The following is a 56,538-nucleotide window of genomic DNA, read 5'->3' as shown; positions in this document are numbered from 1 at the left end:
CTGGCACCTGGTTGTCCCGCTGAGCCGGCCCGCGCTGATCACCACGGCGATCTTCACGTTCATCTGGACCTGGAACGACTTCTTCATCCAAATGATCTACCTGTTCTCGCCGGAGAACCTGACCATCACGCTGGCCCTGCGCAATTTCGTGGACACGGCCAGCACCTCGGCCTACGGCCCGATGTTCGCCATGTCGGTGATCTCGGTCCTGCCGATCGTGCTGTTCTTCCTGGTCTTCCAGCGCTACCTGATCCAGGGAATGGCCACCTCCGGGCTGAAGGGCTGACATGACGACACGGACCGCCCCCGGGCGCGGCGGGCGGGCGGCAGCCGCCGGCCCGGTGCCCGGACACCTCTTCGGCGGCGGGTTCTCGCTGTTCGCCGACATGCTGCTGGTCGGGCTGCTCACGGCGCTGGCGAGCCTGCCCGTGCTGACCGCTCCGGCGGCCTTCGGGGCGGCCGCGGCGGTTCTGCGCCGCGCCGCACTGGACGGCGGACCGGTGGAGCTGCGCGCGTTCGGGCGTGAGCTGCGGACCCACCTCACCCCCGCCTCGCTCGCCGGCGGCGTGGTGCTGCCCGCGGTGGCGGCCCTGATCACCGTTGACCTCGCGCTGGTCGGCGCCGGTCTGCCCGGGGCGGGCGCCGTGGCGCCGGCGGTGGCGCTGGTCGCCCTGGGGACCCTGGTGGTTGCCGTGCGGGCCGCGGCGCTCGGTCCCGCGGGCGGCGGCGTGGCGGTGCGGAGCCTGTACGCGAGCCTCGTCGACGTCCGCGGCAGCGTCCTGCTGGCGGCCGCGGTGCTGGTGGCGGCGGTGCTGGCGTGGTCGGTGCCCCTGCTCATCCCGCTGCTGCCGGGGCCGCTCGCCTTCGCCGCCGCGGCGGTGCGGATGCGCGCCGACCGGTAGCACGCCGGTGGACAGGCGGGCGCGAGCGTCCGCCGGGTCCCACCGCTCCCCCAAGATCGGCGGCGCTGCCCGCGCCGAGTCCGACGACCCCGACAAGGAGTCCTTCCGTGCCCCGAACCCATCTCGACGCCGCGGGCCACCCCAGGCCGCAGCTGATCCGCCACCACGATTGGCGCGACCTGAGCGGACCGTGGGGATTGGTCCGCGACGACGCCGACCGCGGCCGCGCCGAGCGCTGGATGGACCAGGCGGCCGCCGCGGTGTTCACCGACACGGTCACGGTGCCCTACCCGCCGGAGTCGGCGGCCTCCGGTGCCGCCGACTCCGGCTTCCACCCCGTGCTGTGGTACCGGCGCGAGTTCGAGGCCGCGCGCCCGGCGGCCGGGCGGCGTCTGCTGCTGCACTTCGGCGCGGTCGACTACAGCGCCCGCGTGTGGGTCAACGGAGTCCCCGTCGGCCGCCACGAGGGCGGGCACACGCCCTTCACCTGCGACGTCACCGACGCGCTGACCGAGGAGGGCGCACAGGCAGTGGTGGTCCGCGCCGAGGACCGTCCGCTCGACGCCACCCAGCCCCGCGGGAAGCAGGACTGGCGCAGGGATCCGCACGTGATCTGGTACCACCGCACCTCGGGGATCTGGCAGCCGGTGTGGTTGGAGGAGGTCGCCGACCAGCACGCGGAGTCGGTGCACTGGACGCCAGACGTAGCCGGGGCACGGGTCCGCTGCGAGCTGCGCCTGGCCCGGTGGCCGCGGCGCCCCGTGCGGGTGGCGGTGCGGCTCTCGGTCGCCGGGCGCGTGCTGGCCGAGCAGACGGTCCTCGCGCGGACGCGGGAGACGGCGTTCGACGTCGCGGTTCCGGACCTGTGCCACGGCCAGGTCTGGGACGAGCTGCTCTGGAGCCCGGAGCGGCCCACCCTCGTCGACGCGTCGGTCGAGCTGCGCGACGGCGGGGACTCCGGCGCGCAGGGCGGCGACGCGGCGGGGGACGCCGCTCCGCCGGAAGCCGCCGACAAGGTGCTGGACCGGTTCGACTCCTATCTGGGACTACGCGACGTCGGCTGGGACGACGGCGTGTTCCTGCTCAACCACAAGCCGTACTTCCTGCGCATGGCCCTGCAGCAGGGGTACTGGCCGGGCTCGCACCTCGCGGCCCCGGGAGAGGAGCTGCGCCGCGAGGCGGAGCTGGCCAAGGAGATCGGCCTCAACGGGCTGCGGATCCACCAGAAGCTGGAGGACCCGCGGTTCCTCTACTGGGCCGACCGGATCGGCCTGGTCCTGTGGGGGGAGATGCCCTCCGCCTACGCGTTCGGCACGCAGACCGTGGAGCGGGTGGCGGCCGAGTGGACCGAGGCGCTGGCCCGGGACCGCAGCCACCCCTCGATCGTGGCGTGGGTGCCGGTCAACGAGACCTGGTCGGCGCCCACACCGGCCCTGGTGCCGCAGCAGCGCAGCTTCCTGGACATGCTCTACCACCTGACCAAGTCGCTGGACCCGTCGCGGCCCGCGGTGTCCAACGACGGCTGGGAGATCTCGGCCGCCGACATCTGGGGGGTGCACGACTACACCCAGCACGCCGAGGTCCTGCGGGAGCGCTACGGCAGCGCGCAGCTGCGCCGTGGAGCGCTGCCGGAATCCTGGCCGGCCGCCCGCCGCTTGCTGCTGGAGGGGACGCGCCACGAAGGCCAGCCGGTGGTGCTGAGCGAGTTCGGCGGGGCGGCCTTCGCACCGCGCGAGGGCGAGGAGTGGTTCGGCTACGACACCGTCGCCACCCCCGAGGAGTTTGCCGAGAGGCTGGACGCGCTGGTGGGGGCCGCGATCGACTCCGGACTGGCCGGGTACTGCTACACGCAGTTCACCGACACCGCGCAGGAGGTGAACGGCCTGCTCACCGCGGAGCGCACGCCCAAGATCCCGACCGCCGCGCTGCGCGGAATCCTCGCCAGGTCCCGCAAGCCCTACGGCCGCCCGGGGTGATCGGCGGACGCGGCGCTGCTCCGGCAGCGAACTGGCCGCCGGCGCCCCGCCCGCCGCACACGGAGTGACCGGCGCCCGGGGCCGCCGCGCGGAACCCGGCGGAAGAAACACCTCACCAGGACGGAAAGATCCCCCTCAAAGGAACCCTCTGACCTGAACGGACTCCTGCGGGCGCAGGGAATCGACGTAGGTGAGCTACCTTTCCCGCCGAATTCGGCCGAGCGCCTCAAGTCGAGAGCGGCCGTGTACTACGACCATGAAAAGCAGGACCCAGGAGTCCGGCGCGGGGCGCCCCGCCGCCCCGCGCCTCCCCTCCCCCGGGGCGCACGGCCGCAGGACGTGTCACCGTCCCCGGTCTCAGACCAGTTCGGCCAGGAGCGGGATCTGCTCGGGGTCGGCCAGCGCCGACCCCACCGCGACCATCCGGGCCCCCGCGTCCAGGAAGGCCCCGGCGTTGCGGGCGTCGACGCTGCCGGTGGCCACGATGTGGACGTCGGGGAAGGGCGCGCGCACGGCCGTGATCCAGTCGGGGCCGAGCACCGAAGCGGGGAAGGCCTTCACCCAGCGACCGCCCGCTCCGAGTACGGCCTGGACGTCGGTGGGTGTGGCCACGCCGGGCAGGTGGGGCATTCCCGCCTCCTCGGAGGCGGCCATCACCTCGGCGTCGAAGCCGGGCGCCACGGTGAACGCGGCCCCCGCCTCGGCGACCGCCCGCACCTGGTCAGTGGTGACGACCGTTCCGGCACCGACGGCGTGGCCGCGCCGGGCCCCGGCGGCGACCGCGGCGCTGAGGGCGTCCATCGCCCCCTCGCCGCGGGCGGGGACCTCCACCGCGGTGATGCCCAGGTCCCAGGCGCGGGTGGCCAGGTCGACGGTGTCGCGCACCGGCAGCCCGCGCAGGATCGCCATCACGCGCCGCCCCTCGAAGAGCGCGTCCAGACCGCTTGCGTTCAATGTTGCCTCCTCGTCGTGGCGGCGACGGCCGCCGCTGCGCGTTCGCGCCAGTGGTGGTCGGGCACGGTCAGCAGCTCCGCCAGCTCGGCGGGGCCGGGCGGCGGCGCCAGGTCGCCCGTCACGCGCAGGGCCGAGCCCGCGCACAGGTGGCCCAGGCGCAGGCGGGCCGGGGCGGGCAGGCCGCGGAACACCGCGGACAGGTAGCCCGCGGCGAAGGCATCGCCGGCGCCCACGGGCTCGACCACCTCCACGGCGGGCGCGGGCACGTGGACGGCGGCGCCGCCGTGGAACTCGGTGGCCCCGTGCTCGGCGTCCTTGACCACCAGGCGCCCCACGTCGGGCAGGAGCGCGCGCACGTCCTGCGCAGTAGACGTCCCCCATAAGGCCTGGGCTTCGTCTCGGCCGACGAGGACGATGTCCGCCAGCCCGGCCAGGGTGAGCAGGCGCGGCGCCGCGGCTCCGGGGGCCCAGAGGCGCGGCCGGTGGTTGACGTCGAAGCTCACGGACAGCTCCGGGTCGGTGAGCAGGCGCTCGGTGAGCGCGTCTGCCCCGGGGGACAGCGCGGGGGTGATCCCGGACAGGTGCACCGTGCGTGCGGATCTGACCAGGGGGTGTCCGGCCAGTTCGGGGCCCATGGACGAGGCGGCCGAACCGGTCCGGTAGTAGTGGACGCCGCTGCCGGCCGGGGCGGGGTCCTTGGCCATCAGGCCGGTGGGCCGGTGGGCGTCGGCGTGCACACCGGAGACGTCCACGCCGCGCTCGTGCAGGGTCCGGGTGACCATGCGCCCGAAGGGGTCGTCGCCCACCCGGCTGACCCAGGCGGCGCGGTGGCCCAGCGCGGCCAGGCCGCAGGCCACGTTCGACTCCGCGCCGGCGATGCCCGTCCCCAGGGCGTCCGCATGGTCCAGCGGGGTCGCGTCGGGCGGGGTCAGCAGCAGCATGGTCTCGCCCACGCAGGTGGCCTCGGGGCTCATGAGGCGGCGCCGAAGGCGCGGGCGCGCGGTGCGGGGACGTCGACGGGCAGGGCGAAGACCGCGCCGTCGCGGGCCGCGGGCCGGTTCAGACCGAAAGCGGCGGAGGTGATGAAGAGGACCGGGGCGTCGGTGCCGACGACGCACACGCTGGTGGGTTGGGCCGCGGGCAGGCGCACCACGTGGACCAGGGTCCCGTCCGGCGCGTACCGGTGCACGCGCCCCGCGCCCCAGACGGCGACCCACAGGCATCCTTCGGCGTCGACCTGCATACCGTCCGGGCTTCCGTCCTCCACCCGGGTGAAGACGCGCACGTCGCCGATCTGCCCGTCGGGTCCGATCCCGCAGACGTCGATGCGCCCCTCGGCGCTGTCGGCAAGGTACATGCGCGCGCCGTCGGCGGTGAACGCAGGGCCGTTGGGGACGGTGTACCCCCGCAGGGCGGGGGTGAGCGTGCGGTCGGGATCGACCCGGTAGAGCGTTCCGGCGCCCCGGGTGCCGTCGTAGGCCGTCGACCCCGCCCAGAAGCGGCCGCGGGGGTCGCAGCAGCCGTCGTTCATGCGCATGGGTACGGGCGCGCCCGCTTCGGGACGGGCGATCCAGTCGGCGCCGTCGCCATCCAGGAGGGCGATACCGGTCCCGGCCGCGGCGATGTGGCGCCCCGGGCGACCCCGGACGGGGGCGACCGCGCCCAGCGGCGCGTCCAGGCGGAGAACCTCCTTGAGCGGTCCCCTCTCGCCGGGGTCCAGGCGCAGCAGCCGCCCGGCCAGGATGTCCACGAGCAGGAGCCCGTCGCCGATCCAGCGGGCCCCCTCCCCCAGTTCGAGCCGGTCCGCGCTCCACGGCTCCGACACCGTGCTCGTTCTCATCGCCGTCCTCTCCGCTCTCGTCTCCGGTGCGCTGCCGCCTACCATTCGGCGAACGACCCGTCAGTGTGCTTCCACACGGGCGGGCGCCAGCGATGGCCGATCTGGTCGGCGCGGCGGACGGCCGCCTCGTCGATCTCGACCCCCAGGCCCGGCGCCCCGGTGCGGTGGACGTACCCGCCGGGGAAGGCGAACGCCTCGGTGTCGAGCACGTAGTCGAGCAGCTCCGCCTCCCGGTTGTAGTGGATGCCGATGCTCTGCTCCTGGATGAGGAAGTTGGGGGTGGCGAAGGCGACCTGCAGGCTCGCGGCCAAGGCGATGGGCCCCAGCGGGCAGTGCGGGGCCAGCAGCACGTCGTAGGTTTCGGCCAGGGCCGCGATCCGGCGCACCTCGGAGACCCCGCCGGCGTGCGACAGGTCGGGTTGGGCGACGGCGATCCCGGCCTGCAGGGCGGGCAGGAAGTCAGTGCGGGAGAAGAGGCGCTCGCCAGTGGCCACGGGGACCGGGCTCGACCGGACCACGCCTTCGAGCAGGTGGCCGTACTCGGGCAGCAGCGGTTCCTCCACGAACATGGGGCGCAGCGGCTCCAGCAGCGGCAGCACCCTGCGGGCGGTGGCAGCGTTGAAGCGGCCGTGGAAGTCCACCGCCACGTCGCGGTCGGGGCCGAGCACCTCGCGCACCGCGGCCAGGCGGTCCACCACGCCGTCGATCTCGCGCATGGTGGCCGAGCGCCCCATCACCCCGGACGCGTTCATCTTGACCGCCGTGAGCCCGGAGCCGACCCGCTCGGCGACCGCGTCGGCCAGCTCGGTGGGGTCGTCTCCCCCGACCCACCCGTACACCCGCACCCGGTCGCGCACGGGCCCGCCCAGGAGCCGGTGCACGGGCACTCCCAGGCTCTTTCCGGTGATGTCCCACAGGGCCTGGTCGAGACCTGCCACGGCGCTGGAGAGCACCGGTCCGCCGCGGTAGAACGCGGCTTTGGTCAGGCGCTGCCAGTGGTGTTCGATGGCGGTGGGGTCCTCGCCCAGCAGCAGGTCGGAGAGTTCTCCGACCGCGGCGCGCACGGTCTCGGCGCGCCCTTCCACCACGGGCTCGCCCCAGCCGACCAGGCCGTCATCGGTCTCCACACGGCAGAACAGCCACCGCGGGGCGACCAGGAAGGTCTCAATGCGGGTGATCTTCATTCGTGCTCTTCCTGATCGTCATGGTCGGTGGCGCCGGCCCCGGTGGCGCGCAGCAGGTCCTCCCGGGCCTGGTCGAGCAGTGCGGTCATGGCTGCCTCGGCGGCTTCGGGGTCGGAGCCGGCCACCGCCTCGGTGACCGCGCCGTGGCTGGGCACCGGGTCGTCGTGGGCGCCGCTGTGCACGAGCCGGTCGCGTTCGGACAGGCCCGCGGCGAAGAAGACATCGGTGCGGGTGAACAGCTCGTTGCGAGTGGCCGACAGCAGCGCGCGGTGCCAGCGCAGGTCGGCCGCTGCCGCCGCTTCGGGCGAGCCTTCGCGGTCGGCGGCGGCGATGTCGGCCAGCGCCGTGCGCAGTTCGGCCACGTCCTGCTCGGTGCGGCGCGACGCCGCCAGCCGCGCCGCCGACGGTTCCAGGGCCGCGCGCAGCTCCGCGAGGTCGAGGAAGAAGGACTCGCCCGCGCCCGCCGCGATCCGCCAGCCCACCACGTCGGGATCGAGCAGGTTCCAGTCGGCGCGCGGGCGCACGAACGTGCCCTTCTTCTGCCGGGAACCGACCAGGCCCTTGGCCGCCAGCACCTTGATCGCCTCGCGGATGGCGGTGAGGCTCAGGCCGAGTTCCTCGCTGAGCGCGGCGAGGTCGATCGTCTCGCCCTCGCCGAACTGGCCGGAGAGCACGCGCTGCGCCAGCAGCCGCACCGTCTGGCCGTGCACACCGCGCGCCGAGTAGGCGGCCATCAGTTCCTCCGTTCCGGGCGCCGCGTCACGACGACGCCTTGTAGATACTCCACCCTCCGTCCACGGGCAGGCTCGCCCCGGTGACGTAGGAGGCTTCGTTCGACGCCAGGAAAGAGATGACGGAGGCCACCTCGTCCGGGTCGCCGAAGCGCCCGGCCGCGGTCTGGGCGACGCTGTCGCAGCGGTCCTGTTCGTCCACCCCGTCCCAGGCAGAGGTGGCGATAGGTCCGGGCAGGACGCAATTGACGCGGATCCGCGGCCCGTACTCGACGGCGAGCTGGCGGGTCAGCGCCGTGAGCCCGCCCTTGGTGGTGGCGTAGGCGGGGCGTCCGGGCAGTCCGAACCAGGCGTGCACGGAAGAGGTGAGGACGACGCTGCCCCCGGTGGATTCGAGGTCGTCCAGGCAGGCGCGCACCCCCAGGAACGCGCCGGTGAGGTTGACGGCGAGTTGGCGTTCCCAGGAGTCGAGCGCAGTCCGGTGCGCGGGCGCGATCTCGACGGTGTAGGCGTTGGAGACCAGGGCGCCCACCGGCCCGTATTCCTCGTTGGCGGCGGCGGTGACCCTGGCCCAGTCCTGTTCGTCGGCGACGTCGGCCCGGACCGCTGTGGCCCGGTCCCCGTCGGCGCGGATGCTTCGGGCGGTCTCCTCCACCTCCGGGGAAAGGTCGGTCAGGACCACCCCCGCCCCCTCGCGGGCCAGTCGCCGGGCGGTGGCCGCGCCGATCCCCTGGGCGGCTCCGGTGACCACGGCCGTCACGGTGCCGTGCCGGGCGTGTGGCATGGTGTGCCTGCTCTCTCGTGTGGCGTCGTCGTCGATGGCCGTCACGACGGCCGCTGTTCGCTTCCGCGGCCGTTCGCCACTGGGTCGCGCGCCGGGGTGAACACGATGTCGGAGCCGCCGTCGGCGCCCCGAGTGTGCTCGGGCACCAGGGTGTCGAATCGGGCCGGTTCACCGGGCCGGGCCTCGGCCAGCACATGGTCCCGCGCCCCGTCCGGGACGCCGCCGCCCGCAGGCGGGCGGTACTCCAGTGTTCCGGCGCGGTGCGCGGTGAAGGTTCCGGTCAGGCGTCGGCGTGTCCCTTCTCGGGCGCCCCAGCGGGGCGGGTCGCTCCAGAACCCGTCCCGGGTCACCTCCGCCACGGGGCCGGTGCCGGCGCCGAAACCGCATTCGACCGCGAGCGCCGCGGACTCCCCCGGGGCGAGTTCGGTGAGCGGCCCCAGCGCCTCGCACTCGACCACCCGGTCGACCGGACGCAGGCCGCCCAGGTGCTCCAGGGGCGTCTCCAGCGGGTATTCCAGCCACACCTGGACGCGTGAGCCCCCGTCCGGGTACGGGGCGCCCTCGCTCACTTCGAAGCGCTGGGTCGCGGTGCCGCCGGCGCCCACGTTGGCCAGCCAGCCGACCGCGGTGGGGAAACCGACCTTGCCCACCACGTCCTGGGCGGGTACACGCAGCACCCCGGGCGCGTGCTCGGCGACCTCGGGGGCGGCGTCGCCGCGCACCAGCGGCACGGTGTGCGGCCCTTCGCCGCCCACGCCGACGTAGACGCCCTGCGCGCCGCGCCCCTCGACAGGTTCGCCGCTCAGCTGGGTCACGTTCCACAGCGCCCACGTGCGCGGGGTTCCGCTCGTGTTCAGGGCGGTGAGTTCCAGCCGGTAGGCGGCGCTGCCCGGCCGCAGGATCAGGCGGCGGCGCACGCGCAGACCGGTGCGGGGGTCGTCCCCGCTGGTGAGGGTGAGTGCGACCGTGCCATCGGCCTCGGTCGCCACCGTGGCGGTGTAGGCGCCCGAATCCAGGACGGGGTCGGGTGGACCGGCCCACTGATCGGGCCCGTCCCAGCCCTGGGGGGCAGGCCAGGTCTTGTCCCCGCCGACGTTGTTCCACACGCTCATGGGTCCCTCGACCGGCCCCAGGCGCGCGCCGTCCACCGGATACAGGTCCGGTCCCAGCAGGCGCGGGTTGCGGTAGAGGAACTCGTTCCCCCGGTGGCGTACGGACAGCAGCCGCCCGCCCAGTTCGGGGGCCGCGGTCAGGCGCAGCATCCCGTTGTCCAGGCTCACCAGTGCATAGGGGCCGGAGTCGTCGTGGTCGACGGCGACCGGCCGGCTCACCGGGCCTCCCCGTCCACCAGGCACACCTTGCCCCGGCTGCCTCCGGCGGCCAGCCGGTAGGCGGCGTCGGCGTCGGCCAGGTCGAAGCGGTCGGAGACGACCCGCTCGGGGGTCAGGCCCCAGCGCACCAGGTTCACCGACAGCTCGGCCATGGCCGGCAGGGACGTCACCCACGAGGCGTACAGGGTGAGCTGCTTGTGCAGGAGGGTGTCCGACACCTCCGTCTCCAGGGTGCCGCCCTCCCCGACCAGGGACACCCGGCCCCACTCGGCGGCGCTCTCCAGGGCGAGCGAGCGGCCCGCGCGCGAACCGGAGCAGTCGATGACGGTCGCGGCGCCCCGGCCCCCGGTGGCGTCGGCCACCGCCGGCGCCGCCTCCTCGGCGGAGGCCACGGTGTCGAAGACGTCCAGGCCGGCGGCCCACTCCCGGCGCTGCGGGGACGATTCGACACCGATGACGCGGGCGGCCCCCATGCCGCGGCCGATCATGCCCGCCGCCAGGCCCACCGGGCCCAGGCCGACCACGAGCAGGTCCCCGTCGCCGTTGACGGCGATCCTGCGCAGCCCTTCGTAGGCCGTGCCGAAGCCGCAGGCGATGAGGGCACCGTCCACGTGGGAGAGCGCGTCGGGAAGGGCCACGCAGGTGGACTCCTCGGCCAGCAGGTACTGGGCGTGCCCGCCGTCGCGCTGCCATCCGTAGGCGGCCCGCCCGGGCCCGGTGCAGCTGATCATGAACCCTCTGCGGCAGTTGTCGCAGCGTCCGCAGCCGGCGATGTGGTAGACGATGACCCGGTCGCCTTCGCCGAAGCGGCGGCACCCCGCGCCCGCCCGGATGACGGTGCCCGAGGGCTCGTGCCCGGCGACCACGCCCTGGTAGGCGGGGCCGTCGATACCCCGGTGTGTCTTGTGCTCGTGGTAGATGAAACCGATGTCGCTTCCGCAGATGCCCGAGGCACCGACCTTGAGGAGCACCTGCCCCGGGCCGGGTTCGGGGATGGGCAGGGTGTCCACGGCGGCGGTGGAGTCGCCCGGCAGGCGCACCCCGCGCATGGTCTCCGGGAGCGCGCGGGACGGGTTCGTTGCGTGCATGGTGTGGGTTCCCCGTTCTCTGGCTATGCGAGCCGTTCGGCCGACCTGCGCCTGCTGATGACGACGTTGATGAGCACGGCGGCCACGATGATCAGGCCGCGCACCACGTCCTGGAAGAAGGAGTTGACGCCCAGCAGCACCAGGCCGTTGGCGATGACGGTGATGAAGACGACGCCCAGGAAGGTGCCCGCGAGCGACCCGCGGCCGCCCGCCAGTGCAGTGCCGCCGATGACCACGGCCGCGATCACGTCGAACTCCAGTCCGGCCGCCGCGCCGCCGTTGCCCGAGCCCAGGCGGGCCGCGAGCAGGATGCCGGTGATGGCGGCGAGGAGCCCGGTGGTCGCGAACAGCATCACCCGCACACGGGAGACGTCGAGCCCGGCGAGCTTGGCGGCGGCCGCGTTGCCGCCGATGGCGTAGACCGAGCGCCCGTAGGCGGTGTACTTGGCGACGTAGGCGAAGACCGCGAAGAGAACCAGCATCACCACGGCGGCGGTGGGGACGCCGAGGATCGATCCGCCGAGCACGTCGAACACGGCGCTCTGCGGCAGCGGGACGGGCAGGGCGTCGGTCATGTACAGGGCGAGGCCGCCCAGCACGCTCCACAGTCCCAGGGTGGTGATGAACGCCGGCACGGCGAAGCGGGCGCGCAGCCAGCCCGCGAGCGCGCCCCAACCGAGTCCCAGCAGCAGGGTGAGCGTGATGGCCCCGGCCACGCCCAGGCCCCATTCGGTGGCGCCCTTGGCCACGATCACCGAGGCGAAGGCGACTGCGGGACCGATGCTGATGTCGATGTCGCCGGAGATGATGATGAGGGTGACGCCCCACGCGGCGATGCCGATGGTCGCGGCGTTGCGCAGGAGGCCGAGCTGGTTGTCCAGGCTGAGGAATCCGGAGGCGGACAGGCCCAGGACGACGTAGAGCAGCAGGATGGCGGCCAGGAGGCCGATCTCGTTGAGTCGGTGGCCGTAGCGGCCGAGTACGCCGCCGCGGGCTGGGACCGCCTCGCCGGCGGCCCGTGTGGTGGTGGTGGTCATTGCTACCTCGCCGTTCACGCCGCCATCGCGGAGGCGATGATGGTGTCCAGGGTGATGTCGTCGCCGGTGAAGTCGCCGCGCAGGCGTCCTGCGCGCAGGGCCAGGACGCGGTCGCAAACGAGTGGGAGTTCCTCCAGTTCGCTGGAGACGAAGAGGACCGCGGCACCCTCGGCGGCCAGTTCCCGCACGATGCGGTAGATCTGGGCCTTGGCCTCGACGTCCACCCCGCGGGTGGGCTCGTCCAGGAGCAGGATGCGGCTCCCGGCGTGCAGCCAGCGGCCGATGACCGCCTTCTGCTGGTTGCCTCCGCTGAGGTTGACGATCGGGGTGTCCGGGCGGGCGGTCTTGATGGAGAGCCGTTCGATGAGGCTCCGTCCGAGGGCCGACACCCGCGCGGGGCGCACGGTCCCGGCCGTGGCGGCGCCGCCGAACCAGGTCATCACCATGTTCTCGGAGACCCCCAGCAGGGGGACCACGCCCTCGCCCTTGCGGTCCTCGGGGGTGATGCCCACGCCCAGGCGCTTCATCACCTTGGGCGTCGGCTTGGCCACAGGGGTGCCTTCGACCAGGACGGTGCCCGTGGAGGGGGTGAAGCCCGCCAGGGCGCGCAGCACTTCGGTGCGCCCGGAGCCCATCAGGCCGCCCAGGCCCAGGACCTCGCCGGGGTACAGGTCGAAGGTGACGCGGTCCACCTTGGGCTCGACCGACAGCTCCCGGACCGAGAGCAGGGGTGTGCCGGAGCGGTCCACACGGGATTGGGGCCGCTGCCCGTCCTGCTGCTCCTCGCGGCCGAGCATGAGCGAGACGACGCGGCGCGTGGTGGCGCCCTGCACGGAGACGGTCTCCACGATGGCGCCGTCGCGCATGACCGTGACGGTGTCGGCCACCCGGCGGATCTCGTCGAGCCGGTGGCTGACGTAGATGACGCCGACTCCTGAGGAGGCGATGCGGGTGACCGCGTCCAGGACGGCGTCGGCCTCGCTCGCGGCGAGCGCGCTGGTGGGCTCGTCCAGGATGAGCAGGCGCGGGCGGGACCGCACGGCACGGGCGATCTCCACGAGCTGCTGCTGGGCCAGGGGCAGCTCGGCGACGGGGGCGGCGGGGTCGATGTCGATGCCGAGCTCGGCGAAGACCTCCCGTGCTCCCCGGCGCATGCGCGGGTAGTCGATGCGGCCGGCGGTCCGGGGCCAGGCGCCCAGGTAGAGGTTCTCCGAGGCCGAGAGTTCCGGGACCAGGCTGAGTTCCTGGTAGACGGTGCCGACCCCGAGTTCAGCCGCGCGGCGGATGCCGCCGCGGACCAGGGGCCGGCCGCCGATGCGGACCTCGCCCTCGTCGGGGGCCTCCACACCCGAGAGCAGGCGGATGAGGGTGGATTTGCCCGCGCCGTTGCGGCCCAGGAGGGCGCGGACCTCTCCGGCGCGGACCTCGAAGTCCGCGCTGTCCAGAGCGCGCACCCCCGGGTAGGTCTTGGTGGCGCCTCGGATCTCCGCCACGACGGCGGTGCCGTCCGCGACCTCGGCGGTGTCGCTCATGGTGTACTCCACTGGTGGGACGGGCGGGGGCGGAGGGCGTGTCCGGTATCGGGGTGCGAGGGGCGGATCACGGGATGCCGTCCGGGTGCTCCTCCAGCCACCGCGCACCGTCTTCGGGGGTGGTGTAGAGGTCGACGGGGGCGCCGGTGACGAGCTCACCGGTCTCCTCGCCGGCGAGGATGCGATCGACGGTCTCACCGCCCATCCGTCCGACGGCGAGACCGGAGATGTCAACGTTGGCCTTGAGGATCGAATGGTCGGCCAGGGCTTCGGCTGCGTCGGTGGACATGTCGCTGCCGAAGACGACGACGTCGCCGGTGCGTCCGCTGGAGTCCACGGCGCGAACGGCCCCCATCGTGGCCCCGCCGGCCTCGCCGTAGAAGGCGTCCAGGTCGGGGTGGGCGGTCAGGACGCGTTCGCCCACGTCGACGGCCTCGTCGATGGTGGCGCCCTGCTGGTTGGCGACGATCTCGGCGTCGGGCAGCCGGTCGAAGAGCGCCTCCTCGAAGCCTTCGCGCCGTTGGACGCACACCTCGACGAACTCGCAGTTGAGCACGCCGATGGCGGGGGCCTCGTTCCCCTCGTCTTCGAAATGGTCGGCGGCCGCGTCCCCCAGCAGGCGCCCGAACTCGTGCGGGTCGCCGAGGATGTAGGTGGTCACGTACTTTTCGGCGGCCTCGTCCTCGATGCAGGTGTTGTAGCAGACGACGGGGATGCCGCTCTCATGCGCCAGTCGCACGGCCGGGATGGAGGCGGTGGCGGAGACCGGGGACAAGACCAGGGCGTCGATGTCGGCGGAGCTGGTCACGTCCACGAAGGTGCTCTCCTCGGAGGCGTCTCCCTGGGCGTTGAGCTCGAGGAGCTGGGGCCGGCGGCCAGACTCGTCGGCGTGGTCCTGCATGCCCTGGCGGACCCCGGCGTAGAAGCCCTGGGCGTCCATGTAGATGACACCGACCCGGCCGTCCTCACCGACCCTTCCCGAACATCCGGCGACCGCCGCCAGGCACAGCGCCACGGCGAGCGTGGCGAGCACGCGGCCGCGGACGACCCGTGATCGTCTGCTCATGGGGGGACCTCCTTGACGTGTGGGCGCGCCGCTCACCTGGCCGGACGCCTCCTTGCGGCTCAGAGCGAGCTTGCCATTGAGACGCAGGTAACGTCAATAATAAATACTAATTAATTATTTAAACCCGGACTGGGCCGCGGCCGAAGGCACGCACGCCCCGAGCCCGCCCCCGCCCAGCCTGCGGCCGCGGTCCATCGGTTCTGGGTCGGTGCCGCCCCCGCGCGGGACGCCCTGGCGGCATGGAGGAAATCTGAGGCCGCGGTGGAGAAAACCGCGATGGACGCCGGCCCGGCGGTACGGAAGGTTGCATGGCGATCCCCATCCGCTCCCGGGGACGGGACCTCCTCGGCGGGCCCGCAGCGGTGACGCGGTCGCAGGAGTCACAGCGGTGAAGGCACTGGCCACGGAGCAGGCCGAACCCGGGCTCCGGCTCGCGGACGTTCCGGAGCCGGCCGCCGGGTCCGGCGACGTGCTGACCTAGGTCCTCAGGACCGGTATCTGCGGTACCGACCTGCACATCCGGGACCGGGACGGATGGGCGCGGCAGGCCGTGCCCTCGGACGATGGCAGAGAACTCCTCGGACGGCCGCAGGGAGAACAGCACGAGCACGTCGGCCGGCTTGCCGGCCCGGTACCGGTCGCAGGTGGCGCCACGGGCCTCCAGGACCCGGTCCAGACGCCGGAGGTCGCCGAATTCGGCGCGCAGCCCTTCGCAGTCCAGCCCCTCCAGGTCGCCTTAGCCGTCGAACTGGCTGACCACCCCCCTCGTGGAAGGGCACGCGCATGGTCCGGACCAGGACGGTGAACCGGTCGATCTCCCTCGCTCTCTGGGGCCGGGGCGACGCGCGTTGTCTCCTCTGACTATCGCGCCGCCCCTCCCCGTTGGCCGTGACTCGGCCGTGACTCGGCCGTGGTCGGCGTACCCACGTGTCCAGCGGTCCGGAGCTGGCGCCGGTTTCGTCGGAAACATGCGCGATCGGACGTTGCGACTCGACAACGAGCTGCACCATTTGCTCGCGGAAACCTGGTGTCATTCGATGCAGGCGATGATCTGGGCCCGGGCCCGGCGGCCCTCCGGGAGGGGGTAGAGCGGGTAGACGTGGATCTGGCCCTCTGCCTCGTGGAACTGGACGGGCACTCCGGCCGCCTCGGCGAGGCCGCGGAACCGATGGGCGTCCGGACCGAGGATGTCGCGGGTCCCGATGAAGACGGTCGCGGGCGGAAGCCCGGCCAGGTCTCCGTTGATCGGGCTGGCGAGCGGATCGGCCGGGTCGAGGGCACCCGCCCACAGCCGTCCTGCCAGACGCAGCCCGGCCCGCGACAACTCCGGGTCGAGCGGCTCCACAGCGGGGATGCCCGGGTTGTCCATAGTGACGTCGAGCCACGGCGCGATCAGGACCAGCCGGCTCGGCTGGTGCCCGCCCTCGGAGCGCAGGCGCTGCGCCGCCGCGACCGCCAGCCCGCCGCCCGCCGAGTCGCCCATGAGGACGGTCGCTCCCGCATCGCGGTCCACCAACTCGCGCACCAGCGCCGCGACCTCCGGCACCACCTGCGCCGCGCTCCCCTCGGGCACCAGGGGGTAGACGGGCATCGCCACGCGGGCTCCCCGCGTGTGGACCAGTGTCTCGGCGAGCCGCCAGTGCATGCCCGACACCTGGTCGACGTAGGCGCCTCCGTGCAGGAAGACCACGTTCGCCTGGTGCGGGCGCGAGCGCGGCCGCACCTCGTAGCACGGCCACCCGTGGCGAAAGTCGATGCTGACCGCGCAGGTGCGGTCCAACCGGCGCGGAGGGCCGTGCGGATCGGGCCGGACCCGGGCCGCCTCGACCTTGCGGCGCACGACCACCGGGTCGCGGTACTCGATCCTGCGGCCGACCACACTCGCCGCCGCCCGCCACACCCGGCTCTGGATACTCGGCACCCCGCGCCTCCCGTCTGGACACGCCTCTCCGACTCCGGCACCGCTGCGTCAGGCCATGGCACCCGGAAGGACGCGGAGGTGCGGCGCCGTGCCGCGCCGGCGCAGGCCGGGGCCGCCGAAGGGTTCCGGTCGGCCGCGCCTGGCCAGGGCCGCTGATCGCCCCTGATCTCCTCGTCCCCGTGGCCCGAGTGGCCAAACCGCACGCTGAGCCCACACGAGAGTTCACGGTGAGCGGCGCGGCCCGCCCGGCTCTGCGCCGCCGGCCTGCAGCCGGGCTCCGCTCAGTCGTCGAGATCGACCCGCGGCAGGGGGCGGACCGCCGGGCCCTGGACCACGCTCCCGTCGATGGAGAAGCGTGAGCCGTGGCAGGGGCACTCCCATGTGTGCTCGGCGTCGTTGAAATGCACCACGCACCCCAGGTGCGTGCACCGGGCCGAGAGCGCGTGGACTTCCCCCTGCTCGTCGCGGTACGCCGCGCAGTGCCGCGCACCCCGGCGGAGGACCGCCCCGGTCCCCTCGGCGATGTCGTCCAGCGATTCGGCGCTGGCGGGGCGAAGGCGGTCGACGGCAAGGTGCCGGGCGTTCCTGCCCTGGAGTGCCGCCGCTGCCGGCAGTTCGCGCAGCGACGGCATCCGGCTGGGGGTGTAGAGCCGGGACCACGGGAGGCCCTGATCCGTCAGGAGGGCGGCGAGCAGCCGTCCGGCCATGACTCCGCCGCTCATCCCCCAGCCGCCGAACCCTGCCGCCACGTGGACGTGCTCCGTGCCCGGATGCAGCGGCCCGACGAGGGGCAGCCGGTCGGTCGGATGGTTGTCCTGGGCCGCCCATCGATGGGTGATGAGCGCCTCGGGGAAGCACGTCCGGACCCACTCGCCGAGGCGCTGGAAGCGGCGCCTGACGTCGCCCTCGCCGGGAGTGAAGCTCTCCCCGGTGATGACGAGCAGGCGCTGTCCGTCGCCGAAGGGTGCGCTGCGCACCGACCTGACGTTCTGCTCCTGGGTGATGTGCATGCCCGGAGGTGCCGCCCTGGTGGGGACGAGGGCGCCGTAGACGAGTTCGCGCCGCGGCTCGAGGCGCGCGAAGAGCAGTCCGCGGTCGAAGAGCGGATAGTGCGTGGCCACGACGATCTTCCTGGCCGTGACGGTGGCCCCGTTCTCGGTGCTGAGGCGGCTCGGCCACCCCTCGTGCAGGCCGGTGACGCGCGTCTGCTCATAGACCCGCCCGCCGCGGGCGCACACGTCGTCGAGGAGCCCGAGGAGGAAGTGCCGGGGGTGGAACTGCGCCTGGCCGCCGAGCCGCACAGCGCCGGCGATGGCGAACGGGAGTCCGCTATCGGTCTCGAACGACGCCGCCAGGCCCGCGTCGCGGGCCGCTTCGACCTCGTCGCGGATCCGGTCCAGCTCCTCCTCGGACTCCGCGTAGCTGAAGGAGTCGGCGGTCTCCAGTCCGCACGCGATCCCGAGTTCGGCCGCCGCCTCGCGCACCCGGTCGACGGCGTCCAGTTGGGAACGGGCGTAGAGCCGGGCCGCGGCCTCGCCACGGGTGTCCCGCAATCGGGAGTAGCTCAGCCCTTGCAGGGCGGAGACCTTCGCCGAAGTATGGCCCGTCACGCCGGCCGCCACACGCCCGGCTTCCACGAGGACAACGTCGAGCCCCTCGCGCGCCAGCTCCCAGGCGGCGCAGATCCCGGCGATGCCCGCGCCGATGACCGCCACATCGGCCGTAGTCGGCGCGGTGAGGGGCGGGTGGGGCTCAGACGGCGCGCTGCTCATCCAATAGGACTCGGCCGTCCCCTGAAGTTCGATCATGGGAAGGCCGCTGCCCGCACTGCGGACGGTTGAACCGCTCTGACCGGCGCTGACCTCACTCCGCCGCCCACCCGCATCCGGGACGGGGACACAGACATGGGCCGCGGCCCTGGCGCGTCATTCCCAGCGCCAGCGGGTTCGGCGCGCAGCCCTCGCAGCAGCGCGGCGCGGGCGAACCGGGGGCGCGGGTAGGGCAGCGGGCGCGGAACGCTGGTCCGGCCGCCGATTGAGGTGATATCGACGACGGCCTCCCCGGCTGCAGTGTCCGGGCCGCGGCCCATCACCGCCGCCCGCTCGGGCACCGGTAGAGGTCAGCGGCTCGGTTGGGCGGTTCAGAGGCGGGGTAGTGGGGGCCCATGATGCTAGTGAGGCCGCCGGGCGTCTATCCCGCCCAGGAGGACACCGCACTGCTCCGCGGCGTACTGCGCCAGCTCGGGCGCCGCGGCTCCCTCTCCGGCCGCTCAGTGCTGGACGTCGGTTCGGGCACCGGGGCGCTGGGCATCGAGGCCTCCCGTGCCGGCGCCGCCCGCCTCACTTCAGTCGACCTGTCGCGGCGCTCCGTACTGGCGAGCTGGCTCAACAGCCGGCTGTACGGGGTCCGGGCAACGGTCCTGCGCGGTGACCTGTTCGCTCCGGTAGCCCCGCATCGCTTCGACCTCGTCCTGGCCAACCCGCCCTACCTGCCCGCGCACAGTCTGCTCCCGCCTCGCTACCGGATTGCGCGGTGCTGGGATGCGGGACCTGACGGGCGCCTTCTGCTGGATCGCCTCTGCGCGGAGGTGCCCTCGGTGCTCACCACCGGCGGCACGCTCCTGCTCGTTCAATCCGCGCTCGCTGACGAACAGGCCACGGTGAACCGCCTCAAGGCCGCGGGGCTGGCGCCTGAAGTACGCGCACGGGCCCTGGTTCCGTTCGGTCCGGTGCTGCAGGCACGTGCTCGGGCGCTGCGCGCCCGCGGGCTGCTTGCGGCCGACCAGCTCCGGGAGGAGCTCGTGGTGATCGAGGCGACCTATGACTGACGGCCGCCGCAGGATCATCGTCACCGGCGAGGGCCCGATCCTCGTCTACGGGCCGGTCGACGTGGAGATGCCCGACGGGAGGCGCGTGCACAGCGACCGGCCGGTCACCGCGCTGTGCGCCTGCGGCCGCACTGCACGGCGCCCGTTCTGCGACACCAGCCACCGCCGGCGCGCGCGCAGTACGCCGAGGACGGAGAGCGAGCCATGACCGCACCACTGCCGGCGACTCCGCTGCTTCCCTCTGCCCGCGGCCCGCTCTCCGCCGCGGCCCTCTCGTTGCTGCGGGGGGACCGGCCGGCGGCCCCCGCCCCGGACGGGTTCCCGCCCTATGGCGAGGACCTCCAGTTGGCGCTCTACTGCTGTTACGAGCTGCACTACCGGGGTTTCCAGGGCGTTGACGACGACCGCGAATGGGATCCGGCGCTGCTGGCGTTCCGCGCCGGATTGGAGATGGCCTTCCTCAGCGCGCTACGCGCAGACGTGGCGCCCGGCGCCGACGCCGAGGGCGAGCTCGCCGGGCTCCTCGTGGAGCACGTCGACGCTTCCGGTGCCACCCACTACCTGCGCCGGCACGGCGAACTCTGGCAGCTGCGCGAGTATGTCGCCCACCGCTCGCTCTACCACTTGAAGGAAGCCGACCCGCAGACCTTCGCCATCCCGCGCCTGGACGGTCCGCCGAAGGCCGCTCTGGTGACGGTGCAGCACGACGAGTACGGCGCCGGGGATCCGGAGCGGGCGCACGCAAAGCTCTTCGCCGACATGATGGCCGGCCTCGGGCTGTCGGGGGCCTACGGCGCCTATCTCGACTCCGCACCGGCGGAGATGCTCGCCGAGGTCAACTTCATGTCGCTGTGCGGGCTGCGCCGCGCGTTGCGCGGGGCACTGGTCGGCCAGTTCGCCACGGTCGAACTCACCTCCTCCCCGGGGTCAGACCGCCTGGTCAAGGCAATGGAGAGGCTGGGCTGCGGGCCGGCCGCCATCCGCTTCTACGCCGAACACGTCGAGGCCGACGCGGTGCACGAGCAGCTCGTCCGGCGCGGGGTCATCGCCCCGCTGCTGAGCGCCGAGCCCGAGCTCGCGCCGGACGTCGTGTTCGGAATCCGCAGCAGCATGTTCCTGGGTGCCCGCCTGGAGGACCGGCTCCTGCACCATTGGGAACTCGGCGAGTCGAGCTTCCGCGACGGTGCGGAGGCGGTCGCGCCGTGAAACAGCCTGGACCAGCGGCCCGGGTCAGCGTCCACCCCGTTGCCGACACGGACGGCGCAGCGCCGGAGGATGCCGTCGTGCGCGAGGGCCTCCGCCAGCGGCCGCCTCGGCTGCCGCCCTGGCTCGGCTACGACGCGGCCGGCTCCGCGCTGTTCGAACAGATCACCGAACTGCCCACGTACTACCTGACCCGAGTGGAACGGGACCTGCTGGCACGGCACTCCGCAGAGATCGCCGAGCTGCTCTCCTGCGGGCGGATCGCGGAACTGGGAAGCGGGAGCGCGAAGAAGACGCGCCTGCTGCTGGAAGCCTGCGTGCGGCAGCGCGCGACCACCTACGTTCCGATCGACGTGGATCGGACCATGCTGCTCTCCAGCGGAACCGCGCTGTGCTCGGAGCTTGACCACCTGGAGGTCACCGGCCTGTGGGGGCGCTACGAGGCCGCACTCGAGTGGCTCCGTGTCCGCCGCGACGGTCCGCTCGCGGTCGCCTTCCTCGGCAGCAGCTTCGGCAACGCCACCCGCGAGGAACGCGGCCGGTTGCTCGGCGCGATCGCGCGCAGCCTCACTCCGGGCGACAGCTTCCTGCTCTCCGCCGATCTGGACAAGAGCCGCGAAACCTTGGAGACCTGCTACAACGATCCTCCCGGGCACTCCGCATTCGCCGGCTTCCGGCTCAACTACCTGACCCAGCTCAACCGCCGCTACGGCGCCGGCTTCGTGCTCGGCGACTTCGTCCCGGAGGCGTTCTACAACGCGGAAACCTCCACCGTGGAAGGTGTCCTTCGCGCCCGAGCCGACCGGACCGTGCCAATCCCCGGGCTCGGGCTCACACTTGCCCTAGCGCGCGGCCGCTCCCTCAATGTCGGCTACTCGGCCAAGTTCGACGCACCGCAGCTCATCCGCGACGTGGGAGAGCACGGTTTCCGGCTGCGAGAGCAGTGGCGGGACTCCGAGTCACGGTACGGGCTCTTCCTCTTTTGGATGCAGGCGGCCTGAACGCGCCCAACCCACCGCCGGACTGCCGGCGGTGGCGCTACGCGCCTCGCTGGGGCCGCAGCCGCTGGCCCTGGGGGCACCCGGTGTCCGTGCTGGTGCCCGGCTCCTACATCGGGGGGCTCACGCTCATCCGGGATCGGGGAGCGCATCCGATGTGGCGCGCAGTCCGCACGCGGGGGGGGGGGACGCGGCCGACTGCCCCGGGGCACCAAGACGGCGGCGGCTCAGCGGCGGACGCCGAGGAAGGCGGGAGAGTGGGCAGCCCCGACATCTCCGGCGGCGGGACGCGGCTCCGGTTCGCTGCGGGCGCAGTTCATCGCGGCCGGTGCCGCGGTGGCCGCCGGCGGATGGATCACCGCCGAGGCCGCCGGGGTGATCGCGGCTCGGCCGGGCCCAGCGCAGGCATTGTCGGAGCCGTGCTCAGGGGGCTGGTCAACGCATCGCCGGAGACCGTGGCTGCGATCGCCGCGGAGCGACGCCCCTGGCAGTGCCGGCGGCCATCGGAGGCGGCAGCTTGGCGGTGCTCAACCTCGCCCTAGGTGGCGACGAGCAGCGTCTGGGCGGCGTCGGCCTTCATCTTCGTGGTGAGCCAGGCGCACTGCGCCGAGGTCTCGTCCATACCGCGGGCGGAGACGTCGATCAGCTCCTCGTCTCGGGCCCCCTGGGCGGCCTGCTGGATGAGCTGCCCGGCGGATTCGATGAGCGTGGCAAGCTGATGCAGGTCGGCCAGGTCGCGCAGGAGTCCGATCGGACCGGTACGCGGAGGACCGGGGCAGGCCGGGTGCATGCGGTCGGGGGTGGCTTCGGCGCGGTCCGCGTACCGGTCCAGTGCTGGCCCCAGGGCCCCCACGTGCGCGTCGCATTCGCGGGCGAAGGCCATGCAGGCGAACGCGACGTCGGTCTCCGCGGTGTGGACCTCCCCGACCTTCCGGTAGGCCCGGGCGAGAGCCTCCTCTGCGTGGGTGAGCATGTCCAGATAGGTGTGCAGGTACATGGCCCCTCACTCCCCCTTGCGGTGCTGGGTCCGTGCGGCGGCCGCGGGCGCCGAGGCGGTTCCGGTGGGCGCCGGCGCCGGGCCGTCACCGGGGCGCAGCCGCCGCACGGAGACGGCGGCGACCTTCAGCTCCGGCTGCTTGGAGACCGGGTCCCAGGCGAAGATGGTCAGCTCGTTGGCGGCGGTGCTGGTGCTGCTGCCGTAGTGCCAGGGGGCGAACACCACGCCCTCCCTGATGTGGGAGATGCGCGCGGGGGCCTCGATGGATCCCCGCCGCGAGGTCACCTGGACCACGTCGCCCTCGCTGACGTCCAGGGACCGGGCATCGTGCTCGGACAGCTCCACCCACATGTCCGGTGCGGCCCCCTGGAGTTCCGGTGCGCGCTTGGTCTTGGTCCGCGTGTGCCAGTGGTAGGCGGTGCGTCCGGTCGTCAGCCGCAGCGGGTACTGCTCGTCGGGGGTCTCAAAGGCCGGCTCGTAGGGTGCGGTCTTGAGCAGGGCGCGGCCGTCCGGGCGCTCGGCCAGGAAGCGGGTCGCGCCGGTCGGCGCCCCGGTTGCGACATTGTGGCCGTAGCTTTCGCACGCCTGGACCGTCGTGGGGAACCGGCCGTCGGTGTAGAGCCGCTCGGTTCCGTCCGGTGCTTCGGCGGTGACCGGCCACTGGATTCCGCCCCGCTCGTGCAGCATCCCGTAGGTCAGCGCCGAGTAGTCGCACTGGCGTCCGGCGCTGCAGCGCTTCCAGGCCTCGAACGCCTCCTCCGGCGTGTCCCACGGAGGCAGCGGGTTGCCGTCCCGGTCGCTCAGGCCCAGCCGTCGGGCGTAGTCGATCCACACCTCGAGGTCTCCCCTGGCCTGGCCCGGCGGGTCGACGGCCTTCTCTTGGAGGTGCACGGTGCGGTCGACGTTGGTGAAGGTGCCCGTCTTCTCCGCCCACAGGGCTGACGGCAGGACCACGTCGGCCAGTTCGGCGGTTTCGGTGAGGTACCCGTCGGAGACGACCACGAAGCACTGGTCCCCGGCGAGCACCTCCCGGATCCGCGGCAGGTTCGGCATGGACACCGCCGGATTGGTGCCGGCGATCCACAGGAATCCGATCGATCCCTGCTCGGCGTAGCGGAACATCGCGTTGGAATTCGTGGGCGGGCTCCAGTGCGGAATGACCAGAGGATCGACGTTCCACAACTCCGCCAGCTCCTGGACGTGGTGCGGGTTGCTCCAGTTGCGGAACCCCGGCAGCGCAGGCCCGCATCCGGTCTCCCGGTTGTTCTCGGCCGACGGCTGGCCGTTCATCTGCAGGACTCCGGCCCCGGGGCGGCCCAGCATCCCGCGGAGCAGATGGAGGTTGTTCACCTGGCATGAGGAGGCGGTCGCCTGGTGGGACTGGTAGAAGCCCATCGAACAGGTCGAGACCACGGAGTCGCTGGTCGCGAAGATCTCGGCGGCCGCGCGGATGTCGGCGGCCGGCACCCCGCACACGTCGGCGGCCCATTCGGGCGTCGCCTCCGCGGTCAGGCGGTCGAGTTCGCCGAAGCCGATCGTGTGCGCGCCGACGTAGTCGTGGTCGACCGCGTCCCGCGCGATCAGCTCGTGGACCAGGGCGTTCATCAGGGCCAGGTTGGTGCCGTTGCGGATCGGCAGATGCACGGTGGCGCGCTCGGCGACCCTGGTGCGGCGCGGGTCCACGCACACCAGCCGGGGCGGATCGGGTCCGTCGAGGCGGTCCATCATCCTCGCCCACAGCACGGTCTGGGTCTCGGCGACGTTGTGGCCGAAGAGGAACAGCGCATCGCAGTGGTCGATGTCGGTGTAGGAGCCGGGCTGCCCGTCGCAGCCGAAGGACTCCTGGAACGCCGCTGACGCGGTCGCCGTGCACAGGCGGGTGTTGCCGTCCATGTGCGGGGTGCCGATGCCGGCCTTTCCGATCACCGCGAGGGTGTAGAACTCCTCGTTCAGCAGCTGCCCGGACGTGAAGAAGCCGTGCGAGAGCGGGCCCTTCGTCTCCAGCAGCGATGCGGAGTGCTCGACGACGGCCGCCATCGCGGTCTCCCAGTCGGTTTCTACGAGCTGCCCGCCGCGGCGGATCAGCGGCGCCGTGAGTCGCTCGCGCTGCTGCCCCTGCCAGCCGTAGAGCCCCTTCGGTCCCAGCCGCCCGTGGTTGATCCGGTCCTCGGCGCGGCCGCGGATTCCGACGATGCGTCCGTCTGCGACGGCCACCTCGACTCCGCAGCCGTTCGAGCACAGCAGACACGCACCCCGCACCCAGCGGTCGACCCGGGATTCGTCCACCCCGTCGACCAGGTGGGTGTCCACGCGCGCCGGCCACTCCTCGCCGGCGCCGAACGGAGTCCGCTCGCCCCAGATGTCGCTGATCCGTCCATCAGCCATGTTTCGCCTCCCAAGTTGCACTTCCCGAGCAGTGGGGCCGCGGGGAGGGGCGCGGCTTGCTTGTTGCAGCGGTGGCGGCCACTTCGGCGGAGTCCTCCGCGGACGCGGCCTCGCGCACCGGGAGTTTTCGTGGTCAGCGGACCGGCCGCGGCCGCCCGCACCAGGCGCACGTCCATCTCCGGCATGTACCCGGTACCGCCGCGCGGCAGTCCCAGGCGGTTGCACCGGTGCGGTGCAGGCACCGGCGGGATCCGGCCCTGCTCGGACCTGCTTGGCAGGTGAGATGCGCGAGGCCGGTCGTGCAGATTCCGCGTTCTCGGATTCGGGGGCGTCCGGAGCGGCGCCGACGGCGCCCTAGGACTGCCAGCTTCCAGTTCGGCTCCATGACTACGCACGGGCCGGGGTCCGCTCACATCACCTGCCTCAGTCCCCGCACGGCCTTGGCGGCACGGCACCCGGTTGCGATCCCTGGACGGCATCGCCGCACGGGACCCGAGCGCGACGGAGGCGGCGCCCTCGGAGCTGATCCCGCCCTTCGCCGACCGGGACGCTTCACCGGGCACCGGGATCGCCGCGGGCAGCCCGACCAGGCGCGCGACTCCGGCGACGGCGCGGCCGCGGTTGCCGTCGGTCGCGGCTATCAGCCGCTAGGGCGGCCTCTCCCGCGAGCCGAGTGCACAGCTCGTCGCGGGTAAGCCCGGACCGCCTACCGGTGGCCATCCCGCTGACACGGGCACATCGCCGGGCTCCGGTGGCGGCTCTCAGGGGCGCACCGCCCGGTACCGCGGCACGCCGACGACCTGGCCTGCTGCCGGGCAGCATCGACAGGCACGTCAGCGCAGAAGGTCGCGCATCACGAGGGCGACCACGTCGTCGTGCGAGCGGCCGGGGTGACCGAACGACATGAAGTAGCTCGCCAGCCGGACCGATACAGCGACCGCGGTGCGCTCGTCGGCGTCCTCCGGAGTGCAGAACTCGCCGAAGAGTGCTCGCAGGTACCCGGTGCGGCGCTCGTCTACGCGGGCGACTACTTCAGCGGCGCGCGGCTCACGGCGCGACCACTCCCGGATGGCGACCTCGGTGGCCAGCCGTGTGGTGGCCGCTCCACCGTCGGTGACCATCTGCATGAGCCGCCGCAGCCGGTCGCGCGGGGCGCTTTCCGCCTCCACCACCGCGATGACGTTGTCGGTCACGTCCGTCTCCCAGGCCGACAGCATGGCTTCCAGCAGGTGGTCACGGCCCGTGAAGTACCCGTAGAAGCCGCCCTTGGTGACACCGAGTCGGGCGGCGAGCAGCTCGACACGGACGGCGTCTGGCCCGCCGGCCGCGAGTGCCTCCAAGCCCTGCTCAACCCAGGCGGAAGGTGGTGTACGTGCCCGTGCCATGGCTCACAGCCTATCTGTACGCCACCGTATAACTTCGCTATCATGCCAAATATACGGTCGCGTATATATGGGGTGGATGACCATGTCCAGGATCGATCCTTCGGTGTTCCGTCGTCAGCCGTGGCGTATCCACGGCCTCACGCCCGACTTCGAGGTCGAGGACGTCTGGCGGATCGCGGCTCCGGGGGCCGGGCCGCAGGACTTCCCGCAGATCCGCGCCACGATCGAGGATGCGGGCGCTCCCGCCGCGCTCGGACGCCTGGCAGGCCTCCTCCTCGCGGTGCACCGGCGGGCGGGAGCGAGGATGGGCTGGGACCACGCCGCGAGCGGACCCGACGGGCGGGTCCGGTCCTTGCGCCGCAGGCTTCCGAGCGACCTGGAGCCGGCGGTGGCCACCGGGCGCAGCCTCCTGGCGCCGGTCTACGCGACCGATCGCGAAGCGGCCGCGGAGGTCGCCGACGCCACCGTGCACGGTGTCCTGCATCTGGGGTGGACCGATACCGGGGAGGACGGGCCCGGTCTCATCGTGACGGTGCTCGCCCGACCGCACGGCCGCATCGGCAGGGTGTACCTGCGGGCTATCGCGCCGCTTCGCCGCCTGATCATGTGGCCGCGGCTCACCGCAGCATGGGAGCAGGCGTGGCGTGACCGTGAGCCGGTATCCGGCTCGCTCGGCTACGGCTCAGTCGACCCGGGATCACTGTCCCTGGTGGATCTCGAGCCCGACTACGTCGACGAGTTCGTGCTCACCACCACCACTCCCGGCAATGCCCGCGAATGGGCGGCCGACATGTTCGAGACGGCCATCGACAGGACCAGCCGCACGCTGATCTTCGAGACCCTCCTGCGGATGCGCATCGCACCGGACGGAACGTCCGGGACAGTCGCCGGCTGGGACGTGGCATCCGAGACCGACACCCATCTGCTCATGGCCGCCGCGGGACCGCTGGTGGAGTGCCGGCTGCTCGTTCGGCGCGGGCCCGACCGGGTCCACCTGATGACGGCGATGCGCTACCGGAGGCGACTGGGCCGACTCGTCTGGACCGCGCTCGCCCCGCGGCACCGCGGCCTCGCACCATGGCTGGTGCGGCAAGCCGCGTCGACCCTCCGCGCCGGCCGCTGACACCGGTCTCCGCTGAGGTGGCGGTGCGGCGCGATCCCGGCGAGCGTCCGCGCGCAGCCCCTCACGGGCGCGCACCGGTGGCGAGTTTCCGGGAGGACAGGGGAGGCGCGGAGGCGATCACCACCCAGTGCCAGTAGAGGCACGAGCAGACACCCCGCACTCCGCGAGCGGCGAGCGGAGGGGACGGCCAGCGCCGTGAGTACCCGGCGCGACGCCCGCGGCGAAGACTGCTCCACGCATCTCGGCCGGGAGAGGAGGAGACAGCAGGCTGACGATTGAGCCGGCTCCCGGGGTACAGCCGGTGCGGGTCCCACCCGGACGGCCGCCGGCCGCGCCCGCCTGCTCGCGGCGATCCTGAACTACCCGCCGCGCGGCGGAGGAGCAGGTCCCGTGGCCGCGCGGTGAGCGCCGGCACCTACCCCAGCAGCAGCACCAGGGCGACGACGGCGACCGCGCAGATCGCGAAGACCGTGAAGCAGCCGCAGGCCAGGATCCCGCCCAGGGGGCCCGACTGGACTCCCCCGCGCTGCCGCCCGCCCGGCCGGCCCGGCGGGCGGCGGTGAACCGTTCCGGAAGGACCGCTCGATCCCCTGGGACCGCTCCTTCGGGCGGCTCCGGGGGCACGCCCGCGGCCTCGGCCCGCTCCGGACTTCCTGTTGCTCGGGCCACCGGCCCTGCGCTTCGCCACGGTGTACTCCTGCTTCCGGTGATGCGGTCCAGGCCCTCCGACGGAGTGCCGGCCCCGGCCGGTTCCCGGCATCCGGCGATGCACCGATCGGTGCGCTGCTGAGCCGGACCAAGCGGCAGCGCCGCTGGTGAAGGGCTCCCTCAGGCACCCGGTCCTGCCCAGCCGCCGGGCGATAGCGGCAGTGGTCGTGCTCCAGCCGGGAAGCCGAGGGGGGAATGGCTTTCCCAGGCAGGGGAGGCCCAGGAGATTCCTTCTCTGGATGACCGCCCGGCCCGGTTCCAGGATGGGGGTCGGCCAGGGATCGGAGCGCCGGAACGTCCGCGGCGCGGCCCTGGCCCATTCCGACGAAAGCTGCCCATCATGCGCGAGCACAGAGAGCTGTACATCGACGGAGCCTGGCGTGCCCCGCTCCACCCATCGGTTCTGGAACTGCGCGATCCGGCGACGGGGGAAGCCACCGGCCGAGTGTCACTCGGCGGCGAGGCCGACGTCGATGCCGCCGTCACCGCTGCGGAGCGCGCGTTCGCGTCCTACTCCCAGACCACACCGCAGGAGCGGATCGCGCTGCTGGAGCGGGTGCTGGCGGAGTTCGACAACCGGGCCGAGGACCTGGCCCAGGCGGTCACCGAGGAGCTGGGGGCGCCCCTGAACCTGGTGCGCGGAGCGCACCTGCCCACCGGCCGGGTGCAGATCTCCACCGCCATCGAAGTGCTCACGGACTTCGCGTTCACACAAACACGCGGGAAGACCCGGGTTCGCAAGGAGGCTCTCGGGGTCGCAGGGCTGATCACCCCCTGGAACTTCCCGGTCCTCCAGCCTGTCGGCAAGACCGTCTCGGCGCTGGCCGCCGGGTGCACGGTGGTCCTCAAACCTGCCGAGCTGACCCCGTACTCCGCGGTCATCCTGGCGGAGATCATGCACGCGGCCGGCGTTCCGGCCGGGGTGTTCAACCTCGTCAACGGCCGCGGGCCCGTCGCCGGCGCGGCCTTGAGCGCGCATCCGGGGGTCGGGACCGTCTCGTTCACCGGCTCCCTCGCCACCGCCACCCGGGTCTCCACCGCAGCGGCGCCCACCGCCAAGCGCGTCACCACCGAGCTGGGCGGAAAGTCCCCGCACATCCTGCTGCCGGACGCCGATCTCCCGATGGCAGTGGAAACCGCCAAGACGTGGCTGCTGGCCATGACAGGCCAGCTGTGCAGCGCGCCGAGCCGGACGCTGGTGCCGCGGGACCGCGTCGAAGAGTTCCTGTCCGTCCTGGTCCCCGAGGTCGAGGAGCTGCGCCTGGGCGATCCGCGTGCTGAGGACACCTTCATGGGGCCGCTGGTCTCCGCCGGGCAGTGGGACACCGTCCAGGGCTACATCCGCCGGGGCCTGGAGGAGGGCGCCCGCTTGGTGACCGGAGGGCTCGGCAAGCCCGCCGGGCTCGAAGCGGGCCACTTCGCCAAACCGACCGTGTTCAGCGGCGTCAGCAACGCCATGGCCATTGCGCGGGAGGAGATCTTCGGCCCGGTGATGTCGGTGATCGCCTACGACACCGTTGAGGAGGCGGTCGCGATCGCCAACGACACCCCCTACGGCCTCGCCGCATACGTCACCAGCCGCGACCTGGAGGCCGCCACCGCTGTCGCGGAACGCATCCGGGCCGGCTACGTGCTGATCAACGACACCGAGTTCGACTGGACCGCCCCCTGGGGCGGCTACAAGCAGTCCGGGAACGGGCGCGAGTTCGGGGCCGCCGGCCTGGCCGAGTACCTGGAGACCAAGGTCATCCGCAGTTGAGCGCCGCTCCGCCGGTCTCCGGGGCCGGGGCCCGCCGCCCCCGAGGGGCGGGCCCCGGCCCCGGCCTCGGACGGGCGCCACCGCCCCGTCGCTGGGAACGCCCGCCGGCGGCCCCAGCACATGAGGACCGCCGGCCGGCCTGCCGCGTCTGCGGGCTCATGGCAGCTGCGCGCACGCGGCCGTCCGGTCCTGGAGAGGCATCCCGGTCACCCGTTGCCGCCGTGTCCGGTGGCTGCCGCATCCTCGCGCAGGGGCGCGGTCTCGCGGTCGATCCGCTCGGTCACCGCGGCTCGGCGATCCAGCGCGTCCTGCCCGACCAGCAGGTGGGAGGGCAGGGTCTCGCCGGTGGCGACCCGGTAGATGAACGCGGCTGCCTTGACCGGGTCGCCGGGCTGGGTATGGTTGGCCTCGCCGGCCCAGTCCAGCGTGGCGTGCGCGGGGGTGCCGTCGTAGTCGGCAAGGCGCCGTTCTGCCAGCTGCACGGACGAGGCGTCGAGGAGGTCGGTGCGGAATACGCCCGGCTCGACGACCATGCTCTGGATCCCGAAAGGCGCCAACTCTGCGGCAAGGGCCTCACTGATCCCGGCGACGGCGAACTTGGACGCGGAGTACATGCTCACGCCCGGCTCCCCCTCGAACCCGGAACGGGACCCGATGTGCACGAGCGTGCCCTTCCCGGCCCTGCGCATGACCGGAAGGACTTCGCGGGTGGTGTTGATCAGCCCGAAGACGTTCACATCGAACAGCGACCGGGCCTCCTCGTCGGTGATTTCCTCCAGGGCGCCGAGCAGGGCGCGCCCAGCGTTGTTCACGAGGACGTCGATGGTGCCGAACCGGTCGACCGCCTCGGCCACGGCCGCGCTGATGCGGGACTGGTCGGTGACGTCAACCGCCACCGGCAGCGCCCTGGGGTGCGTGCGGACGTCGTCGGGCAGGCGCTCCGGCGTGCGCGCGGCCACGGCGACCTGCTCACCGCCGGCGAGGGCAGCGCGCGCGATCTCCAAGCCGAAGCCGCGGGCGGCTCCGGTAACCATCCAGACAGACATAGCGGTTCCTAGCGTGAGGATCGGGGTCATGGCTCCGCGGTTGCGCGGCCCTGTCATGCTCGATGCCGCCCCGGCGGAGGTGAAGGCCCGAAGCTTCCAGGGACAAGCCGGGCCCCCTTCGCGCCTTCACCAGGACCGCGCATCCAGGGAAAATGAATCCATGAGCGATGACTTCGAGCCTTCGCTGGCCGACTACCTGCGTGCCGCGCGCACGCGGCTCACACCCGAACGCGCCGGCATCGCCGCCGCCGCGCGGCGCAAGGTCGACGGTCTGCGGCGCGAAGAACTCGCGATGCTCGCCGGGGTGAGCGTCGACTACTACACCCGCCTCGAACAGGGGCGCAGCAAGAGCGCCTCCCAGTCGGTGCTCGATGCGCTCGCCGACGCGCTCCAGCTCGATGACACCGAGCGGGCCCACCTGCACACCATCGCCCGGCCCACGCCGTCCCGGCGGCGGCGCGCCAGCAGGCCCCAGCAGCTCCACGGGCCGACGCGGTCGCTGCTGGACACCTTCGATGCGGCCCGCCGGCCGGCCTTCGTCCTCGGCAGGCGCCTTGACGTCCTCGGGCAGAACCGGCTCGCCGCCCTCCTCATCGCCGATTTCGCTGCCATGCCCGCAGGGGAGCGCAACCAGGCCCGGTTCGTCTTCCTCGACCCCCACGCCCGCGAGCTGTACCGGGACTGGGACGAGGTCGCCGCTGACACGGCGGCCATGCTCCGCGTGGACGCGGGCAACTACCCCGACGACCCTCTGCTGGGCCGCCTCATCGGCGAGTTGTCGATCCACAGCAGCGAGTTCCGGCGGCTCTGGGCACGCAACCGCGTGCACCGGCGCACCACCGGCACCAAGGACTACCGCCATCCGCTCGCCGGCGACCTCACCGTCAGCTACCAGGCGCTCGTACTCGGCGCCGATGCCGACCAAACGCTCCTCGTCTACGACACCGAGCCCGGTTCACCCTCGGCGCACGCCCTCCAGCTGCTGGCAGAGCGGGCCGGCGACCACACGGCAGGCTCCATCAGCCGGGACAGCGCACGAAGTGTGCCGGGCCGGTAGCGCTCCCTCCTGCTTGCGAGCGGGTGAGCGAGCGGGTGAGCGCGCGGCTGAGCATGGCCATCCCGGGCGGCGGGACAACGCCGCGCAGCTCCTTGGCGGCACACGCCTGTTCAGAGCCCCTCCCTGCCGCCCTTGACCAGCAGGTTCATCCGGGTTGGCAGGCTTGGGCGCAAACGGCCGGCCTCGCCGGCCGGGTCAGTCGCCGGCGGGGTCCGGCAGGAGCTGGGCCGCGCGGGTGCGTGCCATGGAAGTGAGGGTGGCCGTATCCATCCCGGTCCGGCTCATGGACACGATCCGTGCTGTGCACAGCCAGGAGGGCCCGCGCCAGCTCGACCGGGCCTGCTCCGGCCGGCACGCGGCCCTCGTGTCGGGTGCGGACGGCGCAGTCGCCGGTCAGGGGACGGCGCGGGTGCCCGAAGCGCCCGTCTCCGGCATCGGTCCCGGCAGTCGTCACGTGTCTGCCGCGCTCTGCTCCTCGCGATGCGGCGCCGGAGCGAGGGGCGGTGCGGTGGGGGGTGCGGTGGGGGGTGCGGTGGGGGGTGCGGTGGGGGGTGCGGTGGGGGGTGCGGTGTAGGCGGCTGCCTGGATGCCGTACAGCTCGGCATAGAGCCCGCCGGCGCCGATGAGCTCGGCGTGGGTGCCTTGTTCGGCCACGCGGCCGCGTTCGAGCACGATGATGCGGTCGGCCATGCGCACCGAAGCCAGCCGGTGGGTGATGAGCAGAACGGTGCGGCCGCGCGAGGCCTCCCGCAGGGTCGCAAACACCAGCGCCTCAGCGCGGGCGTCCAGGGCAGCGGTGGGCTCGTCGGCGATCAGGAGGTCGCCATCGCGGTACAGGCCGCGGGCGGCGGCGATGCGCTGGCGCTGGCCCTGGGAAAGGTCCGCGCCGTTGGCGAAGCGCTTGTCGAGCAGGGTGTCCAAGCCCGCGGGCAGCTGGGCGATGACCTCATCAGCCCCCGACAGCTCCAGGGCGCGCTGGAGCCGGTCGGCGTCGGGTTCGCCTTCGGGGTCCATGGTGATGTTGTCACGCGCGGAGAAAGGCCACTGGGTGTAGTGCTGGGCGATCAGGGCGATGCGGGCGCGCAGCGCGGCCGGGTCGATGGCGGCCACGTCGGTGCCGTTCCAGCAGATCCGCCCCGACTGCGGGGTGTACAACCCGGCGATCAGGCGCGAGAGGGTGGACTTGCCCGAGCCGTTCTCTCCCACCAGCGCGACGATCTCGCCGCGCTGCACGCTCAGGCTGACGCCGTCCAGTGCAGGCCGGGCCTCGCCGGGGTAGGCGAAGGTGACGTCGTCGATCTCCAACCGCTGGAGTTCCTTCGGGGCATCGGCCGTGGGCGGGGGCGGCAGGCGCTTCGCGGCGGCGGTGAAGACCTCTTCGATGTCGGCGACGTAGAGGCCGGACTCGTAGGTGTCGGTGACGGCGGTGATGAGCTGGCTCAGCGCGGTGCGCGCCTGCTGCAGGGCGATGTAGGCGGCCCCGGCTACCGCCAGCGGCATGGCGCCCAGCGCCAGCAGCGCTCCGAGGGTGATCAGGGTCAGGCCTGCTGTGAGCCCGCTGGCGGCGTCGCCTGCGGTACGCACGGCCGTCTGGCGGCCTGCGACGATGAGCAGTTCGGTGCGCACGTAGTCCAGCAGGCGGCCGTAGCGCGCCAGAAGGCCCTGTTCCATGGTGTAGGAGCGCAGTTCCGCCGCTGAGGCCCGTTCGGCCAGGTACTCGGCGAGGATGGACTGGCGCCGGCGCAGGGTGCTGAGCTCGCGGATGCGCCGGTAGCGCATCTGCGCTGAGCGCGCTCCGGCCCAGGCGATCGGCACCACGCTCAGCAGCAGCAGCGGCAGGAGGAGCGGGTGCAGCACGGTCACCACACCGGCGATGGCGATGAGGCCGATGGCGTAGGACACGACGTCGACACCGAACCGCAGCAGATAGCCGGCCTCGTTGAGGCCGCGGTCGCGAGCGCGGTAGATGGCATCGGAGAACGCGGACTCGTCGTAGGACTCCAGGCGGACCTGCGAGGTGAGTGCGAACAGGCGCTGTTCGATGACCGCGCGCACCAGCGGCTCCAGGCGGGCTTGGAACCAGGCGCCGGCGTTGCGCAGGCCGCCGCGCGCGATGGTGGCCGCGGCGATCAGCGCCAGCAGGGGTGCGGCAGCACGGACCCGCTCGGGGGTGGGGCCCGCCGCCAACAGCTCCTGCAGGATGCCGGCGACGCCGCTGAGCACCACGGCAGTGAGTAGACCCGTGGCGGCGTTGCAGGCCACCATCGCCACGGTGTCGCGCCGGCTGGCCTGCCACGACCAGCGCAGCACCATCGCGATCAGGCGGGGCAGCTGGCCGGCCAGGCGGAGCAGCCCGGCCTTCTCCAGATGGGCGTGCCAGGGCATGTTCACCGATGCGGCGAGCTCGGGCAGCGCATCCTCCGGCACCGGCGGGCGGTCTTCGGGTGTGTCCGGCGCGGGGGTGCGCGGGTGGGTGATGCGTCGTCTGGGCACAGGCTCTCCGTTCCCTCGCGGCCTCTCGCGCACGAGAGCCAGCGGTGTCCGAGTGTGGCCGCCCGCCTACACGGTGGGCTCGACCCTGGGCTGGGTGCGAAACACCGGCGGTTGGGGAAGGGGCCGCCGGTGTTGCGGACGGCCCGTTCCCCGTTCTCCGGCATTCGCAGATCCCTCCCGGCAGACCCGCGGTGCCGTCGCCCCCCGGCGGAGAACAGGCAGCGGACCGGACCGATGCGCGGGGCGTGCCCCGTGGCCGCGGCAGCCGGATCGCTGCGCTGCGGGACGGTCGCTGCTGCGAAAAGCGGTCTCCTCGCCGTCTGCTGCGGGCGCTCCCGGTTGCGGCAGCGGTCCGGACGCGCGCGGACCGGCAGGACGGCCAGGTTGGGCCGCTGCGCCGCAGAAGGGCAGTCCGCGGGCGTCCCCAGCGGGCGCATGGCGCCCCAACGCTGCGGCTGTCCGAGGTTCACGCGTGGACGCCTGACCAGGCGGCGCGCCCGTGTGCGACGCGAGCGGCGGCGCCGTGCGCCGTGCCGCCGGCTTCGGGCCATCCGCTGCGGGCATCAGCGGCGAAGGGCGACGGCGCGGTTGACGCGGGGGCCGATGAGCTGCCCCGCGCGCGGGGACACCGGCACGCAGCTGTCACCGCCGGTTCCTGAACAGGCCCCACCTGCGCGCCGGCGGCTGAGAAAGGGAAGCCGCAGTCCGGGCGGTGGTGGGCCGGGCCCCCTGCTCCGGCCGCACCGGAACCGCCCGCATCCGCCGCGGACCGGCCGTGGCGAAGGCACCGAGATCACCGCAGGGGCGAACCGGTCTCTTCAGACAGCCCGCGCACCGCCCCCTGGACCCGGCGGCGGATCTGCGCGGTTGCCGGTCCGCGGGGCGGTGCGCCGCGGACCGGTTCTCACCTGCCGCTGTAGACGGGGAACCTGCTGTGTTCGCCGTAGTCCTGGGCCTTCATGCTCTGCAGCACGGCCATGTCGTCATCGGAGATGGCGAAGTCGACCTGGGCGTTGGAGCGCATGTGCTCCGGGTTGGCCGTCTTGGGCAGCGACACGGTGCCCAGCTGCAGGGTGTAGCGGATGCACAGCTGCGGGACGGTCACGCCGTAGGCGTCGGCAATCGACCGCACGTCGGCGTTCTTCAGCATTTCCCCGTGGGCGATCGGCGAGTAGGCCTCGACCAGGATGTCCTGGGCCGCGCAGTAGGCGATGAGCTCGGACGGGGTGTTGCCGACGTGGGCGAGCAGCTGGTTGACGTGCGGGGCCTCGGTGGCGCCGGCCAGGATGTTCTCGAGGTCGTGCTGGAGGAAGTTGGAGACGCCGATGGAGCGGAGCTTTCCCGCCCGGTAGGCGTCCTCCAGGGCGCGCCACGCCTCGCGGTTGCCCTCGGCGTAGTCGCCGCCGCGGAAGTCGTCCCAGGGCTGGGGGCTGTGGATCAGCATCAGGTCGATGTAGTCCAGGCCCATCGCTGCCAGCGATCCGTCGATCGCGGCCGCCGCGCCGTCGTAGTCCTTGATTTCGGCGGCCAGCTTGCTGGAGGCGAACAGCTCCGCCCGCGGGACGCTGCTGGTGCGCAGGCCCTCGCCGACGCCGCGCTCGTTGCCGTAGGCCTGGGCGGTGTCGATGTTGCGGTAGCCGAGCGCGGCGGCGTCGCGCACGGCTTGGGCGGCCCTGTCGTCGTCGATGAACCAGGTGCCCAGCCCCAGCTTGGGGATGGCCGCGCCGTTGGACAGGGTGTAGGTGTCGTTCAGGATCGCCATGTGTTGCCCCCGTTGTCGTGCAGCTCGCCGTACACCTCGTCGGTGACCGGCTCGAGCCATTCGTTGCGGACGCCTTCGCCCGGGGTGATGAACGCGATGTGGGAGAACCACGAGTCGGCTTTCGCCCCGTGCCAGTGCTTCGTCCCCGCAGGGACGCGGACCGCGGAACCCGGCTCCATGCTCACGGGCTCCTCCCCCTCGGCCTGGTACCAGCCGCTGCCCGCGGTGCACAGCAGGACCTGGTCTCCGCCGCCTGCGGTCCCGTGGTGGATGTGCCAGTTGTTGCGGCAGCCCGGCTCGAAGGAGACGTTGCTGACCGGGACGCTGCCGTCGGCGAGCGGAGCCAGGTAGCTCTGCCCGGTGAAGTACTGCGCGAAGGCGTCGTTGGGCTGTCCGAGCGGGAAGATCTGGTCGAATCCGCTGCAGGTCATGCCGGCTCCTTCGCTGTTCGCCGTCTGGTCGCTGCCGAGCGCCCGCCCTGCCGCTGTACTGGCCGGAGCGGCCGGCGAGCGGCTCGGCACCGCGCGGGGCGCCGGTGCACGTCCGGCCGCCTCAGACCGTGGCGGGGCCGGCCGGCCCCTCCCCGTCTTGCGTCGCCCCGCGCGCCCTCGCTGAAACGCGATCCGCGCCGCCCGTTCTCGCGAATGTGCTGCTCAGGGGCGGATCGGCATGGCTGCCACCGCGCAGCCGCGGGTGCGCGCGGCACTGGGGCCGGAGGGGTCCGGTACTCCGATCGCTGCAGCCGCCGGCGATGGCAGGGACCGCAGCAACCCGGCCGCCTGGCGGATCCGGCAGGCGGCCGGGTGCGCGGGGAAGGAGGGCGCCGCGGAGGGCGCCCTCCCCCGGCGTTCGGTCCTCATCGGCCGCACGTCCCGCTCATCCGTGCGGTGCGGCGGGACCGCCGGCGTGCGGCGACCGCTGCGGACCGGTCAGGCGGACAGGCGCTGGGTGACGTCGTCGACGAAGCGGTCCTGGTCGAGGGTCTGCTCGTCGGCGGCCGCGACCGCGACGTTGACCTGGGCCGCGACGTTGGCCGCGGCGACGAAGTTGGCTCCGGCGACGGCGTTGGCGCCGCCGGCCACGGTGATCGCCGCGGCTACCGCCACCACGACCACGATGAAGATGCACTCGGCCTCGGCGTTGCCCGAATCGACCTCGGCGGCGAGGTCGATGCCCTCTTCCTGCAGTGCCACCACCGCCTTGTCGCCGGCGGTGCTCAGCGCGTCGAGGACGCGCAGCTGGTCTCCGCTGGTGACCTCGGCGTGGAACGCGTCGAAGTAGCCGGGGTCGGTCTCCTCGATGTCGGCGACGGCAATGTCGCGGTAGTGCTGGGCGACTGCATCCGCCTCGGGGTCGGGCGACTGCGGGACGATACCCTCCAGGCCTTCCACTGCCGGCCCCTGGCCGAAGAAGATGGCCTGGTAGAGGTCGCTGCCGCTGTAGTCCTGCGGGTTCTGGACGGAAACGGGCGGCGCCTCTGCTTGGGCCGGCGCCGAGAGCGCCGGCAGGACCAGGAGCGCGGCGGAGGCGGCCACGATCCCCTTGTGTCTGATGGAGTGCACAGCGTGCTTCCTCTCTGTGAGAGCGAAGGGTGCGGGGCGCACCCGGTTCATCGGGGCTCCAGTTCGGTCGCGGTCGGCCCTCCCTTCTCGTCAGCGGTGCCGAAGGCTGCGGAAGCGGCGGTGGGCCGCGGACGGACTCGCGCAGCCAGGGCTGCGGTGCGCTCCGCGATGCCGAAATGCAGGTCGCTGGGGCGCAGGAACAGGATGAGCGCCCCCCACATGGCGAGCATGAAGCTGCCCAGGCCCATGAAGACGCCGATGCCCAGGTGGAAGGCGGCTCCGAGGAGCAGCAGTGCGGGGCGCACCGGGCGGCGGGCCACCAGCCCGAGGAAGAGCGCGAACTCGATCATGATCGGCCCCCAGGTCAGGGCCACCGCCCCGGGGGCGGTCTCGACCACCCGGCCCAGCCAGGGCGCGGCCCAGGCGGGAAGACCGAAGAGCGGATCGTGGAACCAGTAGTAGATCGAGGTTCCGTCCACCCACTCCTGCTCGGCCAGCTTTGCCACCGAGGCCTGCAGGTAGATGGACGCCACCTGGAGCCGCGCGACGAACAGCGCGGACCAGGCGGCCAGGACAGCGGCGAGCGCGGCGACCGGGGCGGTGCGTGCGACCGGGGCGGGCCGCTGCCAGTGCCAGCGGCGGCGGTCCAGCAGCGCCACGGGCAGGATGAGCAGCGCCAGGACGGCGTGGACCTGGTCTCCCCCGTCGGGCAGGGCGGCGGACGCCTGGAAGCTCCACGCCACCCACCAGTGCGGCAGGGCCGTCACCCGCGGACGCCATCCCGAGGCGACCACCACCAGCACGGCGATGGCGATCAGCCGCGCCCATGGCAGCTGGTCTGCCGGCACCAGGCAGAACAGGCTCGCCGCGCTCACCCCTGAGCAGTGCGGATAGTCCGGAGCCCCCAAGAGCGGGCGGAAGACGGAATCGGCGGAGGTGGCCAGAAAGGTTCCGAGCATGCTGAGCGCCAGCAGGGTGCGGGCGAGGCCGTAGACGTCGGTGAACGGCGATGTGCGCGACCACCGGTCGGCAAAGGAGTCGAGGGCGTTCAGCATGCGACGTCCAGGCGGACGATGCGGGCCGGCATCTCACCCTGACCCGAGGATTCGGCCCAGGCCCATGGCCAGGGTTCCTGGGCGACCAGGGCCAGCCGGCCGCACAGGCTGGGCTCCGGCTGGGCCCCCTCCACCGCGGTCGCCGCCTCCTCCTGTTCCAGACAGCGCCGGAGCGGGGTGGAATTGCACTCGGTCCAGGCGTCCTCTGGCACCTGGGCGCTGAGAATCGCTGCTTCGACCGGTTGGGCGCGCGAGGCCCGGTCAAGGCCGAAGGCGTTGCCGGGTTCTGCGTGCGGCGCCCGCATCGCCGACTCCCAGCTCTGCCCTTCCGGCTGCCAGGCGGTGAGTTTCTCCTCCCTCGGCGAGCGGGTGAAAAAGGCCCAGCCTTGCGGTGCGACGGCCTGCACCTGGGCCGTGAGCTCGTCCCCACCGGGCAGTTCGACCACGTTGTCGGGAAGCTGGGGCTCGACGACGACCAGGGCCACCGCCGCCCAAAAGGCCCCCAGTGCGACCACTATGCGGCTGAGGGCCCGACGCCGGGCCCGTTCCCTCGGATGCACAGGCCGGGGAGAGCGGACTGTATTCGACATGGCAGACCCTCGTTTTCACTGCGAAGGGCTCCTGAACAAACATCACGGCATTCCGACACCAGCCGCTGGCCGTCCTGAACGCCCTCCCCAGTCCATTTCCACAAGGGCGCGCGAAGGCATCAGTTCCGCCTTCAGCCGGTGACGGGACGCCACCATACACCTCACCCCAAGAAAGGGATAGGCTGCTATCCAATGAGCCCGGGGGCCCACAATAACGGGGTATCCAGGCACGCAGCCGCCCACTATTTCCATTCGCGCAGATCAGCGGACTGATACGCAACTCAGCACGCCAACAATCGACAGAACCCGACTCCGCCACACCCTCCAACCGCTCAAATGAGCGCACCTCGTCCACCCTTTCCGCGACCTCGGAATATGCGACTCACTCCTTCTCCTCGCCGAGTTCCCCGACACCCGCACACGTCAGCTGCATCCACTGGATTAACCTTTCGCAAAATCGACACCAACGCGATTTACGCACACCACTCCGGTGTCGAATTGCCAGCGCAACTGCATGATTGGGGAATGGCCGTGCGCACGGTCCGCCCCGAATGGGCCGGCCCGCTCCTCTGCCGGGGCGGCCCCTGCCGGCTCGGGCGCAGCAGCCATCCGGAATGAGAGGGCAGCAGCGGCCGCGTCCGGCGCCGGTGCGGCCGGCCTGCCGCCGGGCCGCGAGGGCTGGGGCGGTCGCGGCACGGCGGATCCGCCGTGCACCGCGCGAACCGGCGCGGGCAGAATGAGACGCGGTCCGCCAGATTGCCCCTGGAAGCGGGAAGGAGCAGTCCATGAGCACGGAGTCGTCCGGTTCCGATGCACCCCCGGCGTGCTGCGCGCCGCGCCGGGGCGGGGGCGCCGCGTCCGGGCGGGCGCCTGCCGCGGTCGCGCCCGGTCCGCAGCGGGTGCGGCCGCACGGCGGCTGGTGCGAGGTTCCCGAGGGGGCCTTCCTCATGGGCAGCGATGAGGGGCCCTACCCCGAGGACGGGGAGGGGCCGGTCCGCGAGGTCGTGCTCAGCGCGTTCTCCATCGCCGCGACCGCGGTGACCAATGACGAGTTCGCGGCCTTCGCCGACGCCACCGGCTACAGCACCGATGCCGAGCGGTTCGGCTGGACGTTCGTCTTCGCCGGGTTCCTGCCCCGCCGGCTGGCAGCGGGGCCTGCCGTGGCGGCGGCCCCGTGGTGGCGGCAGGTGCACGGCGCCGACTGGCGCCGGCCCGAGGGGCCGGGCTCGGGGCTGCGGCGGCGCGGAGACCACCCGGTCGTCCACGTGTCCCATGACGACGCGCTGGCCTACTGCCGGTGGGCCGGCGTCCGCCTGCCGACCGAGGCGGAGTGGGAGTGCGCCGCCCGCGGCGGGCTGGCGGGGCAGCCCTATCCGTGGGGAGCAGAACGCGAGCCGGGCGGAGAGCACCGGATGAACGTCTGGCAGGGCGCCTTCCCCGACCGCGGCACCGCGGACGACGGCTATGCGGGCACCTGCCCGGTCGACGCCTTCCCGCCGAACGGCTTCGGCCTGTACAACGCGACGGGCAACGTGTGGGAGTGGTGCGCGGACTGGTTCAACCCCCGCTTCCACCGGGCGGGTCCGCGCACCGACCCGCCCGGGCCGCGCTTCGGCCAGAGCCGCGTTCTCAAGGGCGGCTCCCACCTGTGCCACGACTCCTACTGCTTCCGGTACCGCACCTCGGCGCGGATGGGCAATTCACCGGACAGCTCCAGCGGCAACACCGGCTTTCGCGTGGCGCGCTGACACCGCGGGGGGCGGGCACGGAGTCCGCCCCCCGCGGCCGCGGACGGTCAGCCCGCGGTACCGCCGCCCTCCGCGCGGCGCCGCACGTAGAGGCGGTTGCCGTGCGGCCCGGTCCACTCCAGCCGCACGACCCCGGCCGCGGCGGCGTCGCCGACGCGCGCCGGGTCCGACCAGTACCCGGCGACCGGGTTGCGGAAGAACGTCGCCCAGAGCTGCCCGCGATGGTCCTCGAAGACGTTGTCGTGCCCGATGCCGACGCCCAGGGTCCACCGCGGCGAGTAGGGGCCCTCGAACCGGTCGGAAACGGCGGCGACGGTGTCGTAGTGGTACTGCTCCCGCCCCGAGCCCGAGGGAAGGTAGGCGTACGGGGGCCCGTCCCCGTCCGGGCCGGCCGCCCGGTTCCAGGCGGCGTGCATCAGGTAGTAGCGCCCGCGGTGCTTGTGCACGTAGGCCCCCTCCAGGTAGGGCTCGGGGTCGTAGGGCACCTGCTCGAAGCGGGGCAGGCCGGTCGCGGGCACGATGTCCTCCATGTCGTCGCCGAAGCGCGCGAAGAAGTCGTTGTGCAGCACCAGCCATGCGCGGCCGTCCTCGGTGTAGAGGCCGCCGTCGATCGGGTGGTAGGCGCCCGGCGCGATGAAGTCCGGCCCGCCCTCGAACGGATCACCGAAGGGCTTGTCCCGGTTGCCCTCGGCGAGCCGGTACGGCCCTTCCGCGCCGCCCTCGCTGACCAGGAGGAACGAACCGACCTTGCGGGAGTGGTCGCCCATGCAGGCGACGATGTACCAGGTGCCGCGGAAGAGGTGGATCTCCGGCGCCCACGCCTGTCCGCGCTTGCCGAACTCGGCGTCGTGCCAGTACTCCTGCCAGGGGGCGACCACCGTGCGCCCCGGCCGGTTCTCGGCGGCGAACTCGGGCGACCACACCTTCCCCTTCTCCGCGTCCGGCCGCACCGCGGTGGTGTCAGCGAGCCGCCAGGGCCCTTCCAGCGCCGGTGCGACCCAGACGAAGATGCCGTCGTTGTGGGGCGCGGCGACGTCGAGTCCGGCGACGCGCGTGGTGCCCGTCGCCACGTAGACCGGCCGACCGTTCTCGATAAAGCAGTTGACGTAGGTGTCGCGTATCCAGACGCGGCCGAGCTCTTCGTCGCGGGGGCGCAGCTCCAGCGGAAGCACGAAGGAGTTGTCGCTGCGCGGCCACAGGTCGGGCCGGACGTCGGCACGGCCGTAGGGCTGCGGGTCGGGCCAGTTCTCCGGGGCGCCCGCCGCATCCGGCGCGTCCGCGCGGGCGGGGCCCGCGGGCAGCGCCGCGGCGGCCGCCGCTCCGGCCCCGGCGGTGAAGAGGGTGCGGCGCCTGAGGCCGCGCCCGCGGCTCACCGCGCACCGTGCGCGGTCGCGCGGCCTGCTTCGAAGGCGCTGAGGCTGGGGTCGTGGTCGGCGGCGCCGACCGGATACATCGACGTCATCCAGTGGTAGAAGTTGTCGCCGCGCTCGCGCAGCAGCGTGTAGAGCCGTTTCAGGAGCCGGTCGCGGACGCCGGCCAGCTCCGGATCGCGGTAGCGGTTCCATAGCTCGTGCGGGTCGGTGTCGAGGTCGTAGAGCTCGTTGACCGATTCCGGGTTCACCACGATCTTGTAGCGGTCGTCGCGGAGCATCCGCTGGGGGTGGGGGAAGTGGTGCCCGTGGAATTCGGCCAGGAGCTCGCCGGGCCATTCGGGCTGCGCCTCGCCGCGGACGAGCGGGACCAGGCTCCGGCCGTCCACCGCCGCTTCCGGGTCGCATCCGGCGAGTTCCAGGATGGTCGCGGTGAAGTCGGTCAGTCCGGCGAACTCCTCGCGCACCTGCGGTCCGGCTCCCGGGATGCGGACGATGCCGGGGATCCGGTAGATGTCCTCGTACATTGCGGGCCCCTTGTCGTGCAGCCGGTGGGATCCGGTGAACTCCCCGTGGTCGGCGGTGAAGTACACCGCGGTCTCGTCGGCGAGCCCGAGCGCGTCGAGCCGGTCCAGAATGCGCCCGATCTGGGTGTCGATGAGCGTCACATAGCCCCAGTAGACCGCGATGAGCTTGCGCGTGGCCTCCAGCGGCATCGTGTCGAACGTCCAGTGGGCGCTGTAGTTCCGCTGGACGGAGGGCTTGCCTTCGAACGTCTCCGCGATCGAGGGCGGGAGTTCGACGAGGGCGGGGTCGTAGAGGTCGTAGTACTCGTCGGGCACCAGGTAGGGCAGGTGCGGTCCGAAGAAGTGGGTGGCGAGGAAGAACGGGCGGCCGTCAGCGGCGTACCGCTCCAGCAGTTCGATGGCGCGCGTCGCCAGGTAGGCCTCGAACGTCGCCTCCTCCGGCTGCTGCAGCCGCGCGGCCAGGAGGTTGCCGGGATTGCCGTTGGGGGTCGTTCCGCGGACCGGTTCGGCGATGGCATACGGCTCGAGCCCGCGCTCCTCGAGGTAGGCGCGGTAGTCGGGGTGATCGACCGGGTTGTGCCAGCCGGGGAGGTCGGGGCCGTCGAAGCCGAAGGAGGCGGCGGTGCGGTGGGTGCCGCCGTGGAACTTGCCGATGAGGCCGAGCTGGTGGTCTTGCGCGCGCAGGGCTTCGGGGAAGGTGAACACGCCGGGGTCCAGGTCTTCCTGGTAGCCCACGTTGCGCTCGTAGTTGGCGAGCAGGCGGTGCCGGAACGGCGCCTGCCCGGTGAGCAGGCTGGCCCGCGCGGGGGTGCAGATGGCGGTGGGGGTGTAGCAGCGGTCGAAGCGGGTGCCCGAGGCCGCCAACCGGTCGAGGTTGGGGGTGGACACGTGCGGGTTGCCGTAGCACCCGAGCGTGTCGACGCGGTGCTGGTCGGTCATGAGGAAGAGCTGGTTCACGCCGTGTACGCCTCCGTGTAGAGGTCACCGGTGTAGTAGTCGGCCGGGTCGGGGACGGAGGGCAGCTGCCCGGTGTCCACGAAGAACTCCGCGAGCCCGTTGAGCCATTCGTCGGCCGTGCCGTCCTCGGTGGCCTCGACCAGGTCCGCGGTGGGCATGGTCTCCACGTTGGCGGCGTCGGCCGCCACGTCCTCTTCGGGGACGCCGAGCAGGGAGGCGGCTTCGGCTACCGACTCCTCCGGGTTCTCGGCGCGCCAGTCGTTGGCCTGCTGCAGTACGCCGACCACCGCGGCGCGCGTCTCCTCGTCGACGCCGTCTCCGGCGACGAACGCGGTGGGGAAGACGGTGCCCTCGATGTCGCGGGTACTGGCCACCTCCTCGACGTCGGGGACCTCGGCCTCGATGGTCTCGATCAGCGGGTACCAGATCCCCGCGGCGTCGATCTGGCCCGCGGAGAAGGCGGAGACCACGGTGGAGGCCTCCATCGGCACCTTCTCGACGTCGTCGGGGGACATGCCGGCCTCCTTCAAGGCGAAGTTGAGCACCATCTCGCCGGAGGTCCCTTCGGGCACGCCGACCTTCCGGCCTTCCAGGTCCTCGATCGAGTCCAGGCCCGGCTGGGCGATGACGCGGTCGGCGTAGGTGAGGGTGTTGATCGCCACGACGTCGCCCTGGCCGCTGGCGGGCAGCCACATCGCCCCGGGGCCGATGTAGCCGAAGTCGAGGTCTCCGGAGCCCAGCGCCTGGACCTGCACGGGGCCGTTGGTGAAGTTCTCGACGCCGACGGAGAGTCCGGCGTCGTCCCACATGCCCTGGGATTCGGCGATGGCGAGCAGGCTGGCGCCGTTGTAGTCGCTGATGTAGCCGAAGGCCACCTCCTCGGCGCCGCCGGAGTCGGGTGCGCACGCGGTGATCGACAGCGACACCGCCAGTGCGCCCAGTACGGGAACGGGAGTGCGGTCGGTGATGCCCATAAGGGGTCCTTTGCGGAGAGGGGCGGCGGTGGGGGTGCGGCCGGTACGTCCTCGTCCGGGCCGCGCTAGGAAGCCGGGTGCGCGGACTCCTGGTGGTACACGGAGTGCCACACGCGGTTGCGGATGGCTCCGAACTCCGGGGAGAGGCGCACCTCCTCGGTGCGGGGGTAGGGCAGGTCGACGTCGATCACCCGGTGGATGCGGCCCGGGCGCGCCGCCATGACGACGACCCGCCGGGCCAGGTAGACCGCCTCGTCGACGTCGTGGGTGATGAACAGGACGGTGCGCTGCTCCCGGGTCCAGGTGTCCAGCAGCTGGTCCTGGAGGTGCACGCGGGTCAGCGCGTCCAGCGCGCCGAACGGCTCGTCCATCAGCAGCACCTGCGGGTCGGCGGCGTAGGCGCGGGCGATGGCGCAGCGCTGCTTCATTCCGCCGGAGAGGGTCTTCGGCAGCGCGTCGGCGAATTCGGTGAGGCCCACCAGGTCGATGGTCCGCTCGGCCCGGCGCCGGCGCTCCTCGGCGCCGACACCGGCGATGCGCAGTCCGAACTCGACGTTGCGGCGCACCGTCAGCCAGGGAAAGAGCGCGTACTGCTGGAAGATGACGCCGCGCTCGGGGCCCGGCCCGGCGACGGGCCGCCCGTCGACGAGCACGTCGCCCGAGGTCGGCTCGTCCAGGCCGGCCGCCAGGTTCAGCAGGGTGCTCTTGCCGCACCCGGAGGGGCCGACGACGGTGACGAACTCCCGGTCGGCGATGGACAGGGAGACGCCGTCGAGCGCGCTGACGAAGGAGTCCTTCAGCGGGAAGGCCTTGGAGGCCCGGCGGAATTCGATCTTGCTGGTCGCGTGGGTCATCGGCGCTCCTGCCAGCCGGTGAGGCGCCGTTCGGCGAGCAGGAGCAGCCGGTCCATCACCATGCCGAGCACCCCGATGGAGATCAGCCCGACGAAGATCGTCGGAAGGTCGTAGTAGAGCTGTGCCTGCTGCATGCGGAATCCGAGCCCCTGCTGGGCGGCGATCAGCTCGGCGGCGACGAGCGTCGCCCAGGAGGCGCCCAGCCCGGTCCGCATCCCGACCAGGATGAACGGGGCGGATGCCGGGATGACGACCTTGAGGAAGATGGTCCGGTCCGGCGCGCCCAGGACGCGCGCGGCGTTGATGAGCGTGCGGTCGACGTCCACCACCCCCTGCAGCGACGCCACGACGCTGAACAGGAAGGCGGCCAGGAAGATGACGAAGATCTTGGGCACTTCGCCGATCCCCAGCAGCACGATCGCCAGCGGGATGATCGCCAGCGGCGGGACCATGCGGAAGAACTGGATGTAGGGCTCGAGGAGCCCGCGGGCCGTGGCGTACCAGCCCATCAGGAAGCCGACGGGCACGGCCAGGGCGGTGCCCAGGGCGAATCCGGTGAGCACGCGCCTGAGGCTGGCCGCGGCGTCGCCGGCCAGTGTCCCGTCGGCGGCCATGGCCCAGCCGCGGCCGGCCACCTCGGCGGGGCCGGGCAGGTCGGCGAGGCCGATCGCTGAGGCGGCGGCCCAGAGCGCGAGTCCACCGGCGAGCGCGGCCGCGTTGAGCGCGCGGGAGCGGTGCGGCCGCGGCGCCGAGCGCCGCCGCGCCGATGCCTGTTCGGTCGGCGGAGAGGTCACGGCCATGGGGGCTCCGGGCGGATCGGCGGGGCGCTCATGAGTCCTCCTCGGTGGCGGGGTGCGCCGAGTAGTGGGACAGCAGGGGTGAATCGTGCAGGACGAGAGCGATGGCGCCCAGGGCGCCCGCGGTCTCGCCGAGGCGGGCCGGCTGCAGATCGACCCAGGGGCGCGAGATCGGCATGAGATGGGCGCGCAGGGCCGCCTCGACCGGGTCGAAGAGGGCTGCTCCGGCCGCGGCCAGCTCGCCGCCGACGACGACCCGTCCGGGGCCGACTGCGTTGCACAGGCCCGCAAGGACCGTTCCGATCCGCTCACCGGCCTCCGCGAGGACGGCGCGGGCCGCTGCCTCGCCCTCCCGTGCGGCCTGCGCGAACGCGGCGGAGCCCGCGGCGGTGCCGCCGGCCGCGCGGTAGCGCTCCAGTACCGCGCCGACCGAGGCGGCCGTCTCCAGGCAGCCGCGTCCGCCGCACTGGCACGGGGCCCCGCCGGGGACGGCGGTGATGTGGCCGAACTCGCCGGAGAGCCCGCGCGGTCCGCGGTGCAGGGAGCCGCCGACCACCAGGCCGCCGCCGACGCCGTGGGAGAGGCGGATGTAGACGACTTCCCGGCTGCCGGCCGCCGCGCCCCAGGTGGCCTCGGCCAGCGCGGCGAGCCTGGTGTTGTTGTCGATGAGCACGGGGCCGGAGAACGCTGCGCCGACCAGCCCGGCCAGGCTCTCGGGATCGCGGGTGGAGGGGGCGGCGCCGCCGGTGTCCGGTACGGGGCCGACGGCGCCGACGCCCACCGCGGTCACCGACCGCAGGTCGGTGTCGGCCCCGCCCAGTCCCGAGACCAGCCGTCCGGCCAGTTCGACCCGGTCGCGCCGGGGCAGGTCGGCGGCGTGGGTCTGGCTGGCGGTGCCGATGACCTCGTGGGCGACGTTGACCGCGGCCACGTGCACCGCCCGGCGCGCGAAGTCGATGCCGACCACGCGGCCGGCCGCAGGGTTGAGTGTCAGGGTCTCCACCGGCCGGCCGCGCGTGCGCCGGGCGGCCTCGGGCGCCGCGGCGACCACCGCGCCGGTGCCGATCAGGTCGGCCACGATCGCGGACAGCGTCGTCCGCGACAGGCCGCTCAGCTCGCCGATCCTGCCGCGGGAGAGGGGGCCGTGGCGGCGCAGGAGCGTCAGCACCAGCTCGACATGGCTTCGTCTCAGACGCAGGAGCGGGCCGTCCTGGGGTGGCATGCCGGTAAGCATGCGGCGCCGAATTATTTCCGTCAATACCCCGAAATAAATCGGTCCGAGGACGGTGGACCGGGCCTGACTCCGCGCCCAGCGCTCGCCAGCGGCGCCGATCCGCCCAGGCCTGCCGAGCACGGCGGCGTCCGGCCGGCGGGCGCGGCCGCCCCGAATGCTGGCGGCCGGCTCCGCGGACCGCGGGCCCCGGCTCGGCCGAGTACCCCACCGACGGCCCCGCGCGCAGCGGCGCACCGGCCGCCGCCGTCGGCGCCGGCGGCCTGCCCTGCGGGACCGGTGCCGCAAGGGCCCGCCGATGGTGAGGCGTCCCAGCTCCCCGCCGCGGCGGGAACGCAGGGACGCGGAAGTGTGCCGCGGTTTGCGCTTTCCTGCGGGCCGCGAGGAATCGCCGGCAGCGGAGAACGATCCGCAGACGGCTCGGGAAATTGCCGGCGCTACAGGCCAGGAACCCGATCAGCCCCGCCCTGCAGCAGATCCGAGTGGGAAGCCGCCTATGCCGCAGGGGCACACTTTGCTGTACCGGGGCATTGGTTCGAGAATGTGACCGGCGGACGGTCCACTGATAAGGTCCCCGCAATTTCCCCGGGCGAATTTGCCCTCCTGCACGAGAAGAGAAATCCGGAGCAACTGGTTCATGAACAATAGTGATCTCAACCCGCTGGAACTCGAGGACGTTTCAAAGTTCTACCGGACCGGGGACGAGGTCGTACGGGCCCTTGACGGAGTCACGGTCCATGTCGGCCCGGGCGAGTTCGCGGCGGTGACCGGCCCCTCCGGATCGGGGAAGTCGACGCTGCTGCACTGCGCGTCGGGGCTGGACAGCGTCGACAAGGGGACGGTGCTCCTCGGCGGCGGCGACATCACCCGGATGAACGACCGCCAGCTGACCCGCGCCCGCAGGACGACGGCGGGTTTCATCTTCCAGGCCTACAACCTGATGTCCGGCAAGAGCGCGCAGGACAACATGGTCTATCCGCTGAAGCTCCAGGGCGCGAAGGTCGATGGGCCCTGGTTCCAGCAGGTGGTCGACAGCCTCGGTATCGGCGACCTGCTCGCCCGCTACCCGAACCAGATGTCGGGCGGACAGCAGCAGCGGGTGGCCGTCGCGCGGTCCATGATGAGCAGGCCGAAGATCGTCTTCGCGGATGAGCCGACCGGTGCCCTGGATTCAGGGACCAGCAACCAGCTGCTCGATCTCTTCTCCTGGTGCTCCACCGAAATGGGGCAGGCGATCATGATGGTCACGCACGACCTCGACGCGGCGAAGAGAGCGCACCGCACCATCGAAATGGTGGACGGCCGGATCGATCGTGTCCACTGAATCCGCGACCACTCCGGCCAACTAGGTAGAGAGAACTACCGATGAAATCTCAGATGCGCCGCCTTCAATCGGTCGGCCTGGCCGTGGCGCTCGGTGTCAGCTTCCTCATGGCGGTACTGACCTTCACCGATTCGCTCTGGCACACCGTCGAACGCGACCTTGACGGCTCTTTCTCCGGGTACGACTATGTCGCTCAGCAGCCTTTTCCTCCCGGGCAGGGCGGGCTGGACGAGGAACTCGCTGAGCAGATACGGGAGGTTCCCGGGGTCGACGGTGTGACGCCGTCGATCAGCACTGCCGCCTTTGTTGAGCGCGGCATCCTGCAGGACCCGGTCCAGGTCCGGTCACTGGAATGGCTCCCTCCCGGTGCGGAGCTGCTGGAGGGTTCCCAGCCCGGTACGGGCGAGGTTCTCCTCGACGCGGCCGTCGCCCGCAATCTCGGCTTCTCGCCCGGGGACTCCCTGCGGATCCTCGAGACCGTGGTCGACACGGAGTACGCGGAGGTGGAGGTCTCCGGCCTGGTCGACGCCCCGCCGGTGGTTCCTGCGCCCGAAGCGCAGAACGTGCTCTACGGCAGCGTGCCGACGCTCGGGGAGGTGGTCTCGTTCGACAGCGGCGAATACTCGCAGCTGTTCATCGAGGCCTCCGCCCCCGAAGGGCCGGCTGCGGAGCTCGACGCGCTCGCCGCGGCGGACCCCGAGCGGGACTACGCCGTGGTGGACGCCGAGCAGTTCGTTTCGGACCGGGCCCGGGCCGACCTTCCGGGAGCCTCGCAGGTCGTCACGGGGACCGTGGCCGTTTCCGCCCTGGCGTTCGTGGTTCTGCTCCTGGTGATCCGCTCCGTTTTCGCGGTGCGGATCGAGCGCGACCGCCGCGAATTCTCGCTGCGCCGGTGCCTGGGAGCGTCCCGGGGCCGGATCTTCAGGTCCGTGCTCCTGGACGCCCTGGCCGTCGGGGCAGTGAGCTCCCTGATCGGAGTGGCCCTCGCCGTCGCCGTGCTGGCGGGCGTGTTCCGGCTCCCGATGGTTCCGCTGGAATTCCGGGCCGGCCTCCCCAGCGCGGCCATAGCCGTGGCCGCCGGTGTGGTCGTGTGCGTCATCGGTGCGGTGGGGCCGGCCGCGCAGGCGATGCGCAGCAGCCCGCTCGGTGCCCTGCGCGACTCCGCCGAGACCGGGAAGGCGCACGGAGCGGGGAGGTTCGTTCCGCTGAAACTGGGCGTCCTGGCCCTGGGGCTGTCCGGGCTCGGCCTCTCGGCGTTCACTGGGCTTCTCCCGGGAGCGATCCTCGCGTCGGCGGTACTGGCGCTGGCGCTCCTCTGGCTGGTCCGGCCCGCGACCGTCGCGGCGACACGGCTTCTGCACCGCCTGCCCTGGTTGCGCCGCCGGATCGCCGCGGAGGAGGGTGTGGAGCTCGCGGGGGCCAACCCGCGCCGTTCTGCATCGATCGTCGGCCTGGCCACGGTCACCGCGGCCTTCGTCGGACTGGTGGGTGCGGGGAGCTCCACCGTCTTCACCTCGGTGGAGAAGGTGTTCGAGGACAGCCCTGCACCCGATGTGTACATCACCATCGACGACGAGCAGAGTTCGGCGGCCGCGATCCTGGAGAAGGCGGAGGGCGTCGGCTCCGTCGAGGAGGCCGCGGTGATCGACATCGCCGGGCTGGACGTCGACGGCTCCGCGGACGCCCCCCACCAGGCCCTCGAAGGCGGACGGGCGGTGGCGGCCGACGCCGACACGGCCCGGGTCCTCAGTGAGCCCGGCCACCTCGAACAGGTGGAACCGGGGACGGCCCTCCTCGGTGAAGTCTTCGGGTTCCCCGACGGCGAGGAGCTGACCTTCGTCAACGGCGACCGGTCGCTGCAGGTCGAGGCGATGGTCCGGGAGGCCGGCACCAACTACGCGTTCCTGGACCCGGGAGACTTCGCGTCGTTCACCAGCGAGGGGGACACCCAGGAAGTCTGGCTCTCCTACTCCGAGGGGGTCAGCGAGGAACAGGCCTCCAGCGACCTCGCGACCGCGCTCTCCGGGGAGGGGGTCTCCTTCGAGAGCAGCGCACAGTACAAGGCGGAGCTCGACACCTATGTCGGGCTGATCGCCGCGCTGTCCTCCCTGCTGCTCAGCGTGGGCGTCCTCATCGCGCTGGTCGGGATCTCCAACACGCTCAGGGTCTCGGTGCTGGAGCGCCGCCAGGAGATCGGGCTGCAGCGCGCCCTGGGTGCATCCCGTTCGACCGTGCGCGGGGCCCTGGTGGTGGAGACCCTGCTCCTCACCCTGCTGGGCTGCCTCCTCGGGCTGGCGGCGGGGGGCCTGGTCGCCGTGACCGGCGTCTATACCTACGCCGAGAGCACTCCGCTCTTCCGCTTCGGTTCGGACCTGCCGGTCGGGCTCTTCGCGATGACCCTGCTGGGCACTGCGGTGGTCGGCGGAGCCGCCGCGCTCTTCGCCGCCCGCCACGCCGTCAACGTGCCCCCCGTGGCGGCGATCACCAGAGACTGACCAGCCGGCCCGGGGCGCGGGCGGCCACCGGCCGCGCCCCGGGCCAGCGCCTGCGCAGCGGCACAGGGCGGGCCGTGGCTGGCGTTCGGGGGTGTGCACGCGGCGGGCTGCCGTTCCCCGGGCCGCCTCAGTACGGATATGCGGGGCGCCACCGGTCCCGGTACTCGGAGTGGTCCGCGAACGGCAGCGCCATCGTCGCAATCAGGTACCGGTACTCGGCCAGAAGGTATTCGCGGCCCGCAGACGGCAGAAGGTCCGCCGCCAAGAGCTGGTACTGCTCGATGAGCCGCCGCTTCATCTCGATGTCCTCCAGGACATAGGCGGGATCGTTGGCGGCGATGTGCTGTGCCCGCGCATCAGACGGCGCCGCTCCGCGCCCCTCCCAGCGGACCACACTGGAGTGCTCGGCGTCGTCCACACCGCCGGGAGCCTCGGCCCATCGGCGCCTGCCGGGGGTCGCCCCGGCAGCCAGCGCGGTCCGCATGCGTTCGTCGAGCCGCGCCTTCAGGAACGCGACCAGGTCGTCCATCTGCTGTTTCCCTTCGTGCCGTCGAGCCCCGCGGCATTCGCCCCTCCCGGGCAGAAGACCGGCCGCGACCAGCGCAGCGACTCCCCGATCCCCGACGCGCCCAGGGTCCCACGGCCCGGCGAGGCGGTCCCGCCCGGCCCCGCTGCGCTCCCCCAGCACCAGCGGCCCTGGCGGACCGCCCCCGCAGCACCGCCCGCTCCGCGGCTCCATCCGCACCGTGTGCGGATGGAGCCGCTCCGCCGACGGCCGCCCTGGTGGGGCGCCGCTCAGGAGGACGGGTACTCGACGGCGATGTCCAGTACCCAGGTGATGCCGAAGCGGTCGGTGAGCTGGCCGTAGAGCGGCGACCACGGCGACGGGCCGATGGGCTGGAGGATCTCTGCCCCGTCGGCGAGCTTGTCCCAGTAGCTCTGGAGCTCTTCGGGGCCGGTGCAGCGGACGGAGACGAAGAACGGGTCCCGGCCCCGGTCCCACTCCAGATGGGGGTAGGCGTCGTAGGCCATGATGCGGAATCCGCTGTCGGCGGCGACCTGCCCGAAGGTGACGTGGTCGGCGGTCGCGGGGTCGGTGCTGCCCGTGTCGGCGTAGCTGGCAACGGTGAGCTCGCCTCCGAAGACGCTCTGGTAGAACTCCAGCGCCTGGCGGGCGTCGCCGCGGAAGTTCAGGTGGGGTGTGACGCTGACGGCCATGCCGTGACTCCTTGTTCGCGTGGTGGGCCGGTGCTCTCCCGGCTGCGCACGCAAGACTCACACCAGTAGCGGTCATATCCCGTCCGCTTCTTCCCGCATCATGAATGCCATGGCCGGATCGCCCGCACGGATGCTGAAACTGCTGTCGCTGCTGCAGACGCGGCGCGACTGGCCGGGCCGGGTGCTGTCGGAGCGGCTGGAGATCAGCGACCGGACACTGCGGCGCGATGTCGACCGCCTGCGGGACCTCGGGTACCGGATCCGCGCGGTCAAGGGCCCGGACGGCGGCTACCGCCTGGATGCGGGGGCGGAGGTGCCTCCGCTGCTGTTCGACGACGACCAGGCCGTCGCCCTCGCGGCCGCCCTGCAGGCCGCCGCGGCATCGGGGGCAGCCGACGGCGACGCGGCCCTGCGGGCGCTGGCCTCCGTCCGGCAGGTCATGCCCGCACGGCTGCGCCACCGGCTCGACGGCGTGAGCTTTGCGAGCCTTCCGGCCCCGGCGGCCGCGGTCGACCCCGATGTGCTCGTCGCCGTGAGCGCCGCAGTCAGGGCGCGGGAGGTGCTGCGGTTCGGCTACGTCCCGGCCGGGAGCGATGCCGCTGCCGAACCGGCGCGCCGGCGCGCCGAACCCCACCATGTCGTGTTCGGGAGCGGGCGCTGGTACCTGGTGGCCTGGGACCTCGACCGCGATGACTGGCGGGTGTACCGGTTGGACCGGCTGGACCCGGGGACCCCGACGGGCCCCCGGTTCGCGCCGCGCACCGTGCCCGGCGGGGACGTCCGCGCCTTCCTGGCCGGCCGCTTCAAGGGCTCGGACCGGGGAGGCGGGTGGCCGTGCACCGGCGAAGCCGTGCTGGAGCTGCCTGCGCACGCCGTGGTCCCGTTCGTCCGGGACGGGTTCGTCGAGGAGGCCGGCCCCAACCGGTGCAGGCTGATCGCCGGATCGTGGTCGTGGGTGGCGCTGGCGGCCTCGTTCGGCCGCTTCGACGCGGCCGTCTCCGACGTGCAGCCCCGCGAACTCGCCGACGCGTTCGGCCTGCTCGCCCGGCGATTCGCCGCCGCCGGCCCAGCCGGGCAGCCCGGTGGCTCCGCCGCTCACTAGCCGTGTGCGCCGCTCGATTCGCCGGGCAGAGGCCGGCAGCCTCGAACGCAACGGCGGCGGCGACAGCGGCGGCGGCTTCTCCGGGGATGGCGGTCCCACCGGGGCTCCGAGCTCTGCGACCCGCAGCAGCCCGCCGTAGACGCCGACGGCGTCCTCTGCATCACTGGGTCCGGCAGCCACCGCGTGCGCGCCGCTGACCGGGCTGCCGCTCCTGCCGGCTACCGGAAGGGCTCGGCCGCAGTCCGCTGCCCGACGGACCCGCACGGCACCGGCGGGTTACGGGCCCTGCCCTGCAGCGCCGTCCGCTGCAGCGGCCGCCCCGCTTTCGCCGGCGGACACGGCCTGCAGGCTCAGCCGCTCCACGTCCAGGATGTGATCGAGCATCGCGCGGTGGGCCGCCATCGGATCGCCCGATTCCAGGGCGGCCAGGATGCGCCGGTGCCCCTCAAGGGACCTCTGCATGCCCCCGGGCGCGCGGAGGGAGAACTCGCGGCTGCCGCTGAGGAGCTCGTGGATCCCCTCCACGACCGTGGCCAGCAGCGCGTTCTCTGTCATACGGGCGATGGCCAGGTGGAACGCGCTGTCCTCGGCGACGAACGGCACCCCGGAGGCCATGCTGCGCTCCTGGGCCCCGATATGGGCGTGCAGCTCCGCCAGTTCACCGCCGCTCACCCGCTCGGCCGCACCGCGGGCGACCTCCGGTTCGATCAGGCGCCGGAGTTCGAGCTGATCGCCCAGCGAGGCGTCGACCATGCCCAGCGCGGCGGTCAGCTCGGTCACCACCGGTGTCGCGGAGCGAGCGAAGGTGCCCGCGCCGGGGCGGCTCTCCACCAGGCCCTGGCTCTGCAGCATGGACAGCGCCTGGCGGATCGTGGGCCGGCTGACCGCGAAGCGCGAGGCGAGTTCGCGCTCGGGGGGCAGCCGGTCCCCCGGGCGCAAGGAGCCCTGCCGCATGAGGTCCCGGAGCTGGCGGGCCACCTCCTCGTGGATGCGGGTGCGCACTACCGGACGGATGAGCGCGCCGTCAGGCCCGGTCGTCTCCATCCCCGCATGCTACCGCCGGAGCGGTCGACCGGTCTGACCAATTCGCCATGCAGGGGTTGACCGCCCACCCAGACCGGTTCACTTTGAATACTGCATACGGAATGTCCTCACGACCCCGGTCCACAGGTCTTACCAATTCCACAGGACGGTTCCATGACGTTCAGTACGCGACCGTTGAGCCTGGCCCAGCACGGCATGGCCTCCTCGCCCCACTACCTCGCTTCTCTGACCGGCTTGCAGGTCCTCCAGGACGGTGGAACCGCGGTCGACGCGGCAATCGCCGTCAACGCCACGCTCGGCGTGGTCTATCCGCACATGACCGGGGTGGGCGGGGACGCCTTCTGGCTGATCCACGACGCGTCCACCGGGCGCACCCACGCCCTCAACGGCAGCGGCCGCGCCGGTGCGGCCGCGGACCGCGCCCGCTTCGCCGCCCTCGGCCACAGCACGATCCCCACCCGCGGACCACTGGCCGCAATCACCGTTCCCGGCGCTGTAGACAGCTGGTGCACCGCCCACGGCCGCTTCGGCCGCCTCCCGCTGCGCCGGCTGCTCGAGCCGGCCGTGGACTACGCGCGCAATGGCCACCCGGCCTGCGGCAGCCAGGCGCGGTTCCTGCACGAGGTCCGCGAGGTGCTCGAAAGCCACGACGCCTCGCGCCGCACCCTGCTGCCCGGCGGCGAGCCGCCGCGCCAGGGGCAGATCGTGCGCTACCCCCGCCTGGCCGCGACCATGGAGGCGATCGCCCGGCACGGGCGCGACGGCTTCTACACCGGCGAGGTGGCCGCGGAGGCGGCAGCTGCACTCCAGCACGAAGGCGGGCTGCTCACGGCCGAGGACTTCGCCGCCCACACCTCGCAGTGGATGCAGCCGCTGTCGACCTCGTACCGGGGCTACGACTGCCTGCAGCACCCGCCCAACCCCCAGGGCTTCGCCCACCTGATGATGCTCAACATCCTCGAGGGGTTCGACCTAGCGGGTATGGGCGACCAGAGCCCCGAGTACCTGCACACCGTCGTGGAGGCGACCAAACAGGTCTTCGCGCTCCGCGACCGCCACCTCACCGACCCTGCTTTCGCCGACATCCCCCTCGACGAGCTGCTCTCCCCCGCACGCGCGAAGGAACTGCGCGGCCGCGTCGGTGCCCGCGCAGCGCCGGGCGGACCCCGGGCTGCCCTGGGGTCCGACACCACCTGCAGCGTGGTGGTGGACGGCGCGGGCAACGCCGCCTCGGTGATCCAGAGCCTGTACCACGAATGCGGATCGGGCTTCGTCGCCGGCGACACCGGCATCCTGCTGCAGAACCGGGGCTCCTTCTTCTCGCTGGACGAGTCGCACGTCAACCGGCTCGAACCGGGAAAGCGCACCTTCCACACCCTGATGCCGGGGATGCTCCTCCGGGACGGCCGCCCCTATCTCGTCTACGGGACCATGGGCGGTGAGGGGCAGCCCCAGACCTCCACTGCCCTGGTCACCCGCATCGTGGACTTCGGCCAGGAGGTCCAGCAGGCCATCGACGGCCCCCGCTGGCTCTACGGGCGCACATGGGGCGATCCCACCCAGGCGCTGCGCCTGGAGTCCCGCTTCGACGGCCCTACCCG

Annotated in this window: 47 protein-coding genes (2 of these 47 only partly in view); 15 read left to right on the top strand and 32 right to left on the bottom strand. The window is 72.6% G+C overall.

Annotated features, from left to right (window positions below; all coding sequences use genetic code 11):
- The 3 genes from ACYVGT_RS01625 to ACYVGT_RS01615 all read left to right on the top strand — a co-directional run.
- Nucleotides 1-286: the end of a carbohydrate ABC transporter permease gene (locus ACYVGT_RS01625; protein ID WP_460854529.1), read on the top strand. 608 nt of this gene lie to the left of the window's left edge; only the last 286 of its 894 coding nucleotides appear in the window; its start codon lies off the left edge, out of view; its stop codon occupies nt 284-286.
- A 1-nt stretch (nt 287) separates the two neighbouring features.
- On the top strand, nt 288-902 hold the full coding sequence (locus tag ACYVGT_RS01620; RefSeq protein WP_460854528.1) for a hypothetical protein: 615 nt from the start codon (nt 288-290) through the stop codon (nt 900-902).
- A 107-nt stretch (nt 903-1,009) separates the two neighbouring features.
- The gene (locus tag ACYVGT_RS01615) at nt 1,010-2,878 is read left to right on the top strand and encodes a glycoside hydrolase family 2 protein (protein WP_460854527.1); all 1,869 of its coding nucleotides are present in this window, start codon (nt 1,010-1,012) and stop codon (nt 2,876-2,878) included.
- Nucleotides 2,879-3,235: 357 nt separating this feature from the next.
- Here ACYVGT_RS01615 and ACYVGT_RS01610 read toward each other — a convergent pair whose 3' ends face one another.
- The 13 genes from ACYVGT_RS01610 to ACYVGT_RS01550 form a co-directional block, all read right to left on the bottom strand.
- Nucleotides 3,236-3,832: a bifunctional 4-hydroxy-2-oxoglutarate aldolase/2-dehydro-3-deoxy-phosphogluconate aldolase gene (locus tag ACYVGT_RS01610; RefSeq protein WP_460854526.1), complete on the bottom strand. Its 597-nt coding sequence runs from the start codon at nt 3,830-3,832 to the stop codon at nt 3,236-3,238.
- Nucleotides 3,829-4,806: a sugar kinase gene (locus ACYVGT_RS01605; RefSeq protein WP_460854525.1), complete on the bottom strand. Its 978-nt coding sequence runs from the start codon at nt 4,804-4,806 to the stop codon at nt 3,829-3,831. Before ACYVGT_RS01605 ends, ACYVGT_RS01610 begins: the two co-directional genes overlap by 4 nt.
- A complete protein-coding gene (locus ACYVGT_RS01600; RefSeq protein ID WP_460854524.1) occupies nt 4,803-5,672 on the bottom strand; it encodes an SMP-30/gluconolactonase/LRE family protein in 870 nt (289 codons plus the stop codon). Before ACYVGT_RS01600 ends, ACYVGT_RS01605 begins: the two co-directional genes overlap by 4 nt.
- A gap of 38 nt (nt 5,673-5,710) precedes the next feature.
- Nucleotides 5,711-6,856, bottom strand: coding sequence for a galactonate dehydratase (gene dgoD / locus ACYVGT_RS01595; RefSeq protein ID WP_460854523.1), 1,146 nt, complete (start codon nt 6,854-6,856; stop codon nt 5,711-5,713).
- On the bottom strand, nt 6,853-7,590 hold the full coding sequence (locus tag ACYVGT_RS01590) for a FadR/GntR family transcriptional regulator (RefSeq protein ID WP_460854522.1): 738 nt from the start codon (nt 7,588-7,590) through the stop codon (nt 6,853-6,855). Before ACYVGT_RS01590 ends, dgoD begins: the two co-directional genes overlap by 4 nt.
- A gap of 25 nt (nt 7,591-7,615) precedes the next feature.
- On the bottom strand, nt 7,616-8,371 hold the full coding sequence (locus tag ACYVGT_RS01585) for an SDR family NAD(P)-dependent oxidoreductase (protein WP_460854623.1): 756 nt from the start codon (nt 8,369-8,371) through the stop codon (nt 7,616-7,618).
- Between the two features lie 41 nt (nt 8,372-8,412).
- Nucleotides 8,413-9,702: a DUF4380 domain-containing protein gene (locus ACYVGT_RS01580; RefSeq protein WP_460854520.1), complete on the bottom strand. Its 1,290-nt coding sequence runs from the start codon at nt 9,700-9,702 to the stop codon at nt 8,413-8,415.
- Entirely contained in the window at nt 9,699-10,790 is a 1,092-nt protein-coding gene (locus tag ACYVGT_RS01575) for a zinc-dependent alcohol dehydrogenase family protein (RefSeq protein ID WP_460854519.1), read from the bottom strand. Before ACYVGT_RS01575 ends, ACYVGT_RS01580 begins: the two co-directional genes overlap by 4 nt.
- A gap of 23 nt (nt 10,791-10,813) precedes the next feature.
- Nucleotides 10,814-11,827 (bottom strand): ABC transporter permease, encoded by a 1,014-nt coding sequence (locus ACYVGT_RS01570; protein ID WP_460854518.1) that lies wholly within the window; start codon nt 11,825-11,827, stop codon nt 10,814-10,816.
- Nucleotides 11,828-11,841: 14 nt separating this feature from the next.
- A complete protein-coding gene (locus ACYVGT_RS01565) occupies nt 11,842-13,359 on the bottom strand; it encodes a sugar ABC transporter ATP-binding protein (protein WP_460854517.1) in 1,518 nt (505 codons plus the stop codon).
- 67 nt (nt 13,360-13,426) lie between these two features.
- Nucleotides 13,427-14,425, bottom strand: coding sequence for a substrate-binding domain-containing protein (locus tag ACYVGT_RS01560; RefSeq protein ID WP_460854516.1), 999 nt, complete (start codon nt 14,423-14,425; stop codon nt 13,427-13,429).
- A 1,030-nt stretch (nt 14,426-15,455) separates the two neighbouring features.
- Complete coding sequence (locus ACYVGT_RS01555; RefSeq protein ID WP_460854515.1) at nt 15,456-16,346, bottom strand: alpha/beta hydrolase fold domain-containing protein; 891 nt, start codon at nt 16,344-16,346, stop codon at nt 15,456-15,458.
- A gap of 281 nt (nt 16,347-16,627) precedes the next feature.
- Nucleotides 16,628-18,154 (bottom strand): FAD-dependent oxidoreductase, encoded by a 1,527-nt coding sequence (locus ACYVGT_RS01550; protein ID WP_460854514.1) that lies wholly within the window; start codon nt 18,152-18,154, stop codon nt 16,628-16,630.
- Nucleotides 18,155-18,510: 356 nt separating this feature from the next.
- Between ACYVGT_RS01550 and ACYVGT_RS01545 the strand changes: the two genes are divergently transcribed.
- The 4 genes from ACYVGT_RS01545 to ACYVGT_RS01530 are packed head-to-tail and all read left to right on the top strand — an operon-like array spanning nt 18,511 to nt 21,377.
- A complete protein-coding gene (locus ACYVGT_RS01545; RefSeq protein ID WP_460854513.1) occupies nt 18,511-19,173 on the top strand; it encodes a HemK2/MTQ2 family protein methyltransferase in 663 nt (220 codons plus the stop codon).
- Nucleotides 19,166-19,381, top strand: a complete 216-nt coding sequence (locus ACYVGT_RS01540; protein ID WP_460854512.1) for a CDGSH iron-sulfur domain-containing protein — start codon at nt 19,166-19,168, stop codon at nt 19,379-19,381. Before ACYVGT_RS01545 ends, ACYVGT_RS01540 begins: the two co-directional genes overlap by 8 nt.
- Nucleotides 19,378-20,379, top strand: coding sequence for an iron-containing redox enzyme family protein (locus ACYVGT_RS01535; protein ID WP_460854511.1), 1,002 nt, complete (start codon nt 19,378-19,380; stop codon nt 20,377-20,379). The genes ACYVGT_RS01540 and ACYVGT_RS01535 overlap by 4 nt, the downstream gene beginning before the upstream one ends.
- Entirely contained in the window at nt 20,376-21,377 is a 1,002-nt protein-coding gene (locus ACYVGT_RS01530; RefSeq protein WP_460854510.1) for an L-histidine N(alpha)-methyltransferase, read from the top strand. The genes ACYVGT_RS01535 and ACYVGT_RS01530 overlap by 4 nt, the downstream gene beginning before the upstream one ends.
- Nucleotides 21,378-21,912: 535 nt before the next feature.
- On the opposite strand, the gene ACYVGT_RS01525 is transcribed toward ACYVGT_RS01530, so the two are convergent.
- The 3 genes from ACYVGT_RS01525 to ACYVGT_RS01515 form a co-directional block, all read right to left on the bottom strand.
- Nucleotides 21,913-22,371 carry a hypothetical protein gene (locus ACYVGT_RS01525; RefSeq protein ID WP_460854509.1) on the bottom strand — a complete coding sequence of 153 codons (459 nt, stop codon included), beginning with the start codon at nt 22,369-22,371 and terminating at the stop codon, nt 21,913-21,915.
- Between the two features lie 6 nt (nt 22,372-22,377).
- Nucleotides 22,378-24,756, bottom strand: coding sequence for a molybdopterin oxidoreductase family protein (locus tag ACYVGT_RS01520; protein ID WP_460854508.1), 2,379 nt, complete (start codon nt 24,754-24,756; stop codon nt 22,378-22,380).
- A gap of 833 nt (nt 24,757-25,589) precedes the next feature.
- Nucleotides 25,590-26,141 carry a TetR/AcrR family transcriptional regulator gene (locus ACYVGT_RS01515; RefSeq protein ID WP_460854507.1) on the bottom strand — a complete coding sequence of 184 codons (552 nt, stop codon included), beginning with the start codon at nt 26,139-26,141 and terminating at the stop codon, nt 25,590-25,592.
- 76 nt (nt 26,142-26,217) lie between these two features.
- Here ACYVGT_RS01515 and ACYVGT_RS01510 point away from each other — a divergent pair, with 76 nt between their 5' ends.
- Nucleotides 26,218-27,264, top strand: a complete 1,047-nt coding sequence (locus tag ACYVGT_RS01510; protein ID WP_460854506.1) for a DUF2867 domain-containing protein — start codon at nt 26,218-26,220, stop codon at nt 27,262-27,264.
- A 1,048-nt stretch (nt 27,265-28,312) separates the two neighbouring features.
- Nucleotides 28,313-29,731: an aldehyde dehydrogenase family protein gene (locus tag ACYVGT_RS01505; protein WP_460854505.1), complete on the top strand. Its 1,419-nt coding sequence runs from the start codon at nt 28,313-28,315 to the stop codon at nt 29,729-29,731.
- A gap of 206 nt (nt 29,732-29,937) precedes the next feature.
- Here ACYVGT_RS01505 and ACYVGT_RS01500 read toward each other — a convergent pair whose 3' ends face one another.
- Complete coding sequence (locus ACYVGT_RS01500) at nt 29,938-30,777, bottom strand: SDR family oxidoreductase (protein WP_460854504.1); 840 nt, start codon at nt 30,775-30,777, stop codon at nt 29,938-29,940.
- A 160-nt stretch (nt 30,778-30,937) separates the two neighbouring features.
- Between ACYVGT_RS01500 and ACYVGT_RS01495 the strand changes: the two genes are divergently transcribed.
- Nucleotides 30,938-31,834 carry a helix-turn-helix transcriptional regulator gene (locus ACYVGT_RS01495; protein WP_460854503.1) on the top strand — a complete coding sequence of 299 codons (897 nt, stop codon included), beginning with the start codon at nt 30,938-30,940 and terminating at the stop codon, nt 31,832-31,834.
- 450 nt (nt 31,835-32,284) lie between these two features.
- Here ACYVGT_RS01495 and ACYVGT_RS01490 read toward each other — a convergent pair whose 3' ends face one another.
- The 6 genes from ACYVGT_RS01490 to ACYVGT_RS01465 all read right to left on the bottom strand — a co-directional run bounded on the left by ACYVGT_RS01490 (nt 32,285) and on the right by ACYVGT_RS01465 (nt 39,191).
- Nucleotides 32,285-34,327 (bottom strand): ABC transporter ATP-binding protein, encoded by a 2,043-nt coding sequence (locus ACYVGT_RS01490; protein ID WP_460854502.1) that lies wholly within the window; start codon nt 34,325-34,327, stop codon nt 32,285-32,287.
- A gap of 904 nt (nt 34,328-35,231) precedes the next feature.
- A complete protein-coding gene (locus tag ACYVGT_RS01485) occupies nt 35,232-36,089 on the bottom strand; it encodes an aldo/keto reductase (protein ID WP_460854501.1) in 858 nt (285 codons plus the stop codon).
- Entirely contained in the window at nt 36,077-36,520 is a 444-nt protein-coding gene (locus ACYVGT_RS01480; protein WP_460854500.1) for a cupin domain-containing protein, read from the bottom strand. The genes ACYVGT_RS01485 and ACYVGT_RS01480 overlap by 13 nt, the downstream gene beginning before the upstream one ends.
- A gap of 498 nt (nt 36,521-37,018) precedes the next feature.
- Nucleotides 37,019-37,651 (bottom strand): hypothetical protein, encoded by a 633-nt coding sequence (locus ACYVGT_RS01475; RefSeq protein WP_460854499.1) that lies wholly within the window; start codon nt 37,649-37,651, stop codon nt 37,019-37,021.
- A gap of 47 nt (nt 37,652-37,698) precedes the next feature.
- Nucleotides 37,699-38,706 (bottom strand): sporulation-delaying protein SdpB family protein, encoded by a 1,008-nt coding sequence (locus tag ACYVGT_RS01470; RefSeq protein ID WP_460854498.1) that lies wholly within the window; start codon nt 38,704-38,706, stop codon nt 37,699-37,701.
- Nucleotides 38,700-39,191 carry an SdpA family antimicrobial peptide system protein gene (locus tag ACYVGT_RS01465; protein WP_460854497.1) on the bottom strand — a complete coding sequence of 164 codons (492 nt, stop codon included), beginning with the start codon at nt 39,189-39,191 and terminating at the stop codon, nt 38,700-38,702. The genes ACYVGT_RS01470 and ACYVGT_RS01465 overlap by 7 nt, the downstream gene beginning before the upstream one ends.
- A gap of 890 nt (nt 39,192-40,081) precedes the next feature.
- Between ACYVGT_RS01465 and ACYVGT_RS01460 the strand changes: the two genes are divergently transcribed.
- Complete coding sequence (locus ACYVGT_RS01460; RefSeq protein ID WP_460854496.1) at nt 40,082-41,044, top strand: formylglycine-generating enzyme family protein; 963 nt, start codon at nt 40,082-40,084, stop codon at nt 41,042-41,044.
- 47 nt (nt 41,045-41,091) lie between these two features.
- On the opposite strand, the gene ACYVGT_RS01455 is transcribed toward ACYVGT_RS01460, so the two are convergent.
- The 6 genes from ACYVGT_RS01455 to ACYVGT_RS01430 form a co-directional block, all read right to left on the bottom strand.
- Nucleotides 41,092-42,417: a family 43 glycosylhydrolase gene (locus tag ACYVGT_RS01455; RefSeq protein ID WP_460854495.1), complete on the bottom strand. Its 1,326-nt coding sequence runs from the start codon at nt 42,415-42,417 to the stop codon at nt 41,092-41,094.
- Nucleotides 42,414-43,898 carry a sulfatase-like hydrolase/transferase gene (locus ACYVGT_RS01450; RefSeq protein ID WP_460854494.1) on the bottom strand — a complete coding sequence of 495 codons (1,485 nt, stop codon included), beginning with the start codon at nt 43,896-43,898 and terminating at the stop codon, nt 42,414-42,416. The genes ACYVGT_RS01455 and ACYVGT_RS01450 overlap by 4 nt, the downstream gene beginning before the upstream one ends.
- Nucleotides 43,895-44,872, bottom strand: coding sequence for an aliphatic sulfonate ABC transporter substrate-binding protein (locus ACYVGT_RS01445; protein ID WP_460854492.1), 978 nt, complete (start codon nt 44,870-44,872; stop codon nt 43,895-43,897). The genes ACYVGT_RS01450 and ACYVGT_RS01445 overlap by 4 nt, the downstream gene beginning before the upstream one ends.
- 65 nt (nt 44,873-44,937) lie before the next feature.
- Nucleotides 44,938-45,726: an ABC transporter ATP-binding protein gene (locus ACYVGT_RS01440; protein ID WP_460854491.1), complete on the bottom strand. Its 789-nt coding sequence runs from the start codon at nt 45,724-45,726 to the stop codon at nt 44,938-44,940.
- Nucleotides 45,723-46,526 (bottom strand): ABC transporter permease, encoded by an 804-nt coding sequence (locus ACYVGT_RS01435; protein ID WP_460854490.1) that lies wholly within the window; start codon nt 46,524-46,526, stop codon nt 45,723-45,725. Before ACYVGT_RS01435 ends, ACYVGT_RS01440 begins: the two co-directional genes overlap by 4 nt.
- A 28-nt stretch (nt 46,527-46,554) precedes the next feature.
- Nucleotides 46,555-47,745: an ROK family protein gene (locus ACYVGT_RS01430; protein ID WP_460854489.1), complete on the bottom strand. Its 1,191-nt coding sequence runs from the start codon at nt 47,743-47,745 to the stop codon at nt 46,555-46,557.
- 646 nt (nt 47,746-48,391) lie between these two features.
- Here ACYVGT_RS01430 and ACYVGT_RS01425 point away from each other — a divergent pair.
- Entirely contained in the window at nt 48,392-49,078 is a 687-nt protein-coding gene (locus ACYVGT_RS01425; protein ID WP_460854488.1) for an ABC transporter ATP-binding protein, read from the top strand.
- 41 nt (nt 49,079-49,119) lie between these two features.
- On the top strand, nt 49,120-51,573 hold the full coding sequence (locus ACYVGT_RS01420; protein WP_460854487.1) for an FtsX-like permease family protein: 2,454 nt from the start codon (nt 49,120-49,122) through the stop codon (nt 51,571-51,573).
- A gap of 127 nt (nt 51,574-51,700) precedes the next feature.
- On the opposite strand, the gene ACYVGT_RS01415 is transcribed toward ACYVGT_RS01420, so the two are convergent.
- Both ACYVGT_RS01415 and ACYVGT_RS01410 read right to left on the bottom strand, forming a co-directional pair.
- Nucleotides 51,701-52,102, bottom strand: coding sequence for a DUF6221 family protein (locus ACYVGT_RS01415; RefSeq protein WP_460854486.1), 402 nt, complete (start codon nt 52,100-52,102; stop codon nt 51,701-51,703).
- A 266-nt stretch (nt 52,103-52,368) separates the two neighbouring features.
- The gene (locus ACYVGT_RS01410; protein WP_460854485.1) at nt 52,369-52,791 is read right to left on the bottom strand and encodes a VOC family protein; all 423 of its coding nucleotides are present in this window, start codon (nt 52,789-52,791) and stop codon (nt 52,369-52,371) included.
- 109 nt (nt 52,792-52,900) lie between these two features.
- On the opposite strand from ACYVGT_RS01410, the gene ACYVGT_RS01405 reads away from it, so the two are divergent.
- Nucleotides 52,901-53,893, top strand: coding sequence for a helix-turn-helix transcriptional regulator (locus tag ACYVGT_RS01405; RefSeq protein ID WP_460854484.1), 993 nt, complete (start codon nt 52,901-52,903; stop codon nt 53,891-53,893).
- Between the two features lie 276 nt (nt 53,894-54,169).
- Here ACYVGT_RS01405 and ACYVGT_RS01400 read toward each other — a convergent pair whose 3' ends face one another.
- Nucleotides 54,170-54,937, bottom strand: coding sequence for a FadR/GntR family transcriptional regulator (locus ACYVGT_RS01400; protein ID WP_460854483.1), 768 nt, complete (start codon nt 54,935-54,937; stop codon nt 54,170-54,172).
- Between the two features lie 153 nt (nt 54,938-55,090).
- On the opposite strand from ACYVGT_RS01400, the gene ggt reads away from it, so the two are divergent.
- Nucleotides 55,091-56,538 carry the 5' portion of a gamma-glutamyltransferase gene (gene ggt / locus ACYVGT_RS01395; protein WP_460854482.1) on the top strand. It continues 154 nt past the right edge of the window, so the window shows 1,448 of its 1,602 coding nt (coding positions 1-1,448); its start codon is at nt 55,091-55,093; the stop codon falls past the right edge of the window.

The organism is Nocardiopsis coralliicola (genome assembly GCF_054779695.1).
This window is presented reverse-complemented; position numbering and strand designations above follow the sequence as displayed.

What these genes read in the sequence shown, in the direction of transcription:
- ACYVGT_RS01620 (WP_460854528.1), top strand. Translation starts at nt 288, where the DNA reads ATGACGACACGGACCGCCCCCGGGCGCGGCGGGCGGGCGGCAGCCGCC.
- ACYVGT_RS01605 (WP_460854525.1), bottom strand. Translation starts at nt 4,806, where the DNA reads ATGAGCCCCGAGGCCACCTGCGTGGGCGAGACCATGCTGCTGCTGACC.
- ACYVGT_RS01600 (WP_460854524.1), bottom strand. Translation starts at nt 5,672, where the DNA reads ATGAGAACGAGCACGGTGTCGGAGCCGTGGAGCGCGGACCGGCTCGAA.
- dgoD (WP_460854523.1), bottom strand. Translation starts at nt 6,856, where the DNA reads ATGAAGATCACCCGCATTGAGACCTTCCTGGTCGCCCCGCGGTGGCTG.
- ACYVGT_RS01590 (WP_460854522.1), bottom strand. Translation starts at nt 7,590, where the DNA reads ATGGCCGCCTACTCGGCGCGCGGTGTGCACGGCCAGACGGTGCGGCTG.
- ACYVGT_RS01585 (WP_460854623.1), bottom strand. Translation starts at nt 8,371, where the DNA reads ATGCCACACGCCCGGCACGGCACCGTGACGGCCGTGGTCACCGGAGCC.
- ACYVGT_RS01575 (WP_460854519.1), bottom strand. Translation starts at nt 10,790, where the DNA reads ATGCACGCAACGAACCCGTCCCGCGCGCTCCCGGAGACCATGCGCGGG.
- ACYVGT_RS01570 (WP_460854518.1), bottom strand. Translation starts at nt 11,827, where the DNA reads ATGACCACCACCACCACACGGGCCGCCGGCGAGGCGGTCCCAGCCCGC.
- ACYVGT_RS01565 (WP_460854517.1), bottom strand. Translation starts at nt 13,359, where the DNA reads ATGAGCGACACCGCCGAGGTCGCGGACGGCACCGCCGTCGTGGCGGAG.
- ACYVGT_RS01560 (WP_460854516.1), bottom strand. Translation starts at nt 14,425, where the DNA reads ATGAGCAGACGATCACGGGTCGTCCGCGGCCGCGTGCTCGCCACGCTC.
- ACYVGT_RS01550 (WP_460854514.1), bottom strand. Translation starts at nt 18,154, where the DNA reads ATGATCGAACTTCAGGGGACGGCCGAGTCCTATTGGATGAGCAGCGCG.
- ACYVGT_RS01545 (WP_460854513.1), top strand. Translation starts at nt 18,511, where the DNA reads ATGATGCTAGTGAGGCCGCCGGGCGTCTATCCCGCCCAGGAGGACACC.
- ACYVGT_RS01540 (WP_460854512.1), top strand. Translation starts at nt 19,166, where the DNA reads ATGACTGACGGCCGCCGCAGGATCATCGTCACCGGCGAGGGCCCGATC.
- ACYVGT_RS01535 (WP_460854511.1), top strand. Translation starts at nt 19,378, where the DNA reads ATGACCGCACCACTGCCGGCGACTCCGCTGCTTCCCTCTGCCCGCGGC.
- ACYVGT_RS01525 (WP_460854509.1), bottom strand. Translation starts at nt 22,371, where the DNA reads ATGTACCTGCACACCTATCTGGACATGCTCACCCACGCAGAGGAGGCT.
- ACYVGT_RS01520 (WP_460854508.1), bottom strand. Translation starts at nt 24,756, where the DNA reads ATGGCTGATGGACGGATCAGCGACATCTGGGGCGAGCGGACTCCGTTC.
- ACYVGT_RS01515 (WP_460854507.1), bottom strand. Translation starts at nt 26,141, where the DNA reads ATGGCACGGGCACGTACACCACCTTCCGCCTGGGTTGAGCAGGGCTTG.
- ACYVGT_RS01510 (WP_460854506.1), top strand. Translation starts at nt 26,218, where the DNA reads ATGACCATGTCCAGGATCGATCCTTCGGTGTTCCGTCGTCAGCCGTGG.
- ACYVGT_RS01505 (WP_460854505.1), top strand. Translation starts at nt 28,313, where the DNA reads ATGCGCGAGCACAGAGAGCTGTACATCGACGGAGCCTGGCGTGCCCCG.
- ACYVGT_RS01500 (WP_460854504.1), bottom strand. Translation starts at nt 30,777, where the DNA reads ATGTCTGTCTGGATGGTTACCGGAGCCGCCCGCGGCTTCGGCTTGGAG.
- ACYVGT_RS01495 (WP_460854503.1), top strand. Translation starts at nt 30,938, where the DNA reads ATGAGCGATGACTTCGAGCCTTCGCTGGCCGACTACCTGCGTGCCGCG.
- ACYVGT_RS01485 (WP_460854501.1), bottom strand. Translation starts at nt 36,089, where the DNA reads ATGGCGATCCTGAACGACACCTACACCCTGTCCAACGGCGCGGCCATC.
- ACYVGT_RS01480 (WP_460854500.1), bottom strand. Translation starts at nt 36,520, where the DNA reads ATGACCTGCAGCGGATTCGACCAGATCTTCCCGCTCGGACAGCCCAAC.
- ACYVGT_RS01470 (WP_460854498.1), bottom strand. Translation starts at nt 38,706, where the DNA reads ATGCTGAACGCCCTCGACTCCTTTGCCGACCGGTGGTCGCGCACATCG.
- ACYVGT_RS01460 (WP_460854496.1), top strand. Translation starts at nt 40,082, where the DNA reads ATGAGCACGGAGTCGTCCGGTTCCGATGCACCCCCGGCGTGCTGCGCG.
- ACYVGT_RS01445 (WP_460854492.1), bottom strand. Translation starts at nt 44,872, where the DNA reads ATGGGCATCACCGACCGCACTCCCGTTCCCGTACTGGGCGCACTGGCG.
- ACYVGT_RS01440 (WP_460854491.1), bottom strand. Translation starts at nt 45,726, where the DNA reads ATGACCCACGCGACCAGCAAGATCGAATTCCGCCGGGCCTCCAAGGCC.
- ACYVGT_RS01435 (WP_460854490.1), bottom strand. Translation starts at nt 46,526, where the DNA reads ATGGCCGTGACCTCTCCGCCGACCGAACAGGCATCGGCGCGGCGGCGC.
- ACYVGT_RS01430 (WP_460854489.1), bottom strand. Translation starts at nt 47,745, where the DNA reads ATGCCACCCCAGGACGGCCCGCTCCTGCGTCTGAGACGAAGCCATGTC.
- ACYVGT_RS01425 (WP_460854488.1), top strand. Translation starts at nt 48,392, where the DNA reads ATGAACAATAGTGATCTCAACCCGCTGGAACTCGAGGACGTTTCAAAG.
- ACYVGT_RS01420 (WP_460854487.1), top strand. Translation starts at nt 49,120, where the DNA reads ATGAAATCTCAGATGCGCCGCCTTCAATCGGTCGGCCTGGCCGTGGCG.
- ACYVGT_RS01415 (WP_460854486.1), bottom strand. Translation starts at nt 52,102, where the DNA reads ATGGACGACCTGGTCGCGTTCCTGAAGGCGCGGCTCGACGAACGCATG.
- ACYVGT_RS01410 (WP_460854485.1), bottom strand. Translation starts at nt 52,791, where the DNA reads ATGGCCGTCAGCGTCACACCCCACCTGAACTTCCGCGGCGACGCCCGC.
- ACYVGT_RS01405 (WP_460854484.1), top strand. Translation starts at nt 52,901, where the DNA reads ATGGCCGGATCGCCCGCACGGATGCTGAAACTGCTGTCGCTGCTGCAG.
- ACYVGT_RS01400 (WP_460854483.1), bottom strand. Translation starts at nt 54,937, where the DNA reads ATGGAGACGACCGGGCCTGACGGCGCGCTCATCCGTCCGGTAGTGCGC.